This window comes from Nocardioides sp. GXQ0305, from assembly GCF_050880345.1.
Taxonomy (GTDB): Bacteria; Actinomycetota; Actinomycetes; order Propionibacteriales; family Nocardioidaceae; genus Nocardioides.
Map to the genome: position 1 here is coordinate 183,855 of NZ_JBNYXG010000003.1, position 55,100 is coordinate 238,954.

Genomic DNA, 55,100 nt, shown 5'->3' on the forward strand with positions numbered 1-55,100 from the left:
CACCAGCGCCGTCAACATCGCGGCGGCGCTGGCCCAGCTCGGCCAGCGGGTGCTCGTGGTCGACCTCGACCCGCAGGGCAACGCCTCGACAGCGCTCGGCGTCGAGCACCGCCGCGGCGTCTCCTCGACCTACGACGCGGTCGTCGACGGCGTACCGCTGGCCGAGGTGACCACCGAGTGCCCGGACCTTCCCGGCCTCTGGGTGGTTCCGGCCACCATCGACCTCGCCGGCGCCGAGATCGAGCTGGTGAGTGTCGTGGCACGGGAGAGCCGGCTGCACAAGGCGATCGAGGGGCACCCGCTCGTGGGCGGGCCCGAGGACGCCGGCGAGGACCGCTTCGACTACGTGTTGGTCGACTGCCCACCCTCGTTGGGGCTGTTGACGCTGAACGCGTTGGTCTCCGGGGCCGAGATGCTGATCCCGATCCAGGCGGAGTACTACGCCTTGGAAGGCCTCGGCCAGCTGCTCGAGACGGTGGACATGGTCCGGGCCCACCTCAACCCGCGCCTGGTGGTCTCCACGATCCTGGTGACGATGTACGACGCGCGCACCCGGCTCGCCTCCGGTGTCGCCGACGAGGTGCGCGAGCACTTCGGCGACCAGGTCCTCAAGACCACCATCCCGCGCTCGGTCAGGGTCTCCGAGGCCCCGTCGTACGGGCAGACGGTGATGACCTACGACCCGGGCTCCCCGGGAGCCCTCTGCTACCTCGAAGCCGCCCGTGAGATCGCCAGCAAGGGAGCACCCGCCCGATGACCCAGTCCTCCTCCTCCCAGTCCGGCCAGCGCAGGGGCCTCGGGCGTGGTCTGGGCTCGCTCATCCCCACCGGCCCCTCCCGTCCGGCACCGAGCGCTGACGGCGACCTCGACATGCGGCCGCAGGACGCCCCCGACGGCGTCCCGACGTCCTACGGTGGCGCTGACGACGCCGCCGGTGCCGCCGCGGAGGGAGGTGCGCCCGACCTGGTCGGGGGTTCCTACTTCGCCGAGCTGCCCCTCAGTGCGATCACGCCGAACCGGGTGCAGCCGCGGCAGGTCTTCGACGAGGAGGCGATGGCCGAGCTGGTCACCTCGCTGCAGGAGGTCGGGCTGCTGCAGCCGATCGTGGTGCGCCCGCGGGAGGGCGGCTCCTATGAGCTGGTGATGGGGGAGCGGCGCTGGCGGGCCGCCCAGGAGGCCGGCCTGGAGACGATCCCGGCGATCGTCCGCCAGACCGGCGACGACGACATGCTGCGCGACGCCCTGCTGGAGAACCTGCACCGGTCCCAGCTGAACCCGCTGGAGGAGGCGGCTGCCTACGGACAGCTGCTCGAGGACTTCGGCTGCACCCACGAGGAGCTCGCGTCGCGGATCGGGCGCTCGCGGCCCCAGATCAGCAACACGATCCGGCTGCTCCGGCTCTCGCCCCCGGTGCAGCGGCGGGTCGCCGCCGGCGTGCTCTCGGCCGGGCACGCCCGGTCGCTGCTGGCGATCGAGGACCCGGAGCTGCAGGACCGGCTCGCCGCACGGGTGGTCAGCGAGGGCATCAGCGTCCGTGGCCTCGAGGAGATCGTGGCCGTCGGCGAGACCGGCAAGGAGGCGCCGGCGCCGCGCCGGGCCCGCCCGGTGGCCCCCGGCCTGGCCGAGATCGCCGACCGGCTCTCGGACCGGCTGGAGACCCGGGTGCGGGTCCAGCTCGGCAAGGCCAAGGGCAAGATCACCGTGGAGTTCGCCTCGCTGGACGACCTGCGGCGGATCGTGGACGTGATGGATCCCCGCAACCGCACCGACCGGCCGATCTGACGACACATCGCTTGGTCGACATGTCGACAAAGCGACGTACCGCTACGGCTAGGTGGGCGAGTCTGTCGCCTGGCGCAGGAAGTTTCGGCCACCAGGCGCCGGTTTCCCCGCCTGGGCGGGGAAACCGTCAGCCGCGCCGCCGCGCCGCCCGGGCCCGCGTCTCGGCCGCGTCCAGCTCGGCCGCCTCGGCGAGGGTGGGCGCCGAGCCGCCGTACCTCCGGGGAACCCACCAGGCGCCCGGTGGCTGCTCCTCGGCGGGATAGTCCCGGATCGCTCCGTCGAGCAGCTCGGCCATCGCGGCCTTGAGATCGGCGGTCTCGGCCTCCGGCTGGGTGCCGGTGGGGTGGAGCGGCTCGCCGACCCGGATCAGGATGGTGGTGCCGCGGGAGAAGTCGCGGGGATGGTCTTTGGTGAGCATCCGCTGGGTACCCCACAGCACGGCCGGCACCAGCGGGACGCCGGCCTCGGCGGCGATCCGGACCGCGCCGGACTTGAACTCCTTGAGCTCCATCGCCCGGGAGATGGTGGCCTCGGGGAAGATCCCGACGCACTCGCCGGCGCGCAGGTAGTCCACGGCCGTCCGGTACGACGTCACCCCTGCGCCGCGATCGACCTCGATGTGGTGCAACGAGCGCATGAGCGGCCCGGTCCACCGGTGGTCGAAGAGCTCACGCTTGGCCATGAACCGGACCTTGCGCCCTGAGGGGTCAGCCGCCAGGCCGCCGTAGACGAAGTCGACGTAGCTGACGTGGTTGACCGCCAGCATCACCCCGCCCTGCCGGGGCACGTGATGGGTGCCCTGGAGGTCGATGTGCTGCCCCAGGAGCCGGAACCCCAGCTTGGCCGCCACGATGATCGGGGGATAGGTGAGGTCCCGCACGCGGTCAGCCTAGGGCCACCGGCGTGGCCGTGGTCATCGGCGGGAGGCGAGGAACTCCGCGATCCGGCCGATCGCCTCCTCCAGGACCTCGGCGTCCGGCAGGGTCACCAGCCGGAAGTGGTCGGGGTGCGGCCAGTTGAAGCCGGTGCCGTGGGTCACCAGGATCTTCTTGGCCCGCAGCAGGTCGATGACCAGCTGCTCGTCGTCACGGACGCCATAGACGGCGGGATCGAGGCGCGGGAAGCAGTAGAGCGCCCCCCGTGGTCGCACGGAGGAGACGCCGGGGATCTCGTTGAGCAGCCGGTGGGCCAGCATGCTCTGCTCGTAGAACCGGCCGCCGGGGACGATCAGCTCCTCGATCGACTGGTAGCCGCCGAGGGCGGTCTGGATCGCGTGCTGGGCGGGCACGTTGGCGCACATCCGCATGTTGGCGATCAGGGTCAGGCCCTCGAGGAAGTCGGTCGCCAGCTCCTTGGGGCCCGAGACCATCACCCAGCCGGCGCGGTAGCCACAGACCCGGTAGGCCTTGGAGAGCCCGCTGAAGGTGAGGCACAGGACGTCGTGCCCGGCCGCAGCGGCCGCGTGGTGGTGGACGGCGTCGTCGAACAGGATCTTCTCGTAGATCTCGTCGGCGAAGACCACCAGGTGGTGGCGGCGCGCGATGTCGACGAGCCCCTCGACGGTCCGGCGGTCGTAGACGGCGCCGGTGGGGTTGTTGGGGTTGATGATGACCAGGGCGTGGGTGTTCTCGGTGATCTTCGACTCGATGTCGGCGAGGTCGGGGTTCCAGTCGTCCTCCTCGTCGCACAGGTAGTGCACCGGGACCCCGCCGCTGAGCGTGACCGCCCCGGTCCACAGCGGGTAGTCCGGCGCGGGGACCAGGATCTCGTTGCCGTCGTCGACGAACGCCTGGAGCACCATCGAGATCAGCTCGGAGACGCCGTTCCCGATGAAGACGTCCTCGACCGAGACGTCGCGCAGGCCGCGCTGCTGGTAGTACTGCGCGACCGCCGTCCGCGCCGGGTAGATCCCCTGCGAGTCGCTGTAGCCCTGCGCCTCGGGCAGGTGGTGGACGATGTCGGCGACGATCGCCTCGGGCGCCTCGAAGCCGAACGGCGCGGGGTTGCCGATGTTGAGCTTGAGGATCCGGTGGCCCTCGGCCTCGAGCCGCTGCGCCTCGGTCAGGATCGGGCCCCGGACGTCGTAGCGGACGTGGTGCAGCTTCCTGCTCTGCCGGATCGGTCGCACGCGCGTCATCCTCTCAGGCAGGACGCGCGCCCTGGCCACCTGTCCGCCTACCATCGGGGGAGGAGGGCACGATGACCCGTACCGCCGTCCGGCTCACCCTGGACACCCTCGACGCGCTGCCCGCGCCGTGCCGGTCCTGCCTGTTCTGGGAGCTCGACCCGGTCCGTCGGGACCGGGTGCCCGACCCGGCCGAGGAGAAGCAGGCCTGGGTCTCGGAGGTGCTGCGCGAGTGGGGGTCCTGCGGCCGGGTGGCCGTGGTGGACGACGGCCTGGTGGGCTACGTGCTCTACGCCCCGGCGGCGTTCGTCCCGGGTGCCGCCGGCTTCGCCACGGCGCCGGTGTCGCCGGACGCGGTGCTCCTGACGACGGCGTACGTCGAACCGGGCTCGCGGGGGTACGGCGTCGGCCGGATGCTCGTGCGGGCGATGGCCCGCGACCTGGTCGAGCGCGACATCCGCGCCGTCGAGGCGTTCGGGCACCGGGGGCGGGCCCTGAGCCGGTGCCAGGTGCCGGTGGACTTCCTCGGCGCCGTCGGGTTCCGGACCCACCGGCCCCACCCCACGACGCCCCGGATGCGGATGGACCTGCGCTCCGCCGTCACCTGGAAGGACGAGGTGGAGGCAGCGCTCGAGCGGCTGGTCGGGGTGGTGCGACCGCAGACGAAACCGCGGCACGCCCCGGAGGGCGCACCGCGGTGGGGTCGGACGGTCGGCCGTGAGGCGACCGGTCCGCGTCAGGAGATGTAGTCGGAGAGCTCGTTGAGGAGAGCGGCCTTGGGGCGCGCGCCGACGATCGACTTCACGACCTCGCCGCCCTGGTAGAGGTTCAGGGTGGGGATGCCGGTGACCCGGTAGGACGACGGGGTGACGGGGTTCTCGTCGACGTTCATCTTCACGATGGTGACGTCGTCGCTGTGGGCGGCCGCGATCTCCTCGAGGATCGGCTGGACCTGCCGGCACGGCCCGCACCACTCGGCCCAGAAGTCGACCAGGACGGGCTTGTCGGACTTGAGGACCTGGGTCTCGAAGTCAGCGTCGGTCACGGCGGAGATGTTGCCCACTGCGTGCACCTTTCGGATCGGGAGATCAGGGGGATCTCGGGAGGTCTGTCGGTCCAGTGAACACCAGGCCGGTGACACTTGTTCCCCGCCGCTCCGCGCCGCTGTCCCCGGTCTCGTCGTACCCGACATCTGCGCCGCCCACGGCGGTAGATCACCGCAGGGATGTCGGGTACGACGGGGAACGGCGAGGCGTCAGGCGCCGGCGGTCTGCACGGCCTCGCGGACCAGCTCGGCGGTCTCGTCGGCGTCGCCGGCGGTGGACGCATGGTGCTCGAGGGCCGCGATGAACCGCTCGGCGTCGAGGGCGGCGGCACAGCCGGTACCAGCGGCGGTGACGGCCTGCCGGTAGGTGTGGTCGACCAGGTCGCCGCAGGCGAACACGCCCGGGACGTTGGTCCGGGTCGTGGGGTGGTCGACCAGCACGTAGCCCTCGTCGTCGAGGTCGACCTGCCCGCTCAGCAGCTCCGAGCGCGGATCGTGGCCGATGGCGATGAACAGGCCGGTCACCTCGAGCGGCCGGGTGTCGCCCGTGACGGTGTCACGCAACGTGACGGAATCGACGCTGTCATCACCGTGGATCTCGGCGACCTCCGCGTTCCAGATGATCTCCAGCTTGGGGTCGGCGAAGGCCCGCTCCTGCATGATCTTGGACGCGCGCAGCTCGTCGCGCCGGTGGATCAGGTAGACCTTCGAGCCGAAGCGGGTCAGGAAGGTCGCCTCCTCGACGGCGGAGTCACCCCCGCCGACGACGGCGATGGCCTGCTCGCGGAAGAAGAACCCGTCGCAGGTCGCGCACCACGAGACACCGCGACCCGACAGCTCCTCCTCCCGGGGCAGACCGAGTTTGCGGTAGCCGGAGCCCGTCGCGAGGATCACCGACCGTGCGGTGTAGGTGTCGGTCGCGGTCCGGACCGTCTTGACGTCACCGGTGAGGTCGACCTCGACGATGTCGTCGGCCACCAGCTCGGCGCCGAACCGCTCGGCCTGGGCCCGCATCTCGTCCATCAGCGCCGGACCCATGATGCCGTCCCGGAAGCCGGGGAAGTTCTCGACCTCGGTCGTGTTCATCAGCGCACCGCCGGCGGTGACCGAGCCCTCGAACACCAGCGGGTTCAGGGCGGCACGCGCGGTGTAGAGGGCGGCGGTGTAGCCGGCCGGGCCCGAGCCGATGACGATGACGTTGCGGGGCTCGCTGCGGGGCTGGTCGGTCATGCTGCTCCTCGGTAGGGGGTACACGGACTGAACCGATGGTAGGCGAGCGGCATTCCCGTCGGCGGACGGCGCGGTCACTCGATGGGGAGCGTCACGGACCGCTCGGTCGAGTCCGCGTCGCACAGGAACAGGTCGACCACCTGGGAGTCGCCACGGGGCGCCCGGTAGACGAGCCAGCCGGCCTCGCGGTCGAACGCGACCCGGACGTAGCGGCCACCACCCCACGCACCGGCGGCGCAGCCGTCGCCCTGCAGGCGGTCCGCGGCCTCGGGAGCGGAGGTCGCACCGTTCCGGACCTTCGCGGCGGTCGCGACCGGGCGCAGTCGCGCGGCGTCGGCCGCGAAGGTGGAGGAGCGGACCTGCTGGGCCGGCAGCCTCGAGATCGAGCGACGGGTCTCCGAGACCGCACCGGGCAGCGAGCCGCCGCTTTCGGTCGACAGCTCGTCGTCGCCGCTGGGGGTGGAGTCGCGGTCAGGTGCGGTCAGGCCCTGCGCCTCGTCGGCCTCGCTCGCGGCGGAGGAGTCCGCGGCCTCGTCCTCACTGCCGTCGCCGCCGACCACCTGTCCGAGCGCCACCCCTCCGACGACCACGGCCGCCGCGGCGAGCAGCAGCCGGCCCGCCTTGCGCCGCCGCTCGGCCAGCGGTACGACGGTCGCCGCGGGCTCGGCGGCCAGGTCGGCGAGGGTCCGGTCGATCCGGGCCGCGACGTCGTCGGGCACGGGATCGGTGTGGCGTGCCTCGGCGAGCAGCCGGCGCACCCGCTCGGTCTCCTGCGGGGTCAGCTCGTCGTCCATGCGGGGTCACCTCCTCGGGCTGGTCGGGCGGACGGGGATCGGTCAGGCGCCGGTGACGCCCGGGGGGCCCCGGGGCTCCGGAGATGGGACGGACGGGCCGCGCGCGGGGTTCCCCGGAGGTGCGTGGTCCGCGTCACCCTGGGGGTCGAGGACGCCCAGCTGGGGGTGCAGCACCCGGGCCAGACGGGCCCGGCCGCGGGAGCAGCGCGACTTCACGGTGCCCGGCGCGCAGTCGAGCATGGCGGCCGCCTCGGCCACCGGGTAGCCCTCCATGTCGACCAGGACCAGGGCCGCCCGCTGCTCCGGCGGCAGCTCGGCCAGTGCGGCCAGCACCAGCCGGCGCCGCTCCTCGGCGAGGGCCGCGTCGGCCGGGTCGACGGGCGTGCTGGCCGCGAGCGACCCGCGGTCACCACGGTCGTCGAGGTCCTCGGGCAGCGGCTCGGCGCGACGTACCCGGGCGGCGCGCAGCCGGTCGAGGCAGGCGTTGACCACGACGCGGTGCAGCCAGGTGGTGACCTGCGCCTCCCCCCGGAAGGAGCCCGCCCGACGGTAGGCGGCGACCAGCCCCTCCTGGAGGCCGTCGGCGGCGTCGTCCGGGTTGCCGGTGGTCCGCAGCGCCACCGCCCACAGCCGGTCGCGGTGCCGGGCGACGAGCACGCCGAACGCCGTGCGGTCGCCGTCGACGTGGGCAGCGAGCAGCTCGGCATCGTTCCGCCCGTCGGCCGGCGTCACTTCCGGGGTCCCTGTTCGGAGCGGAACGAAGCGAGCACCCGAAGGGAGTGGGTCATCCCTTGACCTCGACCTCGGCGATCTCGGCCCGGAAGTCGCTGCCGACCTGGGGGAGGGAGGTGATCCAGACGATCAGGTAGCGCCCGGTCGCCGGCTCGTCGAAGGTGGTGCGGAGCGAGTCGTCCTCGACCGTCCCGCTCGCGACCGGCCGCAGCCCGGCGACCGCCGTGGGATCGTCCTCGGTCACGTAGTAGGACACGTCCATCGGCGAACCGAGCGTGGTCAGGTCGACCTGCCCCACCTCCTGCGACTCGCCGAGGTCGACCACGAGCCCGATCCCGGTCTTGAGCCCGCCCGGGCCGAACTGGTCGAAGTAGGTCTGGGTGTTCCACGCGGTGGCGGGGTCGCCGTCGACGGCCAGGGGCGCCACGTCCGGGTTCTCCTCGGGCGGATCTCCCTGCGGGTCGAAGTCGCGCACCCCGGCGACCTCGATCGCCTGGAGCGGACGAGGCGACTGGCCGGCCGAGGTCGACGGCGACTCCGGCTCGGGCTCGGTGCCGAGCGGGGTCTTCCCGCGGCCGAGGTTGAAGGCCACGATCACCGCGAGGACCAGCAGCAGCGAGGCGCCCACGATGGCGCCCAGCCGGAACCAGGAGCGGCCCGGCACGCCGTTGTCGTCATCGTCGTCGTCCTCGGTCACCGGGATCACGCCGCTGCCGGTGCCCGCGCCCGTGGCGGCGTCCCAGGGCCAGTACTCGCGCTGGCCGGTGGCGGCTGAACCCGGCCGGGGACGGCGGGCGGGGCCGCCGTCGGTCGGCTCCGGCGCGAACAGTGGCCGCTCGGGCGGGTCCTCCAGCGGGGGCGGCGGGGGCGGCGGGTCGTTGCGGGCCGAGAACCAGCTGACCTCGTCGTCCTGGTCGTCGAAGATCGGCAGGCCCGCCTCGGTGGGCTGGTCGACCGGGTCCGGGGCCCGGTCGGACCCTGCTGGCGCCGCGTTCTCGGCGGCCCCGGGCGCCACCGGGTCGACCGGCGGCTCGGAGGCCGTGGGCGGCGTGACCACGCCGGGCGGGACCGTCGGGGCGGCCAGGGTGGGGTCCTCGGCGGACGCCTCCGGGGCGACCGTGGGCGTCTGCTCGGGCGTGTCGACCGCGTCGAGGGGCTCGGCCGGGGTGTCGTCGGCCGGGTCGGCCGCGGCCGGCCCGGCGGGCGGGATGGTGCGGGTGGCGTCGGGGTCGCGCGCCGGGCGCGGGCCCGGGACCGCGAGAGCCCCTGCGCCACGTACGCCGTTGAGCGGGGAGGCCTCGGCCAGCCCGACCGGGTCGCCGACGTACTCGCGCAGTGCCTCGGCGAGGCCCGCGGCCGTCAGCAGGTTGTGCGCGCCACCGGCCGGAGGCGCGGCGTACGGGTTGAGGACGACGTCGCAGATGCCGTCGAGGATTCGGGGGATGCCGGCGCGGACCTGGCGCGGGCGCAGCCAGCGGCCGCCGGAGCGTGGCGCCGGGCGGACGTTGGACACCGAGCTGCCCGCCCAGCGCCCGGTGAGCGCGAAGTAGAGGAGCCCGCCGAGGTCGTTGACGTCCTGGCTGATCCGGCCGGCCGGCAGCCCGCGCAGCGCCGCGTCGACGCAGCAGCCGATGATGCGGACCGACCCGGTGTCGTCGAGCAGCACGGTCTCGGGCACCAGCCGCCCGTGGGCGACCCGCCCCTCGTGGGCGACCGCGATCGAGGCGGCGACCTCGGAGACCACCCACGCCGCCTTGCGCGGCGGCATCGGCCCCTCGGTCCCGATCAGGATGTCCAGGGAGGTGCCGGTGCCCCACTCGTTGACGACGTAGGACATGCCGTCGCCGTGGTCGGCGTCGAGCACCCGCAGCAGCCGCCGGTCGAGCACCGTGGCCGAGAGCCGCGCCGCCTCGGTGAGCCCCGCGGCCCGCTCGTCGTCCTCGGCGATGCAGTGGAGCGCGACGTGGCGGTCGAGGACGTCGTCGTGGGCTCGCCAGAACCGGCCGTTCCCGCTCTCGCTGAGCAGGTCGACCAGCTTGTAGCGGTCGGCGAGCACGTCGCCGGGTCTGGCTGCCTGGGTCAAGGTCCTCCCATCTCCTGAGGAGTCCGACGGGCCCTGTCGGCCCGTCCCGGTCATGGTAGGTCTCCCGTCCCGCGGCCGCCGGAGGATCCCCGACGCGCGACCAGGTCGATGACCGCGGTCACCTCACGCAGCCCCACGAGCCGCGCCAGCAGCACGAACCCGGCCACGTCGACGCCCGTCACGACCAGGGCCCGCAGCAACGCGCCGCCGACGCTCGGGTCGGGCCCCACGACGTCGCCGAGCAGCCGTCCCACGACGTACGCCGCGGCGGCGGCCGGCACCGCCACGGCCAGCAGCCTGACGGCGAAGCCGGTCAGCGCCCGGCCCTCCCCGCCCGCGCCGCGCAGTCGACGGGCCAGGACCGTGGACGAGACGACCGCGCCCACCAGGTAGGCGGCGCCGTACGCGAGCACCAGCGCCGGGGAGGTCTGGGCGGCGGTGGCCTCGCGGACCAGCAGCAGCGCCGCCACCACGTTGGTGACCGCGATCGCGCACTGGATCCAGAACACGGTGCGGGTCTGCTCCATCGCGTAGAAGCCGCGCAGCATCAGGTAGTGCACGGTGAAGAACACGAGCCCGATCCCGAACAGGGCGAGCGACGGGGCGAAGTTGGCGTAGCTGTCGCTGCCCGCGCCGTACCCCCAGATGACCCGCGCGGCATCGAGGGACACCAGCGGCAGCAGCAGCGCGAACGGCACCACGACGACCAGGGCGTTGCGCAGCGCCAGCAGCAGGGTGCGAGCCAGCTCCGGGTGGTCGCCCTCGTCGGCCAGCCCCGACATCCGTGGGAGCACGGCGGTGGCCAGCGACACGGTCACCACCGAGTGGGGGACCATCACGATGAGGAACGTCGAGGAGTAGACGAGGTAGCCGGTGGCGTCCGGGTCGTTGCCGAGGGTCTCGGCCGGGCCGCTCGAGGCCAGCCGGACGACGACGGCGTACGCGAGCTGGTTGACGAGCACGAACAACAGCGTCCAGACGCCCAGCCGCAGGGTGTGGCCGAGCCCGGTGTCGCGGAAGTCGAAGCGGGGCCGGAACCGGTAGCCGGCGCTGCGCAGGAACGGGACCAGCACGGCGAACTGCACGACGATCCCGAGGGTGGAGCCGAGGCCGAGCAGCACCTCCTGGGCGGGGGTGAACGGGCCGCCGCGCTCCTCGGGACCGGCGGCGCCGAAGACCAGGAGGTAGGTCAGCAGCACTCCGATCGCCACCAGGTTGTTGGCGATGGGGGCCCACATCATCGGGCCGAACCGGCCGCGGGAGTTCAGGATCTGCCCGACCAGGACGAACATCCCGTAGAAGAACACCTGGGGCAGGCACCAGCGCGCGAAGTCGATGACCGACTCCAGCTGGGCGGCGAGCTCGGGCTGGTCGTAGGCGTCGCTCAGGAAGATCTGCATCACCCAGGGCGCGGCCAGCACCAGCAGCACCGTGACCGTCGCGAGGAACAGACCGGCCAGGGTCACCACCCGGTCGGTGTAGCCCTGGCCGGCGTCGGGGTCGTTCTTCATGGCCCGCACCAGCTGGGGGACCAGCACGGCGTTGAAGATGCCGCCCGCCATCAGGATGTAGAGCATGTTCGGCACCGTGTTGGCGATGTTGAACAGCTCGCCGTGCAGGCCGCTGCCGAGGGCCGCGACGAGCAGGGCCGAACGGACGAAGCCGCTCATCCGGGAGACCACGGTCCCCGCGGCCATCACCGCGCTGGACGACAGGATCTTCTGGTCGCTCATGTGGTGGCGTCGTCGCTCCGGATGCGCCGGACCAGGCGCACCGCGATGGCCAGGAACAGCAGGCCCACGCCGACGCCGAGGATCAGCCAGATGACCCGGCTGACCTGGGCGGACCGGACCGGCAACGTGGCCGAGGAGCCCAGGGGCGCGCCGGCCTCGTCGGTCACCACCAGCCGGACGTAGTGGACGCCCGGCGTCGTCGTCGCGGCCTGGAGCACCACCGTCTGCCGGCCCCGGGGAGCGAGGTCGATGGTCGGCGGCGTGTCGACCGACAGCGAGGCGTCGGTGACGGCCTTGAGCGTGATGGTGACGGGGTGGTCGAGACGGTTCACGAGCGTCGTCGCGAAGCCGCCCGCGGCGCTGGACAGGGTCACGCCCGGCGGGGCCTTGACCCGCACGGCCCGGCTGCGGCGCTCGACCCAGTGCAACGACTGCTCGGTGCGCAGCTGCGACTCCTCGGCGTCGCGGCGGTCACCGTAGGAGACCGCGGTGAGGACCTCGTCGGTGATCTCCTGGTCGATCTCGTCGTTGTCGGTGAGCACGTTCGCCAGGACCCGGCCCGCGCTCTCGAGCTCCTCGGCCGTCACGAAGTTGGCCGCGGGGAGCTCGGCGGCCCGCTGCTCCGGGGGGTAGTCGAGCTCGTCGGTCGCGACCTCCCCCTCCGGGACCAGCGACGTGGGGTCCGTGAGGGTGAGCCACCGGACGCCGAGCCCCTGCCAGAACGCCGAGGGTCGGTCGGGGGACCAGGTCTGGGGCAGCACCACGAGCAAGGGGGCACGCCGCTCGTCGAGCTGGCGGACGGCCGCCTCGGCCAGGATCCGTTGTCGGACCGCGACCGTGCCGAGCGGGTCGTCCGGGCCGGGACCGCCGGCCGCCACGTCGGAGGGCGCGAACAGCACCCGGCGGTCGTCCACGTCGAGCGGTTCGGCGTCGGATCCCTCCGGGAGCATCCGGTCGGTGAGCAGGGCGTGGGTGCCCTCGGGGAGGGCAGCGAGGGCCTCGGTCGACAGGTAGCCGGACGGCGGGGCGACGGCGGGCAGCGTCGGGACGTCGTCGAGCTGGTCGCCGGCACGCATCCGCGCGGTCTGGAGCAGGTCGGGGCCGTGGTCGTGGGCGGCCGAGACGTCGACGTCGCCGTACGGGAGCGAGAGCACCCGTCCGCCCTCCAGCGCCGCGGCGAGGTCCTCGAGCCACACCTCGCCGGGAGCGGCCGCCGCACCGGGGGGCGGAGCGGACTCGTCCTCGGCCTGGGCGGACGTCGCCCCCGACGGGCCCTCCGAGGGGCCGTCGTCCGGCGAGTCCGGGCCGCCGCCTCGCGCAGGGGCGGCGAGGGACCGGGGCGGGTTGCCGTCGACCAGCCGCCGCACGGCGTCCCGGACGGCCGGGTCGACCAGCCAGGCGACCGGACGGTTGCGGGCAGCCGCGCCGAGGGCGACCAGCCGCCGCAGGTAGCCGCCGGCGCCGAGGTCGCGCGCCCACACCGGCTCCCCGGTCAGCCGGCCGCTCCGGGTGTGCGCGATCGGGTGCCGGAGCGGGATCACCACGGAGGTGTCCACCGGGGTGCGGGCCGCGGTCGTCGGCAGCAGCGGGAGGAAGGTCCGGGCGCGCCCGTCGGCGACGGCGTCCCGGGCGTCGGTCGTGTTTCCGAGGGCGTGCGCGCCGAACCAGTAGACCCCGGGAGTCTCGGCCGGGATCTGGTTGCGCTTGAGGAGGATCTCGTAGGTCGCGGACTCGCCGGGATCGAGCCCGCCGACGTCGTCGAACGTCCCGGGGATGAAGATGCGCTGGCCGATCTCGGCGTCGGCCGGGACCTCGCGCGCCGCCTCGAGCTCCTCGGACGTGGTCATCGGCACGTAGCCCACGAACGCGTGGACGTTCACCGCCCGCCAGCGCTCGTCGCTGACGTTGGTGATCGTGCCCTGCATCCGCACCGGGCCCTGCTCGGGGATCTCCCCGGGAGTGAGCCGCTCGATGCTGACCTGCAGCGGGTCGTCGTTCTCGGGCGCCGCGGCCGATACCCGGGTGCCAGTCGCAGGGGTGGCCGACGCCGGAGCGGGGAGGGCGGGTGCTGCTGTGGCCGCCGCCGCCGCCACGAGGGCAGGCAGGAAGGACAGCGGGCGGCGCACGCGCCGACTCTATCCGGCGGTACGGCGCCTGCCGGGGTCCCCCGGAGCGCGCCGGTCGGGCGGTCGGAGGGGGCCTTCCTCCCGGGGCCGGGCGGCGATCGGCGCCGGGAGGTCACCCGCATTTCCGACCTCGGACGGACCCGCGTCCGGCGGGCACTGCCGGGTGCTCGTGGAGCGGGAGGGTGCCCTAGAGTTGCGGGTCGTGTCCGAGCAGGTTCCGCCCCCCGCGCCCGCGGGTCCCACCATGGTCGAGGCCGAGCGGTCGCTGGGCGCCGAGCTGGACCGCCTCGCCCCGGTCCTCGAGCCGTTGGGGGAGCGGTTCGCCGCCGCAGGGCACGCCCTGCACCTGGTCGGCGGGCCCGTCCGGGACGCGATGCTCGGCCGGACGGTCGGCGACCTCGACCTGACGACCTCGGCCCGGCCCGAGGAGACCGAGCGGCTGCTGGCCGGATGGGCCGATGCGGTGTGGGACGTGGGCCGCGACTTCGGGACCATCGGGGCGCGGGCCGGCAACTGGCAGGTCGAGGTCACGACGTACCGCTCGGAGAGCTATGACCCCTCGTCCCGCAAGCCCGTCGTCGACTTCGGCGACACCCTCGCCGGGGACCTCGGCCGGCGCGACTTCACCGTCAACGCGATGGCGGTCTCGGTGCCCGACCGGACCTTCGAGGACCCGCACGGCGGGGTCGTCGACCTCGCCCACCGGCTGCTGCGCACCCCGGCCCGGCCGGAGGACAGCTTCTCCGACGACCCCCTGCGGATGATGCGGGCTGCCCGGTTCGCGGCCACGCTCGGGTTCGAGGTCGTCCCCGAGGTGGTCGCCGCGATGACCGCCATGGCGGAGCGGATCGGCATCATCTCCGCCGAGCGGGTGCGCGACGAGCTGGTCAAGCTGGTCTCCGCACCCCAGCCGCGGCGCGGGCTGACGCTGCTCGTCGAGACCGGCCTCGCCGCCCTGGTGCTGCCCGAGCTCCCGGCGCTCGCGCTGGAGCGCGACGAGCACCATCGGCACAAGGACGTCTACGAGCACACGCTGACCGTGCTGGAGCAGGCCATCGACCTCGAGGACCGGCTTGCGCCTGACGGGGCTCGAGGGCCGGACTCCTCCCCTGATTTCATCGTCCGGTTCGCGGCCCTGATGCACGACGTCGGCAAGCCCCGGACCCGGAGGTTCCTCGACGACGGCACCGTCACCTTCCACCACCACGACGTGGTCGGCGCCAAGATGACCCGCAAGCGGATGCAGGCGTTGCGGTTCTCCAGGGACGAGGTGGACGCGGTGTCGACCCTGGTCGAGCTGCACCTGAGGTTCCACGGGTACGGCGGCGGGGAGTGGACCGACTCCGCCGTCCGCCGCTACGTCCGGGACGCCGGGGACCAGCTGGAGCGGCTGCACATCCTGACCCGGGCCGACTGCACCACCCGCAACCGGCGCAAGGCCGACCGGCTGCGGCGCTCCTACGACGACCTGGAGGCGCGGATCGCCCGGCTCTCCGAGGAGGAGGAGCTGGCGGCGATCCGGCCGGACCTGGACGGCAACCAGATCATGGAGGTGCTCGGCATCGGCCCGGGCCGCGAGGTGGGCGAGGCCTACCGGTTTCTGCTGGACCTGCGGATCGACGAGGGCCCGCTGGCGGCGGACGAGGCGGCCCGGCGGTTGCAGGAGTGGTGGGCGTCACGGCGCTGAGCGACGTACTGCCGGTATGTTCGCCCGATGGCCGAGATCGCTGACCTGCACGAGTCCGTCGACGTCGCCGCCCCACCCGAGCGGGTCTGGGCGCTGGTCACCGACCTGCCGCGAATGGCCTCCTGGAGCCCGCAGGGCGTCCGGACCTTCGTCCGCGGTCGGGTGGGGCTCGGCACCCGGGCCCTCAACATCAACCGGAGCGGCTGGAAGGTCTGGCCCACGCGCTCGACGGTGGTCCGGTTCGACCCGCACCGCGACTTCGCCTTCCGGATCAAGGACAACGGAGTGATCTGGTCCTACGGCCTGGAGCCGACCGTCGCCGGCACGCGGGTGACCCACCGCCGGGAGACGCCCGACGGGATCCTGCCGATCTCGCTGAGGCTGCAGGACGCCGTGCTCGGCGGGGTCGACCGGTTCACCGGCGAGCTGCGTGACGGCATGCGGCAGACGCTCGGCCGGATCAAGGCCGAGGCCGAGGGCTAGCAGCTCGCTGCCCGGTTGAGGTGCGAGGCGCGGCGGCCCCGGAGGTTGAGGTGCGAGGCGCGGCGGCCCCGGAGGTCGAGGCGCGAGGCGCGGCGGCCCCGGAGGTTGAGGTGCGAGGTGCGGCGGCCCGGAGGTTGAGGTGCGAGGCGCGCCAGCGCCGAGCCTCGAAACCCCGGGACGGTGGTGCAGGGCCTCAGCCCGGTCATCCACAGGCTTGCAGGGCTTGGGCGACACCCGCGCCGAGGACCATCACACTCGATCGCATGCCGTGGACCTACATCCTGGAGTGCGCCGACGGGTCGCTGTACGTCGGGAGCACCATCGATCTCGACGACCGCATCGGCCGACACCAGGCCGGTGAGGCATGCGCGTACACCCGACCCCGCCGTCGACGCCCCGTGCGGCTGGCGTGGGCCGGCCCGTTCGACCGGGTGGAGGACGCGTTCCGGTTCGAGAAACAGGTCCAGGGCTGGAGCAGGGCCAAGCGGCTGGCTCTGATCGAGGGACGGTGGGAGGACCTGCCGGAGCTGGCCTCACGACCGAGCACCCGCCGTTGAGGCCCTGCCCAGAGTCCCGGGGTTTCGAGGCTCGGGCCTGGCGGCCCTCGCACCTCGACCTCCGGGGGGGGCGGCCCTCGCACCTCAACCTCCGGGGGGGCGGCCCTCGCACCTCGACCTCCGGGGGGCGGCGCTCGCACCTCGACCTCCGGGGGGCGACCTCCGGGGGGTGGCGGCCCTCGCACCTCGACCTCCGGGGGGCCGCCATCGCACCTCAACCTTCTCGGGGGGGCCCTCGCACGTCGACCTCCGACGCGAGGGCCTACCCGAGGCTGCGGGCTACTCCTCGCCCCTGATGAAGGCCTCGACGCGGGCCCGGCCCTCCTCGTCGGGGAGCTGCACCGGCGGGCTCTTCATCAGGTACGACGACGCGCCGATCAGCGGGCCGCCGATGCCGCGGTCCTTGGCGATCTTGGCGGCCCGGATGGCGTCGATGATGATGCCGGCGGAGTTGGGGGAGTCCCAGACCTCCAGCTTGTACTCCATGTTGAGGGGCGCGTCGCCGAAGGCCCGGCCCTCGAGGCGCACGTAGGCCCACTTGCGGTCGTCGAGCCACTGTACGTAGTCGGACGGGCCGATGTGCACGTTGCGGTCGTGGACCTTGCCGGCCAGCTCTCCGGTGAGGTTGGACGTCACCGACTGGGTCTTGGAGATCTTCTTCGACTCCAGCCGCTCGCGCTCGAGCATGTTCTTGAAGTCCATGTTCCCGCCGACGTTGAGCTGGTAGGTCCGGTCGAGCACGACGCCCCGGTCCTCGAACAGCTTGGCCAGCACCCGGTGGGTGATCGTCGCGCCGACCTGGCTCTTGATGTCGTCACCGACGATGGGGACGCCCGCCGCCTCGAACTTCGCAGCCCACTCGGGGTCGGAGGCGATGAAGACGGGCAGCGCGTTCACGAAGGCGACGCCCGCGTCGATGGCGCACTGCGCGTAGAACTTGTCGGCCTCCTCGGAGCCCACCGGGAGGTAGGACACCAGGACGTCGACCTGGCGCTCACGGAGCACCTCGACGACGTCGACCGGCTCGGCCGCCGACTCCTCGATCGTCTCGCGGTAGTAGCGGCCCAGGCCGTCCAGCGTGTGGCCGCGCTGCACCTCCACCCCGAGGGTCGGGACGTCGCTGATCTTGATGGTGTTGTTCTCGGAGGCGTTGATCGCCTCGGAGAGGTCCTTGCCGACCTTCTTGTCGTCGACGTCGAACGCCGCGACGAAGTCCACGTCGGAGACGTGGTAGTCGCCGAAGGTGACATGCATCAGTCCGGGAACCGTCCCGGTCGGATCGGCGTCCCTGTAGTAGTGGACGCCCTGTACGAGTGAGGTTGCGCAGTTCCCCACTCCGACGATTGCTACTCGTACCGCACCCATTGCGAACGATTCCTTCCTCGGTCCAGCGATCAGGGTCAGCCCGGGGACTGACCGGTCTTGGGTTGTGGCTCAGCCTCGGAAATCGGCTGGCTCCCGTTGCGTTCGGCGTTGATCAGCTCGGACAGCCAGCGCACCTCGCGCTCGACCTGCTCCACCCCATGGCGCTGCAGCTCGGCCGCATAGCGGTCGACCTCCTTCTGCGTCATCGTGAGCTCCTTCTGCACCCGCTCGAGCCGCTCCTGGAGCCGGCTGCGCCGGCCCTCGAGCACCCGCAGCCGGATCTCCATGTCGGTCCGGCCGAAGAACGCGAAGCGGATGTCGAAGGTGTCGTCGTCCCACGCGGTCGGCCCGACCTCCGAGAGCAGCCGCTGGAACTCCGCGTCGCCGGCCTCGGTGAGCTGGTAGACGATCCGGGGACGGCGGCTGGTGGTGTCGGCGCCGGAGTCCTCGATCAACCCGCTGCGGAGCATCTTCTTCAGCCCCGGGTAGAGCGAGCCGAACGACAGCACCCGGCGCCATCCGAGCATCAGGTTGAGCCGCTTGCGCAGCTCGTAGCCGTGCATGGGTCCCTCGTGCAGCAGTCCGAGGACCGCCAGCTCGAGGGTTTCGCCACGACGTGCCATGCGATCTATCGTACCGATATATCCGATGGATGAGACCACCGCCCCGGTCGGCGTCCCCCACGGTCGGCGTCCGCGGGATTCGTGAGGGGCGAGGACCCCTGCGTACCCTGATGGACTGACGCGCGCTCGTGGGCGCCGCGTCGGGAATCCCCCGAACGGAAGATCCGAGTCAGTTGAGTGGAAAGCGCCGGGCCGCTGGGCCCGCCCAGAAGAAGCCCCAGCGACCCGCCAAGCGCGGGTCGCGCTGGCGTCGCGTCCTCACCTGGTTGCTGGCCCTCGGACTCGTCGGGTCCCTCCTCGCCGTGGGGGCGTTCGTCGTGCTCTACCAGACCATCGACGTGCCCGACCCCAACGAGGACTTCGAGACCCAGACGTCGTTCGTCTACTACAACGACGGCAAGTCCCAGATCGGCACCTACGCCACCCAGAACCGCGAGTCGATCCCCCTGGACGAGATGCCGGACTCCATCAAGGACGCGGTGGTCGCCGCCGAGAACCGGTCGTTCTGGACCGATCAGGGCATCGACCCGCGCGGGATCCTGCGCGCGGCGTTCAGCAACGCCCAGGGCAACGAGACCCAGGGTGCCTCGACGATCACCCAGCAGTACGTCAAGATCCTCTACCTGACCCAGGAGCAGACGCTCACCCGCAAGATCAAGGAAGCGATCATCTCGCTCAAGCTGCAGCGGGACGTGAGCAAGCAGGAGATCCTCGAGGGCTACCTCAACACCATCTACTTCGGCCGCGGCGCCTACGGCATCCAGGCCGCGGCCAAGGCGTACTTCGACGTCGAGGCCAAGGACCTCGACGTGCGGCAGAGCGCGGTCCTCGCCACGGTGCTCAACAACCCCAGCGGGTACGACCCCGCAAACGGCAAGCAGGCCCGCCGTGACCTGCAGGAGCGCTACGGCTACGTCCTCGAGGGCATGGCCGAGACCGGCCAGATCAGTGCCGCCAAGGCCGACCGGGCAGCCCGCCGGCTCCCGGCGTTCCCCGACATCGAGCAGGAGAGCCAGTACGGCGGGCAGCGCGGCCACGTGCTGACGATGGTCCGCGACGAGCTGGTGCGGCTCGGCTTCGACGAGGACGAGATCGACGGTGGTGGGCTGCGGGTCACCACCACCTTCACGCAGAAGGCGATGACGGCGGCCCAGGAGGGCGTCTCCGAGGTCCGGCCGACCGGCCTGCCGGCGGCGATCCCCGGTGAGAAGGGCAGCACCGAGCCCGGCTCCGGCGACAAGGACCTGCACGTCGGCGTGGCCAGCGTCGAGCCCGGCACCGGGGCCGTCCGCGGCTTCTACGGCGGCCAGGACTACCTCGACTCCCAGATCAACTGGGCGATCGCGGGCGGCCAGGCCGGCTCGACCATGAAGCCGGCCGCGCTGGTCGCGGCGATCGAGGACGGCTTCTCCCTCGAGGACACCTTCGAGGGGAACTCGCCGTTCGTGCTCCCCGACGGCACCGACTTCGAGAACCAGGGCGATGCCGACTACGGCTCGGCGGTCTCGATGGTCACCGCCACCGAGAACTCCATCAACACCGCCTTCATCGACATGACCATGTCGATGGAGGACGGCCCGCAGAAGGTCGTCGACGCCGCGGAGCGTCTCGGCATCCCCCCGGCGAAGGCCAAGAAGAAGGATCCCGGCTTCCCCAACACCTCACCCGGCCTCGAGCCGAACACCGGTGTCGCGCTCGGGAGCGCGACGGTGAGCCCCATCAACATGGCCAACGCGTACGCGACCATCGCGAACGGCGGGCGGGCCGCGGAGCCCTTCATCATCGAGAAGGTCGTCGACCGCAACGGCGAGACCGTCTACCAGCACCGGGTCTCCGACACCGAGGCCGTGGAGCAGGACATCGACCGCGACGTCAGCTACGCGCTGCAGCAGGTCGTCCAGGAGGGTTCCGGCACCGCCGCCCTCGCGCTCGGCCGGCCCGCCGCCGGCAAGACCGGCACCGCCACCAACGGCGAGGGCGCGGTCTCCTCGGCGTGGTTCACGGGCTACACGCCCCAGCTCAGCACGTCGGTGATGTACGTCCGTGGCAAGGGCAACGAGCAGCTGCAGGGCTGGCTGCCGGAGTACTTCGGCGGCTCCTACCCGGCCGAGACGTGGACCGCGGTGATGCAGCGGGCCATGGAGGGCCTGCCGGTCGAGGACTTCCCGCCGCCCGCGAACGTCGACGGCGACGCCCCCGAGACGGGCCACGAGCCGTACACCCCGCCGCCGACGACGCAGGCGCCGCCGCCCCGGCCGACGACGAAGTCGCCGCCGAGCGAGGAGCCGACGACCAAGAAGCCCACGGAGGAGCCGACCACCGAGGAGCCGACGACCGAGGAGCCGACGACCCCGACGGAGGAACCGGACCCGTGCGACCGGGTGGTGCCCCCGCCGTCGTGTGACCCGGAGGAGGATCCCCAGGGTGGTCAGGGCGGCTCCCGGGACCGCGCCGCGGCCGCGGCGTACACCCCGGCGGCCCGCGAGCGGTACGTCGTGTGACCGACCCCCGCGTCCACCCCACCCGCGACGACCCCGTCGTCGCCGCCCTCAGCGAAGGGGTGGGGGGACCGGTCGGCGACCACGCCGGTCGCCATCCGTGGTGGACGCCGGTGCGGGTGCTGCTCGCGCTGACCGCCGTCGTCATGGCGCTCGGACTGGTGCAGAAGACCAGCTGCTACCAGGACGCCTGGCAGGGAGGCGACCAGCGCTACGCGCACATGTGCTACTCCGACCTGCCCTACCTCTACACCGGGCGCGGGTTCGCCGAGCTGGCGTGGCCCTACAGCGACGACACCCAGGTGCGGGCCCGCTACGAGGTCATGGAGTACCCCGTCGTCATCTCCTACTGGGCCTACGGGGCGGCGTGGATCACCCACGCGGTCACGGGTTCCCCCGACGTCACGGAGCGGTACGGCGTCCCCGTGGGCGAGCTGGCGGGCCGGGACGACGTGGCGCGGGAGACGCTGGTCTTCGTCGTGGTGAACGTCGTCGGCTTCACTGCGCTCGCGCTGCTCGCCGTGTGGCTGCTCGCCGGCGTCCACCGACGACGACCGTGGGACGCGGCGATCCTCGCCGCTTCTCCTGCGCTGGCGCTGACGGCCACCATCAACTGGGACCTGCCCGCGCTGGTGTGCGTGGCGGCGGCTGCGTGGGCGTGGGCCCGGGACCGGCCGGTGCTCACGGGGGTGATGATCGGCCTCGGGACCGCCGCCAAGCTCTACCCGCTGCTGCTGCTCGGCGCGCTGCTGGTGATCTGCCTGCGGGAACGGCGGCTCCCCGACCTGCTGCGGGTGACGCTCGCCGCCGTCGGCTCCTGGCTGCTGGTCAACGCGCCGGCGTACCTCACCGGCCCGGACCAGTGGCAGCACTTCTGGACCTTCAACAGCGACCGCGGCCCCGACCTCGGGTCGGCCTGGCTGGTGGCCGAGCAGGCGACCGGCGACGCGATCGCGGCGGGCACGGTCAACCTCGGGTCGTGGGCCTTCCTGCTGGTGTGGTGCGCGGGGGTGTTGGCGATCGGGTTGCGGGCCCCGGTCACGCCGCGCTTCGCCCAGCTCGGGCTGCTGGTCGTGATCGGCTTCCTGCTCGTCAACAAGGTGTACTCGCCTCAGTACGTCCTGTGGCTGCTGCCGCTCGCCGCGCTCGCCCGGCCGCGCTGGCGCGACCAGCTGGTGTGGCTGTCCGGCGAGCTCCTCTACTTCGCTGCCGTCTGGTGGTACCTCGGCGGCTACCTCGAGCCCGCGGACGGCGGGGAGCCCGGGTTCTACTGGATCGCGATCACCGTCCGGGTGGCCGCAGAGCTCTACCTCGCCGCCGTCGTCGCCCGCGACGTCCTGCAGCCCGAGCACGACCCGGTCTGGGAGGAGCGGCAGCTCGCCCGCAGGCGACACCCGATCCTCGGAGGTTGAGGCGCGAGCGAAGCGAGCCTCGAACCCCGGAAGTGTGGGCAGGGCCTCGATTCAGGTCTGCTCCCGCCTCACCGGGTTTCGTCGCGCGGATCGCGACCTCGCTCCGCTCGCCCCGCGCCGCGTTCTCGACCTTCGCGGGCGACGGGACCGGGCTCGTTCCTCGCCCGGTCCCTGCCCGCCCTCAGCTGACCAGGACCTCGTCGACGTCGGTGGCGGTGAAGCGGACCCGGACGTCGATCTCCTCGCCGACCTGCGGCACCCGGGCGCCGAGCGGCAGGAAGAGCATGGACGCCTGCATGTGGGGCGGCTCCGCGAACAGCCGCTGCTTGCCGTCGATCGTGAACGGGCTGCGGACGAAGCCGACCGCGTCGAGGCCGCCGCGGGCGAGCGTGGCGGCCCGGGCCTTCAGGCTGGTGTCGCCGGTGGGTGACTCCAGGCCGATGCCGTGGGCCGTCCCGCCGCTGACGACGAGCAGGTGGCCGGCCTTCGGCACGGTGCGGCCCCGGTAGCCGAACACGTCGCCGCGCTCGACCTCGTGGACGTCGAGCACGGTGGCGCTCACCCGCAGCGCGCCGCGGTCACCGAGCCAGAGCGCGGTTCCGACCCGCGGCCGGATCCGGAAGTCGGCGTACGTCGCCCGCAGGGTCGTGAGCTCGTCGGGCGTGAGGTGGCTGACCCACACGGTCGCGGGGCGGTCGCCGACGGCCAGGCCTGCGCCGACGACGTCGTTGAGCAGCCGGCGTACCTCACCGAGGTGGGAGCCCTGCGCGAGCGGCAGGTGCAGCGCGACCCCCTCGAACCTCCCGGCGCGCGCGCCCGCGAGCCACTGGCCGGTGCTGCGGAGCCCCGGGCCGGTGAGGCCGTGGCGACGCATGCTGGTGAGCCGCTCGAGCACGAACCGGGCGCCCCGCTGGCGGTCGAGCAGGGCGTGCAGGTCCTCGTCGCGGCTGACCGTGTGGACCACCCGGTCGGCCAGCCCGTCGGGCAGCTCGAGGGCGGCGCCGAAGGGCCGCCACGGGGTCATCACCAGCAGGTCGCCGTGGAAGCGCTGTGCCACCTCGGGCAGCTCCTCGTAGGTGCCGACCGCGATCGTGTCGACCTCCGGGACGGAGGGGCCCTGGTCGGCCAGCCACTGCGAGCGCCGGGCCAGCCGCCCGATGCCGAAGCCGTAGCCGTTGCCCTTGAGGACCGGCACCAGCCCCGGCGTCGACTCCGCGACGGTCCGCAGGTGGCTGCGCCAACGCTCGCCGTCGACGTGGAGGGTGAGGCCCATCAGCGCTGGTTCCCGAGGAGGTCGCGCAGCGACCGTCTCGAAGGCCGTCTCATGTAGGCGTCGAACGCCCGGTAGAGGGGGCGGTTCAGGGGCAGGTCCCACTCGCCGGCGTACTCGACGGCCTCGCCGCCGGTGCCGACCTTGAACTGGATCAGGCCCACGTGGGGGTCGTCGGCGTCGAGGGTGTCGGTGATCCCGCGCAGGTCGTAGACCTCGGCGCCCGCGGCGAGCGCGTCGCGGATCATCTCCCACTGGATGGCGTTGGAGCCGCGCACCTCCCGCTTCTCCGTCGAGGACGCGCCGTAGGAGTACCAGGCGTGGGTGCCGACCCGGATCGCGATGGTCGCGGCCACCAGGTCGCCGCCGTGGCGGGCGAACCAGAGCCGGATCCGGTCGGGGTCCTCGGCAGCGAGCGCGTCGTGCATCGCGGCGAAGTAGGAGAGCGGCCGGGGGGTGAAGCCGTCGCGCTCGGCGGTGTGGACGTAGAGGTCGTGGAAGGCCTTGAGGTCCGCGCCGCTGCCGGTGGTGACCTCGACCCCTTCCTTCGCCGCCTTCTTGATGTTGCGCCGCCACAGCTGGTTCATGCCCTTGAGGACGTCGTCCTCGGTCCGCCGGTCGTGGGCGGAGCCGAGCGGGACCTGGAAGACGAACCGGGGCTGCCCCGCGGCGAAGCCGCCCTCGGCGGCCTGTGGGCGCCAGCCCAGCTCGGTCAGCCGGGCGACCACCCGGGCGCCGACGGGCGTCCGCTCGAGCGGCGCCACCTGGTCGAGCCGGCGTACGTCGGGATCGGCGATGCCCTCCTTGACCTGGGCGGCGCTCCACCGGCGGGTCACCACCGGCGGTCCCATCCGGATGCCGAACGCGCCCTGCCGCTTCAGGTGGTCGACCATCGGCTGCAGCCACGCGGCGAGGTCGTCGGCGTCCCAGTCGATGACGGGTCCCTCGGGCAGGTAGGCCAGGTAGCGCCTGACCCGCGGCAGCTGCCGGTAGAGCACCAGCGCGGCACCCACGACCTCGCCGTCGCGGACCCAGCCGAGGGACTCGGCGCGCCACTCCGGCTTGGCCTTCGCCCACGCCGGGGTCTGCAGGAAGCTCACCGACGCCCGGGTCCGGACGAACGCGAGGTGCTCGTCCGGCGTGAGGGTGCGGACGGCGAGGGAACCAGTCACCCGTCGAGGCTATCGGGCTCGGTTTCGACGCGCTGACGCGCCTTCGCCCGCTCTGGCGCGTCGCTTGCTCAACCCACGCGCCGCGCTCGTACCTCGCGCGTCTCTGCTCAGTGATCAGACCCGCTCGCGGAGCCACTCGATGTCGGCGACGTGCTCGTCGGCGCCACCGGGGGTCTCCAGCACGACCGGTGCACCGGCGTCACGGACCACCGCGGCGAGCAGGTCGGGGTCGACCTTGCCGGCGCCGAGGTTGGCGTGGCGGTCGGCCCCGGAGTCGAAGTCGTCGCGGCTGTCGTTGCAGTGGACCAGGTCGATCCGGCCGGTGATGCGTCGTACGTCGTCGACGACCGTCTCGAGCGCGTTGCCGCCGGCGTGGGCGTGGCAGGTGTCGAGGCAGAAGCCGACCCGGTCGGCCTGGTCGCACGCGGAGATCGCGTCCCACACCCCGGCGATCCGCTCGAGGTAGCGGGTCATGGCGTTGTCGCCGCCGGCGGTGTTCTCGATGAGCAGCGGGAGCTTGAGGTCGACCGCGTCGACCGCCTTGCGCCAGTTGTCGAAGCCGACCTCCGGGTGGTCGTCCTTGTTGACGTGGCCGCCGTGGACGATCAGGCCCTGGGCGCCGATCGACGCGGCGGCGTCGACGTGCTGCTGGAGCAGCTTGCGGGAGGGGATCCGGATCCGGTTGTTGGTCGTGGCGACATTGACGATGTAAGGGGCGTGGACGTAGAGGTCGATCCCCGCCGCAGCCGCGTCGTCCCGCAGCCCGTCAGCCCCTCTCGCGTAGCGGAACTCGGGTCCCTTGTAGCCCTGGGGGTCGCCGAGGAAGAACTGGACGTGGGGGGCCTTGCGTGCCTGCGCCTCGGCGATCGGGTCGGTCTGGTCGACGTGGGCTCCGATCTGCATCCCCCCACCCTAGGCTGGGCCACCGACGGTCCGGACCCTGTGGTTCACACCCGAGCACTGCGTCTCGGGCGCTCTGATGTCAGCGCCGATTTGCACACTTCCGAAAGGACAAACGCGGACCCTCCGCCGCGACGTTGCAGCGTCGCTCCTAAGCCGAGGGTCCGAGCAATCGGAAGGACACCGATCAACGTGACGAACGTACCCTCGCGTCCCGACAACGCTCCCGAAGCCTTCTATCCTCGGTGCGGCTTGACAGGCCAAGGCAACCCGACGTCCGAGAACGCTGGCACGGCCGTCTCGGACTACCTGTGCCCGGCCGGCCACATCTGGCGTACGCGCTGGCTTCCTCTCGGGTGAGAGGGTTTTCCGGACCCACTGCGCGGATTCTTGAGCGAGCCCAGAGCGCTGCTAACCTCGTCCGGTTGCCGGACCGATCCGGCGACGTGAACGCATCGCCCTCCTGCCACGGAGAGTCCGTGGCCGCTCTAGTCCAGAGGAGGTGGAGACCGCTGTGCGTGCCTATGAAGTGATGGTCATCCTCGACCCGAGTCTCGAAGAGAGGACCGTCGAGCCGTCGCTCGACAAGTACCTCAACGTGATCCGCAAGGACGGCGGCACCGTCGACAACGTCGACGTGTGGGGCCGCCGGCGGCTGGCGTACGAGATCCGCAAGAACGCCGAGGGGATCTACGCCGTCATCACGCTGAACGCCGACCCCGAGACGGTCAAGGAGTTCAACCGCCAGCTCGGTCTCAACGAGTCCGTGCTCCGGACCAAGGTGCTGCGCCCCACGGCCTGAGGCTGTGGACGAGACCTTTCCTGTGTCGGCGGGGCTGCCTAGCCTCGCCGGGACACCAGTGGAACAGACCAGGGAGACATTGACATGGCAGGCGAGACCGTCATCACCGTCGTCGGCAACCTCGTCGACGACCCGGAGCTGCGCTTCACCCCGTCGGGGGCGGCCGTGGCCAACTTCCGGATCGCCTCGACGCCGCGGACCTTCGACCGCCAGACCAACGAGTGGAAGGACGGCGACGCGCTGTTCCTGACCTGCTCGGTGTGGCGGCAGGCGGCCGAGAACGTCGCCGAGTCCCTCCAGAAGGGGATGCGGGTCGTGGTGCAGGGGCGGCTGAAGTCGCGCCAGTACGAGACCCGTGAGGGCGAGAAGCGGACCGTGTTCGAGATCGACGTCGACGAGGTCGGTCCCTCGCTGCGCTACGCGACGGCCAAGGTCACCAAGACCCAGCGCTCCGGCGGGGGCGGCGGTTACGGCGCCCCGCAGGGCGGCGGTCAGCAGGGTGGCCAGGCCGACCCGTGGGCCACCAACGCCCCGCAGGGCGGCGGTGCTCCCCAGGGTTCCTCCGGGGGCGGCCAGTCCGACCCGTGGGCGGCGCCGGGCGTCTCCAGCGACGAGCCCCCGTTCTGATCCACCCCACCTCCGGAGGTCGAGGTGCGAGGGCCGCCGGGCCTGAGCCTCGAAACCCCGGAAGCGATCAACCAACCTCAACCATTCCGGCTCCGGCCGGGCTCTGAAGTCTGAACAAGGAGAGCACCACAATGGCCAAGGCAGTGATTCGCAAGCCGAAGAAGAAGGTTTGCCAGTTCTGCAAGGAGAAGGCGACCGGTGTCGACTACAAGGACACCGCCCTGCTCCGCAAGTTCATCTCCGACCGCGGCAAGATCCGCGCCCGTCGGGTGACCGGCAACTGCGTCCAGCACCAGCGCGACGTGGCCATCGCCGTCAAGAACGCGCGCGAGCTCGCCCTCCTGCCCTACACCTCCACCGGTCGCTGAGAGGAGCACCCCTGATGAAGATCATCCTGACCCAGGAGGTCTCCGGCCTCGGCGCTCCCGGTGACGTGGTCGAGGTCAAGAGCGGGTACGCCCGCAACTACCTCGTCCCGCGCGGCGCCGCGATCCGCTGGACCCGTGGCGCCGAGAAGCAGGCCGAGTCGATCAAGGCGGCCCGCACCGCTCGCGCCGCGCGCGACGAGGAGCACGCCGCCGAGATCAAGACCAAGCTCGAGGCCGACGCGGTCCCGGTGCAGGTCAAGGCGGGCGACACCGGCCGCCTGTTCGGCGCCGTCACGTCCGCCGACATCGCCGACGCGCTGAGCGCGGCGTCGGGCGAGACCGTCGACAAGCGGTCCATCGCCGTCGGCAACCCCATCAAGTCGCTCGGCACCCACCAGGTGTCGGTCAAGCTCCACGACGAGGTGTCCGCCGAGGTCACCCTCAACGTGATCCCGGCCTGACCCTCACCTCACCACGCACCACCCGGGGCCGCCCCTCCTGCCGGAGGGGCGGCCCTGCTGCGTCGGTGGTGTACGGCGCCGGGCGTGGTGCTGCCCGGGGAGGAGCCTGGAACCGCGACCCGTCACTTGTGCAGGTCCAGTTGGGGCCGAGCCGTCACTCGTGCACACTTCCCATCAGCTGACGTGACGGCTCGGCGGCACAGCAGGCTGCACAACTGACGGCTCGGCGAGGGACGTCGTCACCCGGGCGCGCGACCGGCCGTGGGCAGCGGGTCGTGCACCCAGGGCCGCGCCGAGTGGGCGAAGCACAGCACGAGGCAGGCCACGAGCGTGCCGATCGCCACCGCGACCGCCACCACGGCCAGGGCGACCAGTCCGGCGCCGTACACCACCGGCGGGAGCAGGATCGTGATCGCCGTGCCGACCATCACCACCTGCCACCAGGTGCGGGCCCGGTGGTCCTCACCGGCGCCTGCTGCGGAGCCGAGGGCTCGTGCGAGGAGCAGCACGAAGACCGGGGTCGGCAGGTCGAGCAACCACAGGAACGACTCGTCGACCGGCTGCAGCCGGCGGGCCAGGTCGGGGACCCACAGCACGGCGGAGACCAGGAGCGCCACCCACGCGACGGCCGTCGTCGCCGGCCGGTGCGGGATCCGCGCGGGGAGCCGGGCCAGGCCGACGAGCACCAGCCCCCAGCCCACCGGGTCAGGGAACAGGTCCAGCCCGGGGTCGCCGACGGAGGCGTTGAGGACCACCAGGAGCAGGCCCATGCCGATCGCCTGCAGTGCTCGCACGAGGGCCACCCTAGGCCGCGGTGGGGGTCCCGGTGACCAGCCACGCCTCGCTCCGCGCACGACGGGTGAGGACCACCCACCGGGCACCCATGAACACGCCCGAGAAGGCGATCCAGACGCCGAGCAGGCCGCCGCCGAGGGCGACGGCGAGGAACGCGGCAGGGGTGTAGACGACCAGCACCACGGTCTGGGCCAGCGCGAGGGAGCGCCCGTCGCCCGCGCCGATCAGGACGCCGTCGAGCACGAACACGATGCCCGCGATCGGCTGTCCGGCGGCGGCCACGAGCAGGACGCCGGCCAGGCGGTCGTGGACCGCCGGGTCGCTCGTGAAGAGCGGGCCGAGCACGGGGCTGGCCAGGGCGAGCAGGGCACCGGTGACCATGCCGGACCACAGTCCCCACTGCACCATCCGGTCCGTCACCGCCCGGGTTCCCGCGACGTCGCCGGCGCCGAGGTAGCGGCCGGTGATCGCCTGCGCGGCGATGGCCACCGCGTCCAGCACGAAGGCGAGGAAGGTCCACAGGGTCAGCGCGAGCTGGTGCGCGGCGAGGTCGGCGGCCTGGTCGGTGTCGGTGAGCGCGCCGAGGGTGACGGCGTACGTCGTGACGAGCAGGGCGGCTCGGAGGGTGAGGGTGCGGATGACCAGCGGCACCCCTGCGTGGGCCGCGGCCCGGATGCCGGCCCGGTCGGGCCGGAGGGAGGCTCCCTCGCGTCGGGCCGCACGCACGACCACCGCGCTGAGCACCCCGGCGCTCAGGACCTGGGCGAGCACGGATCCCCAGGCCGAACCGGCGATGCCGAGCCCGGCTCCGTAGACCAGCAGCAGGTTGAGCGCGACGTTGACGGCGTTGCCGAGCACGGCGACCGCGAGCGGGGTGCGGGTGTCCTGCAGGCCGCGCAGGACGCCGGTCGTCGCCAGCATCACCAGCAGCGGGGTGGTGCCGAGGAAGGCGATCCGCAGGTAGGCGACGGCCTGCTCCTCCACGGCGGCCGACGCCCCGAACAGCTCCACCAGGGGCGTGGTGACAGCGACGCCGAGCACGGTGGTGACCCCGCCGATGAGGACCGCGAGCCAGATGCCGTCGATGCCCTGGGTGAGGGCGCCGCGGGTGTCGCCCGCGCCGAGGTACCGGGCCACGCTGGCGGTGGTGCCGTAGGCCAGGAAGACGCAGAGCCCGACGGCGGTCTGCAGGACCGCCGCCGCGATGCCGAGCCCGGCGAGTGGCGCTGTCCCGAGGTGACCGACGATGGCGGCGTCGGCGAGCAGGAACAGGGGCTCCGCCGCGAGGGCGAGGAACGCCGGGACGGCGAGCCGCAGGATCTCGCGGTCGTGCGTCCGGGACATGGCCCCACGGTAGCCGCCGCCCCCGCGGGCCTGTAAGGGACAGTCCCGGATGCTGACCCTGACCGTTCCCGGTCTGGACCAGTTGTGGGTTTTCAGTGGATTAAGGAACAACTACCCCACAGACGTGATACAGCGGCTCTCCGCTCGCCCCACCTCGTCCGGATGCTGACGGGGCGGATGACAATTTTCCGTCCACACCCTGTGACCCGCGTCCGCGCAGGTCAGCGGGGGTAAGCGGGGCTCCCGGGGTGGGGAATCCACAGCCGCCTCCCCAGCCCGTGCACACCGCCGTGCGTGTCGTCCACCACCGCCGGGGAGTTATCCCCAACCCTTGTGGACAACGGGCTGTCGGTCGCCGTCCGGACGGCGTAGGTTCCGCTGCGGTCGTCCGGCGGTGTCAGAGGTTCTGACTAGCCTCGCGGGCAGGGTCAGCACACACCACAGGGGACGGTCGGTCCGTCCCGGGCACACGGCGGGAGGAGGTCGGGTGAGCGTCACCGACTACGACCACGCCGGGGCGCCCCCGCCCTACGACGAGTGGGGTGACGGCCCCGCCGCCTACTCCCCGGGTGAGTCGCCGTCGTCCGCGGCCGGCGGCCGGGTGCCTCCCCAGGACGAGGCCGCCGAGCAGAGCGTGCTGGGCGCGATGATGCTCTCCAAGGACGCGATCGCCGACTGCGCCGAGACCGTCCGCGGCGTCGACTTCTACCGACCCGCCCACGAGCTGATCCACGACGCGATCATCGACCTCTACGGGCGCGGCGAGCCGGCCGACCCGGTCACGGTCGCCGCCTCGCTGCAGCGGCGCGGCGAGCTCGCCCGGGTCGGCGGCGCCCCCTACCTGCACACGCTCTCGGCCAACGTCCCCATCGCGGCCAACGCCGGCTACTACGCCGAGATCGTCCGCGAGAAGGCCATCCTGCGGCGGCTCGTCGACGCCGGCACCCGCATCGTCCAGATCGGCTACGCCGGCGAGGGCCAGGTCGACGACGTGGTCGACGAGGCCCAGGCCGAGGTCTACAAGGTCACCGACCGCCGTACCTCCGAGGACTACGCGCCGCTGTCGGACATCATGGACGGCGTCCTCGACGAGATCGAGGCCATCGGCAACCGGGAGGCGGGCCTCTACGGCGTGCCCACCGGCTTCGCCGACCTCGACGACCTGACCAACGGCCTCCACGCCGGCCAGATGGTGATCGTGGCGGCGAGGCCCGCCATGGGCAAGGCCCTGGCGCTCGACACCCCGCTCCCCACGCCGACGGGCTGGACCAGCATGGGGGAGGTTCGCGTCGGTGACGTGCTCTACGACGCGCAAGGGCGTCCTACTCGTGTGGTCGCGGCCACCGATGTTCTCCACGACCGTCCGTGCTACGAAGTCCACTTCTCCGACGGCTCGGTGATCGTCGCCGACGCCCAGCACCAGTGGCTGACGGAGACCCGGGCGGCTCGGAAGTCGAAGTGGGCGGCCGACCATCAGTCCCATCGGACGCGGCGGCAGCGAATCTTCCCTTCGGTGGTCACGACCGAGCAGATCGCCCGAACAGTTCGCGTCAACAAGGACCTGCGGGCCAATCACGCTGTCCTCAACGCGGCGCCGCTCCACGGCATGACCGACGAGCTGCCTGTCGGGCCCTACGCGTTGGGTGCCTGGCTCGGTGACGGCCACAGCGCGAGCGCGCGCATCACGTGCGAGACGGCGGAGATTCCGATGTTCCTCGAGGCCGACGGCCTCGAGGTTCGCCACCACGGCGCGATGCTGTACTCGTTGCACCTCCCCGCGAACGACGACCGGCGCACCCTCCAGGGCGAGCTCCGGGCCCTGGGCGTGCTCAACGACAAGCACATCCCGGTCGCCTATCTGCGCGCGTCCGAGCGAGCACGGCGTGAGCTGCTCGCCGGCCTGATGGACACCGACGGGACCGTGGTCAAGGGAGTGGGCTCGTGCCAGTTCGCGGTCACGAGCAAGCGTCTGGCCGACGACGTCCACGAGTTGGTCGTCAGCCTCGGATACCGGTGCGGGCGCACCACGAGACGAGTGGCGGGCCGAGACGAATCCACATCCACCTGCTACATCCTGAACTTCTCCACGACCGATGACGTGTTCCGGCTCGAGCGCAAGCACCTCCTTCACAAGGAGGAGCGGCCTTCGAGCGCAGTGCGGATCGGTCGGCGTTACATCACCGAGGTGAGGAAGGTCGCCAGCGTCCCGGTCCGCTGCGTCCAGGTGGACAACGCTGACCACCTCTACCTCGCCGGCGAGTCGATGATCCCGACGCACAACTCGACGCTGGCCCTCGACCTGTGCCGGGCGGCGTCGATCCACAACAACATGTCGAGCGTGTTCTTCAGCCTGGAGATGACGCGCTCCGAGATCACCATGCGGCTGCTCTCGGCCGAGGCCAAGGTCCCCCTCAACCACATCCGCAACGGCCAGATGAGCGACGACGACTGGACCAAGCTGGCCCGCAAGATGGGCGAGGTCTCCAGCGCGCCGATGTTCATCGACGACTCGCCCAACATGACGATGATGGAGATCCGCGCCAAGGCGCGGCGGCTCAAGCAGCGCCACGACCTCAAGCTGATCGTCATCGACTACATGCAGCTGATGACCTCCGGCAAGAAGGTCGAGTCCCGGCAGCTCGAGGTCTCGGAGTTCTCCCGCCAGATCAAGCTGCTGGCCAAGGAGCTCGAGGTGCCGATCATCGCGCTCTCCCAGCTCAACCGTGGCCCCGAGCAGCGCGGCGACAAGCGCCCGATGATGGCCGACCTGCGCGAGTCCGGCTCTCTCGAGCAGGACGCCGACATGGTGATCCTGCTCCACCGCGACGACGTCTACGAGAAGGAGTCGACCCGCCCCGGCGAGGCCGACCTGATCGTCGCCAAGCACCGCAACGGCCCGACGCGCGACATCACCGTCGCGTTCCAGGGCCACTACTCACGCTTTGTCGACATGGCCCACTGACCACCGGCCCAGCACCGCCACCCCGTCCCTGATCTGGCGGGTGGTCACGTTGCCGAACCCGATCACCAGGGCCGGGGGCAGGGGCTCGCGGGCCGCGTCGTCCGCGGTGACCCGGTAGTCCCCGAGGCCCCGTACGGCGACCCCCTCGGCGCGTGCGTGCGAGACGACGCCCGCCTCGTCCACGCCGGCCGGCAGCCGGAGCAGCACGTGGTGTCCGGCGTCGAGGCCCGTGATGGTCGCCCCCGGCAGGTGCTCGGCCACCGCCTCGACGAGGGCGTCCCGGCGCCTGCGGTAGGACTCGCGGACCTTGCGGAGGTGCCGGTCGAACCGGCCGGTCTCGACGAGACGCGCGAGCGCCACCTGGTCGAGCTGGGGGACGCCTCGGCACGAGAGCGACTTCTCGGTGAGGATCCCGGCGCGGAAGCGGCGCGGCGTGAAGACCCAGCCGATGCGCAGGGCCGGGGCCAGCGTCTTGCTGACCGACCCCAGGGCCACCACGCGGTCGGGGGACAGGCCCTGGAGCGAGCCCACGGGCTGTCGGTCGTAGCGGAACTCCGCGTCGTAGTCGTCCTCGAGGATCACCCCGTCGACCTCGTGGGCCCACTCGACCAGCTGCTGACGCCGGGTCGGGCCCAGGACGGCCCCGGTCGGGCACTGGTGGGCGGGCGTCAGCAGCACGGCCCGCGCGCCGGTGGCGCGCAGGTCGTCGACCCGGACACCCTCGGCGTCCACGGGGACCGCCGAGACCCGCAGGCCCGCGCGTCGTGCGATGTGGTCGTGCTCCCGCGGACCCGGGTCCTCGAGCCCGATCCGGTCGATGCCGTGCGCGGCCAGGGCACCGAGCACGAACGTGAGCCCCTGGCGGAAGCCGCCCACCACGATGGTGTCCGCGGGGTCGGCGCACCCGGCCCGCACCCTGCGGTGGTAGCCCGCGAGGACGGCGCGCAGGTGGTCGTCGCCCTCTGCGCTCCCGTCACCCAGATCGGCCGTCGGCAGCGTCTTGAGGGCGTCGCCCAGCGCCCACAGCCAGTCGCGGGTGGGGAAGGCCCGCAGGTCCGGGACGCCGTACCCGAAGTCGATGCGCGCCACCGGGAGCGGATCCGGCGGCGGCTCCGCGGGCAGGTCGGGCGGGTCGGTGTCGCGGTCGGCCGCCAGCCCTTCGGCCACCCGGGTGCCCGAGCCGACCTCGGCGACGACGTACCCCTCCGCGAGCAGCTGCTCGTACGCCGACACGACCAGGCCACGCGAGACCCCCAGCTGGTCCGCGAGCTGTCGGGTCGAGGGCAGCCGCTCGCCGGAGCGCAGGCGTCCCGCCCGGATGGCGGCCCGCAGGGTCTCCTGGACCTGCTGCCCGAGCGGGACGCCGGCGGACCGGTCCACCGCGAGCGAGAGCTCGGGCACCACCCCGGTGAAGTCCACGGCCATGCGGCGACCCTAACCCGCCCGGGCCGCGGAATGGACCACTCAGACGAGGCTGCAATGGACCTTCGCAATGGACCGATCCGAAGCGAGTCTGGAGCCATCAGACATCGCACCAGGAGGACGGGACATGAGCATCGGGATCACGCTGGCACTGCTCGCGGCCATCGGCTACGGCACCGCGGACTTCGTGGGCGGGTCAGGCGCCCGTCGGGCCCCCACCATGTCCATCGTCTTCATCGGGCAGCTCACCGGTGCCGCGGCGATGCTGCTCGTGGCGCTCACCTCGCCCGGGACGCCGACCCCGGCCCACGCGGGGTGGGCGCTGCTCGCCGGCCTCGGCAGCGCGGCCGGGAGCATCTTCCTGCTGCGGGGGCTGTCGCGGGGTCGGATGGCGGTCGTCGCCCCCACCTCCGCGGTCGGCGCGGCGGTGCTGCCGGTGCTGACCGGCCTCGCCGGTGGTGAGCGGCCGGTCGCCCTGGTCTGGGTCGGCCTCGTCCTCGCGCTGCCCGGGATCTGGCTGGTCTCACGGCAGGTCCCCGACGGCGACACGGCCGCGGGCTCCCGGTCCGCGGGTCACGGCGCGTTCGTCGACGGACTGCTGGGTGGCCTCGGGTTCGGCGTGCTGTTCGTGGCGCTCGGACAGATCCCCGAGTCGGCCGGCACCCTGCCCCTGGCCCTCAACCAGCTCACCGGCGCCGTCGTCACCGTCGTCGTCGCGACGGTCCTGCGCCAGTCCTGGCAGCCCAGCACCCGCGCCGCGGGCTGGGGCGTCACGTCGGGTCTGCTCGGCGTGACGGGCAGCCTCGCCTTCGTCGAGGCCAGCCACCTCGCCGACCTCGGGGTCGTCGCCGTCCTCGCCTCGCTCTACCCCGCCGTGACCGTGCTGCTGGCCCGCCTCGTGCTCAGCGAGCGCCTCGGTACCGGCCAGCGCCTCGGCCTGGTCTTCTGCTCCGCGGCCGTGGCGATGATCGCCGCCGGCTGACCCGGTCCACCCGACGACGCACCAGCACGACCCACGACGAGAGGAGCCCCACCATGAACGACTTCACACCCCAGACGGCCTCCGGCAAGGTGCTCTGGCACTTCGGGATGTCCCTGGACGGCTTCGTCGCCGGTCCGGAGCACGCGATGGACTGGATGACCGGGTTCACCAACCGGCGCACCCTGATCGACGAGTACGTCGCGACCACCGGAGCCGTCCTCGCCGGGCGCGACGCCTTCGACAGCGCCATCGGCGACGCACGTCCGTACGGCGAGGTGTGGCAGGGGTCGGTCTTCGTGCTCACCCACCACCCCGAGGACGCCCGCCCGGTCGACGACATCACGATCCTCAGCTGCCCGGTCGAGGAGGCGGTCCGGATCGCGCTGGACGCGGCGGGCGGCAAGAACGTCGAGGTGTTCTCGGCCGACATCGGGCGGCAGCTCCTCGAGCTGGGCCTGATCGACGAGATCGACCTGCACATCGCCCCGATCCTGCTCGGCGACGGCATCCGGCTCTACGACAACCCCGGCGCCGCTCCCGTCCGGCTCGACCGGCTCGACGTGGCCGACCCGAACGCCGAGGTCAACCTGCGCTACCGCCCCGCCCGGCCGGCGTCGGGGTCCCGGGACTGAGGATCCGGTAGCGCGGGGGCAACAGGCCGCCGTTCAGCCACGACCACACCGGCCCGCCATCCGGGCGCTCGTCCGGTCGCGGGCGGCGAGATGTGGTCCATGTCGTGTCCGCTGCGAGCGAGCAGCCACGCCACGAGCGAGTTGGAGTTCCACATCTCGCCGGCGTGGAGCTCGTCGCGTCCCCAGGTCGCGCTCGGGAAGGCGGCGATCGCCGCGAGCAGCTGTCGGGCCTGCCAGGGGTCGGAGCTCACCCGGCGGGGCCCACCCACGGCCGCGGCCGCGTCGGGGATCTCCCCGCCACGCCAGCAGCGCACCTGGTAGCGGAACAGCCGCGACCGCCCCAGCACGCGCAGGCCCACCGGGCCCTCGCGCACCACGCCGTCCTCGGGCACCGCGCCGGCCCAGGCGGGGGCCATCTCGATCGTGCACCTCGTGCTGCCGACCGTGACCTGCAGCGCGGCGTGGAAGAGGTCGCGGGCCGGTCGGCGCTCGAGCCGGGAGACCACGGCCTCGTAGATCTTGCCGTTCGTGCGGACGCAGCCGGTGGTGTCACCGGCGCCCAGGGGCAGCCAGTACAGGTCGACGCCGGCCGTCGTCGGCAGGTCCGGGGACGGGGTCACCGTCGTCACCCGGCGGGCGCCGCTGAGGACGCCGCGGCACTGCGCGGTGCCCGGTAGACGGCCACGGCGAGCCCCGCGAAGACCACCGACGCCACGGTCAGCAGGACGACGGTGGCCGCCGACGCGTTCGGGTCGTCGTTGAGGAGCATCGTGACGGCCATGGCGGCCACCGAGGGCGGCACCAGGGCGAACCAGCCGGTGACGGCGAACAGTGCGCGGCGACCGAGGTCACGACCCCGGAGCAACGCCACCGCCCCGACGACGGTGCACGGGACGACCACCCCGAGGTCGAGGAGGTAGATCGACCAGTAGAAGGTCCGGGCGGCCGCGAATTCCTCCGGGATCCCGGTGCCGGTGAACGAGCCCGCGATCGCGGCGGCGTAGCGCAGGACCACGAACAGTGCCAGCCCGAGCAGGGCGGCGGCGTACAGGCGCTCGGAGCGTCGCGAGCGGACCGGCAGCACCGCGTCCCGCGAGAGGCCCCACGACCAGAGCGTGAGTCCGCCCGACAGGGTGACCACGGCGAGGTGGAGCAGCACCACTGCCTGGTAGCTGTCGTACTCCGGGCCGAGCAGGTACTGGATGAACATGTACAGCGTGTAGGCGGCCGGGGCGAACGCCAGCAGGACCGTGTCCGGGTCGCCCCGCAGCGCCCGTACGCCGGCCAGCACGCTCCACGGCACGACCAGCCCGACGGTGACGACCTCCAGGCCCACGAGCTGGTGGTGCAGGGTGCCGGAGATCGGGTAGTCGACCCAGCCCGTGCCGAGCGGACCGAGCGCCGAGTTCACCACCAGCAGCGCGGCGAGCACGAGGAGGAGCACGCCGAACGGGCGTGGTGCGGTCACCCCGGTTCGGTGGTCGGGACGGGCGAGCACCGCAGTCACGGGAGCGCTCCCGGCGGCGGCGCCGTCAGGTCGACCGCCGTGCCGTGCGTACGACGGTGGACGCGTCCGGCCCGGAAGAGGAGCACCAGAGCGAGCGTCATCGGGACCGACCAGACCAGGTAGCCCCACCCGAACGGGACCAGCGCGACGGTGAACCCGATCAGCAGGACCAGCGCGACCTGGCGCACCGGACCCTCGACCAGCACCAGCAGGCCGACGACTGCCTCGAACGCGATGAGCAGGCCGATGAACGTGGTGTGGTGCGGGACCACCAGGGACTCCCAGGTGTCCTGCACGTACGACGTCGACGCGCCGTCGGCGAAGCCGGAGTAGTCGTCGCCCCGGGCGAGGAAGTAGCCGTTGACGGCGGCGCCGGCGAGCACCCACAGGGCGCTCACGGAGAGGACGCCGACGCGGTACGCGCGAGGACTGGAGCCGGCGCGGATGCTGGAGACGACGATGACGGCACCCAGGCCGACCCACGCCACGGGAAGGACCCAGCCGACCTCCATCGCGCCGCCCTCCCGCTCAGCCGAGGTCGCGGGCGGACTGCTCGGCGGCGACCCGGGCGGCGAGCCGGGTGCCCCAGGCCTGCGCGCGGCCGAGCTCGCCCTCGGCGAGCGGTCCGCGGACGTCCTCGACGAGGAACGCCTCCGGTGGGCCGAGCACCTTGAATCCGTGGCGACGGGCCAGCTTCGCGGCCGCGCGGCCGGCGGCGGGGAGCCGGCGCGCCTTCGTGGCGCGGCTGTCGAAGACCGCGACCACCGGGCGGTCGCCGGTGGGGTGGGCCGCCGCCCCGAGCCATTCCCGGAGGCCCGGCCCGGCATGCGACTCGTCGGCTCCCTGGCGGACCGCGTCGGCCCGGGTTCCCGGGCGGCTCAGGGAGAAGGCGTGCGTCGGTGCCCCGAGCACCAGCAGGTCGCAGGCCACGTCCCGGGCCGCCGGGGCGTCTCCGACCTCGACCAGCTCCACGTCGACGCCGCCCGTGCGCAGGCCCGACCCGACGGACTCGGCCACCGCGCCGGTGTTGCCGAACATCGACTCGTAGACGACGAGGGCACGGGTGTGCGGAGCGGTCGTGGTCATCAGGTTCCTCCTGCGGTCCGGCGGCACGATCCACGCTGCCGCCGCGGCCGGTCCCGCACACCGGCCACAGGTCCGCGACGGTCGGGACGTTCGGCCCGCCGGGAGGACCGGGTCGTCGGCGCTGCCGCGGCCTCAGGCGTGCCCGGCGTCCTCGTGGGCGTGAGGGTCGCCGGCCGGACCGCAGCAGCTCTCGCCGCGCCACGCCGCGCGGCCCTCCCGGACGGCGACCGCGGCGATCACCAGCCCGGCCAACGGGTCGGCCCACGACCAGCCCAGCACCGCGTTGAGCACCAGCCCCACCAGCAGTACCGCCGAGAGGTAGCTGCACAGCAGCGTCTGCGTGGAGTCGGCCACCACGGCGTTCGACCCGAGTGCCCGGCCCGTACGGCGCTGCGCCCACGACAGGAACGGCATGATCGCCAGCGAGGCCGTGGCCAGGCCGATGCCGACCGGCGAGGGGTCCGCCGCGTGCCCGGTGAGCAGCGCCCGGACCGACTCGAAGCTCACGTAGGCGGCGAGCGCGAAGAAGGAGAACGCCATCAGCCGCAGCGCCACCCGCTCGCGCGACTCCGGCAGCGGGTGGCGGAACTGCCACAGGATGATCAGGCCGCTGGACACCTCGACCACGGAGTCCAGCCCGAAGCCGACCAGCGCCACCGATCCGGCGACCAGGCCGGCGGCGATGGCGATGACCGCTTCGAGGCCGTTGTAGGCGACCGACGCCCCGGCGAGCAGCTGGGCGCGTCGCCCGAGCCGGGCCCGCTCGCGCGGGTCCAGGGTGGTGGCGTGCAGGTGGGTCGCCATCAGGCGGCTCCGGGGCCGGTGTCCACGCCGTGGGTCGGGCACAGCACGACCGCGTCGCCGGTCAGGGCGAGCAGCCGTTCGGTGGCGGCCAGCAGGTCCATCACCGTCTCGACGTGGTTGAGCGACCACATCGAGGCACGTCCCTCGGGTCGCGAGCTGACCAGGCCGCAGTCACGCAGGCAGGCCAGGTGCTTGGAGACCGTGCTCTGTGCCAGGCCGAGGTGGGCGGTGAGGTCGACGACCCGGTGCTCGCCCAGGGCGAGGTGGCGCACGATGGCCAGCCGGGAGGGCTCGGAGAAGCCGTGGAACAGGCAGGACGCCGCCGTCAGGGCCGCCGTCTCGTCGACCAGCTCTGTCACACCGTCCGTCGCTGTCATCGCCATGCAGCGATGCTAGCGCCTCGCGGCGTTCCCGCCCACACCGGCATGCGAGCGCGTCCCGGCCTTCCCTCGCCCGGGCGTGAGGCGCATCATGGTCAGCGTGACCACCCAGGACCGCCCGGACGCCGGGCCCCTCGAGCGGATCTCCGAGCTCGCCGACGAGGAGCACCGGATCCGCGAGCGCGAGTCGGAGGGCACCGCGACGGCCGAGGACCGCGAGCGGCTGCAGGAGCTCGAGCGTCTCCTCGACCAGTGCTGGGACCTGCTCCGCCAACGCCGCGCGCGGCGCGAGGCGGGCCTCGACCCCGGCGGGGCCGAGGTCCGGGATCCGGGCGTCATCGGCTCCTACCGTCAGTGAGTCGGCGGTGACCGACGCGACCACCGGGCCGCCGGACACCGCGCGGCTGCGGCTGCGCCGGTGGCAGCCGGAGGACGCCGAGGCGGCGCTCGCGACGTACGGCGACGAGCGGGTCGCCCGCTGGCTGCTGCCCGCGATGACGCAGGTGTCCGGTGTCGAGGCGATGGGCAGCCTCCTCGAGGCGTGGGCCGCCGAGGCCGAGCGGCTGGCGCCTCCCGCTGGTCGGTGGGCGGTGACCCGGCGTGACGACGGCGTGGTCGTCGGGGGCCTCGCGCTGCTGCCGTTGCCGCCCGGGGGCGAGGACATCGAGATCGCCTGGGCCGTGGCGCCCGAGCACCAGGGTCACGGGTACGCCACCGAGGCGGCGGCCGCTCTGCTCCGCTGGGGTCTGGAGAACGGCGCCGACGAGGTGTTCGCGGTGTCGCGCCCGAGCAACCAGGCGACCGAGGCGGTCGCGAGCAAGCTCGGCATGGAGTGGGTCGGCGAGACCGAGAAGTACTACGACCTCCGGCTCGAGGTACGACGGGTGCGGCTCGCCGACCTGGCCCGCTGACGGCTCCGGGACCGCCGGGGTTCCGCCCGTGGCGAACAGCGGGATCGATCGCGGACACCGCGGCGTTGGCCCGGGCATGGACGACCTCGAGCGCGGCGCCGACCCGGAGGGCACCGGGGAGGAGGAGGCCCTCGACGCCTACTCCCGCGTGGTCGTCGCCGTGGCCGAGAACCTCACGCCGCGGGTGGCGGCGCTCCGGATCCCGGGCCGCCGGGGCGAGTCGGCCGGGTCCGCGGTGGTGCTGAGCGCCGAGGGTCACCTGGTGACCAACGCCCACGTCGTGGGAGACGCCCAACGGGGTGAGGCGGCGTTCAGCGACGGCACGTCGTCCGGGTTCGAGGTCGTCGGCCGCGACCGGCTCTCCGACCTCGCGGTCATCCGCGCCGTCCGCGCGATCCCCGGTCCACCGACGTTCGGGGACGCCGACCGGCTGCGGGTGGGTTCGCTGGTCGTCGCCGTGGGCAACCCCCTCGGTCTCGCGGGCACGGTGACCGCCGGCGTGGTCAGCGCGCTGGGCCGCTCGATGCCGGCCCGCGGACGCACCACGGCTCGGCTGATCGAGGACGTGATCCAGACCGACGCGTCCCTCAACCCCGGGAACTCCGGGGGCGCCCTCGCCGACTCGCGGGGCCGGGTGGTCGGCATCAACACGGCGGTGGCGGGGGTCGGCGTGGGCCTCGCGGTGCCGGTCAACAGCACCACCGACCGGATCATCTACTCCCTGCTCCACGACGGCGTGGTCCGCCGTGCCTACCTCGGCCTGGTGACCGCCCCCGAGCCGTTGTCGCCCGCCTGGGCCGAGAAGACCGGCCGCCGGACGGCGCTGCGGGTCGCGGACGTCGTGCGCGGCAGCCCGGCCGACGTGGCCGGACTGCGGCCGGGCGACTCGGTGCTGGCGGTGAACGGGTCGGCCCTGGCCGACGCCCAGTCCCTGCAGCGGCTGCTGCTGGACGACGCGATCGGGGCGCGGATCGAGATCACGGTGCTCCGCAACGGCGCCCTGGTCGACGTCGTCGCGGAGCCGACCGAGCTCGAGGACCAGTAGCCCCGCCGGCACCCGCTACGGTCCACCCATGGCGGCAGGCACAGTCGTGGTGACCGGTGCGTCCACCGGGATCGGGGCCGCGACCAGCCGGCACCTCGCCGACCTCGGATACGCCGTCCCCCTGCGAGCGCTGGTCCATGACGCCGGGATCGCGGTGGTCGGCCCGGTCGAGGCGCTGATGGACGCGCTGCTCCGACGGGCGCTGCTCCGCTGACCCGAGCCGGGTGGTGTCCGAACGGACAATTTTCCTGATCTGGGGATTTTCAACAGCGGGCTCTCGCAGTACGTTCGGGGCCGGCCGATCTGACCGGCCCACTTCTGAACCGGGGGGATTCATGAAGCACGTACGTACCTTGGCGGCGCTTGCCACCGCCACACTCACCGCGATCGCGACGGTGCTCGCTGCGCCGGCGCAGGCCCAGCCCGAACCGGGCGTGGTCGTCGACGGGCTCACCGACCCGTGGGGCCTCACACCCATGAAGAACGGGCTGGTGGTCACCGAGTCCGGCGCCGGCCGGGTGCTGACCGTCAACCCGGACACCGGGCAGGTCAAGGTCGCCGTCGACGGGCTCGCGCCCTACTCGGCAGCCGGGGCCGCCAAGATCGGTCGCTGGTTCGCCATCGTCACCGGCGAGGCCGACCCGAGCGCACCTGCCGGCCCGTTCCCGGGCTCGTCGGTGCTGATCGCCAAGCGGCACGGGACGCCGACCGTCCTCGCCGACCTGCTCGCCCACGAGCTCGAGAACAACCCTGACGGCCAGACCCAGTTCGGGGAGGACGGCGCACCGCTCGACGCCCTGTCCAACCCGTTCTCGGTGATCCGCGCCAAGGGCAACCACGGCTTCGTGCTGGTCGCCGACGGCGGGGCCAACGACGTGCTGGCGGTGGACCGGCAGGGGAACGTCGAGACGTTCTTCGTGCCGCCGACCGTCAACACCGGTGCCTGCGAGGGGCTGCCGAACAACGACGAGAACACCGTCGGCTGCGACGCGGTGCCGACCGGGCTCGCCTACGGTCCCGACGGGCTCTACGTCTCGGCGCTGACCGCCGAGGTGCCCGGCGAGGGCCGGGTCTACGTCGTCGACCCGAAGACCGGCGACCTGATCCGCACCATCACCGGCTTCACCGCGCCGACCGGCGTGGCGGTCGACAAGCGCGACGGGACGCTCTACGTCTCCGAGCTGCTCGAGGGAGCACCGGCCGGTGAGCCCGGTCCGGACTTCGACCCGAGCACCGTCGGCCAGATCGTCAAGGTGACCCCCAACGGCACCCGCAAGGCGGCCCAGGTCACCATGCCCATCGGGCTGGTGCTCGACGGCTCGACGCTCTACTCCACTGCGTGGTCGGTGGCCGGCCTGTTCCTCGGTGCCGAGGGGCTCGGCCAGGTGGTCTCGGTCCCGAAGAAGATGTTCACGCAGCTGACCGGTGACCCGGCTCGCCGCCCGAGCGGACGGGCGTTCAGCCTCCGCCAGTTCCACTAGGCGCACCGGACGTGGCCCGGGTCCGTGGGACCCGGGCCACGTCGGCGCGCGACCAGGACGTCCCCGTGGACGTCTCGCGGCCTACGCACTCCCCTGACCGAGACCGACGAGCTCACCGGTCTCGCTGCGGTGCACGGGCCGGTAGAGCGTGGTCCGCTCCTGCACCGGACGACCGATCGCCTCGGCGATCCCCGCGAGCTCGGCGACGGTCTTGGCCGAGCCGTGCTGGGAGCCGGCCATCCGGCTGATCGTCTCCTCCATCAACGTGCCGCCGACGTCGTTGGCGCCGGCACCGAGCATCGCCCGGGTCCCGTCGACGCCGAGCTTGACCCACGAGGTCTGGATGTTGCGGACCCGCCCGTGCAGCAGGATCCGCGCCATCGCGTGGACGGCCAGGTTGTCGCGCAGCGTGGGGCCCGGCCGGGCGGCGCCGGCGAGGTAGATCGGTGACGAGGTGTGCACGAACGGCAGCGGCACGAACTCGGTGAAGCCGCCGGTCTCGTCCTGGAGCCGGGCGATGAGCCGGAGGTGCGCCACCCAGTGGCGCGGGTGGTCGACGTGGCCGTACATCATCGTGGACGTGGTCGGGATGCCGAGCCGGTGCGCGGTCGTCACGACCTCGACCCAGGTCCGGGTCGGCAGCTTCCCCTTGGTCAGCACCCACCTCACCTCGTCGTCGAGGATCTCCGCGGCGGTCCCGGGCAGCGATCCGAGGCCACGCTCGCGAGCGGTCGTGAGGAAGTCGGCGATGGAGAGGCCGGTCCGCACCGCGCCGTTGACCACCTCCATCGGCGAGAACGCGTGGACGTGCAGGTCGGGGACCCGCTCCTTCAGCGCCCCGACGAGGTCGAAGTAGCCGGTCGCCGGGAGCTCGGGGTCGATGCCGCCCTGCATGCACACCTCGGTGGCCCCGAGGTGCCAGGCCTCCTCGGCGCGGTCGGCCACCTCCTCGAGGCTGAGCGAGTAGGCGTCGGCGTCGGTCCGGCGCTGGGCGAACGCGCAGAACCGGCACCCGACGTAGCAGACGTTGGTGAAGTTGATGTTGCGGTTGACCACGTAGGTGACCGGGTCGCCGACCGTGTCCCGGCGCAGGTCGTCGGCGAGCCGGGTGACGGCGCGCAGCAGGTCACCCTCGGCGGTCATCAGCGTGAGCGCGTGGTCGGCGGTGAGGGCGCCGGGGTCCGCCTCGGCCGCCCGCAGCGCCTCGCCCCCCTCGGCGTGCAGCACCGCCGGTGCGCCCGTGGACCGGGCCGCCTCCCGGACGGCGTCCCAGTCGCCGTACACCGCGTCGAAGTCGCCGCGCCGGTCGCTGTGGCGGCCGACGGTGTCGACCGCGGTGTGCAGGTCGACCCGGCCGGCCGAGACGAAGCCACCGTCGGGCTCCTGCCAGGGCCGCCCGACGGGGAGTGCGCCGTCCCGCGCCAGCCCGTCGGGTCCCGCCAGCGCGGCGACGTGGGCGGAGAGCCGCGGGTCGAGCCAGGGCTCGCCGGCGAGGACGTACTCGGGATGCACGGTCAGCCGCGGCCGCAGCTGCAGCCCGGCGTCCTCGGTCACCCGGCGCAGGGCGTCGACCGCCGGCCACGGCCGCTCCGGGTTGACGTGGTCGGGGGTCAGCGGCGACACGCCGCCCCAGTCGTCCACGCCCGCGGCGAGCAGCGCGCGGCACTCGTCGAGGTCCACGAGGTTGGGGGGAGCCTGGACCCGGGCCCGGGGGCCGAGCAGGAGCCGGGTCACGGCGATCGTGGCGCGGAACTCGTCGAGCGGCAGGTCGGTGGAGTGGCGCATGGCGGTCTCGGGCTTGGCGCGGAAGTTCTGCACGATCACCTCCTGGACACCGGAGTACGCGCGGGAGACCCGGCGCAGCGCGAGGATCGTCTCGGCCCGCTCGGTCAGCGTCTCGCCGATGCCGACCAGCAGGCCGGTGGTGAAGGGGACCGCCAGCCGCCCGGCGTCCTCGAGCACGCGGAGCCGGACCTCTGGCGCCTTGTCCGGCGAGCCGTGGTGGGCCAGGCCCTTCACCTGGTGGAGCCGCTCGGAGGTCGTCTCGAGCATCATCCCCATCGAGGGCGACACCGGCTTGAGCCTGGTGAGCTCCTCCCACGTCATCACGCCGGGGTTCACGTGGGGGAGCAGCCCGGTCTCCTCCAGGATCCGCACCGCCATCGCCCGCACGTAGTCCAGCGTCGAGCCGTAGCCCCGGGACTCCAGCCACGCGCGTGCCTCGGGCCAGCGGTCCTCGGGTCGGTCGCCGAGGGTCAGCAGCGCCTCCAGGCAGCCCGCCCGCGCACCCGCGGTGGCGATCTCGAGGATCTCGTCCGGCGAGAGGAACGCCTCCCGGCCCTCCCGTGCGAGGTGACCGGGCGTGGTCACGAAGGTGCAGTAGTGACAGCGGTCCCGGCACAGCCGGGTGACGGGGATGAACACCTTGGGCGAGTACGTCACCACGCGCTCGCGACCCGCGGCGACGAGGCCGGCGTCGCGGACCCGGCCCGCGGCGACGCACAGGCGGTCCAGCTCCTTGCCGCGTGCCGCCAGCAGGGCGGTCGCCTCGGCCAGGTCCAGGGCCGCCCCGCGCTCGGCCCTCACCACGGCCCGTCGGACCTGCCGCTGGGTCGTCTCGTCCGCCTCGGTCACCACGGGGACATCCTGCTCCCTGACCCCCGAGGGGCGCATCCGGGGCACCTCCCTTGTGGCCCGGTGCGCTGGCGCCGTATCTTGCCGGGAATGTGAGGCAACTCACACACTGCCAGCCAGGAGCGCCCATGACACAGCTCGACCGGCAGGGGCCCTCGGACCCGGTCTTCGTCCCGTTCACCCCCGGCATGCGCGGCAATCCCGAGGAGCTCGCCACGATGCCCGACGAGATCGCCCGGGACTTCGAGGCACCGGCGGACCCGACGCCGACCGAGGAGTTCGCGGAGCAGTGGCGCAACGCGTCGTACAACTGCTACTCCTCGGGCCACAAGTTCTGCCGCGAGGTCTGCCCGGTCATGCAGGTGACCCGCAACGAGTCGTGGACGCCGACGGCGTTCCACGCCAACGTCGTGGCGATGGACCGCGGCGAGATGACGATCGAGGACGTCGCCGCCGACTACGTCAACTGCACGCAGTGCGGGGCGTGCGAGTTGCGCTGCCCCAACACGCTGTTCACCGGCGACTTCTACCGGTTCCGCACCCGCACCGTCGACGTCGTGAAGGCCGCCCGTGCGCTGGCCGTCGACAGCGGCGTGCACCAGCCCCGGTGGCAGAGCTGGAACGCCCGCACCGACGAGCTCACCCACGAGCCGGTGCTCGGCGAGACGCCGGTCAGCCAGGACCACGTCCGCGACTGGTCCGACGGGCTCGACCTCCCGATCGGCGGCGAGACCGTGCTGTTCGTCGACTGCGAGGCGGCGTTCTACCGGACGTCGGTGCCCCGCGCGGTCGCGCAGATCCTGCAGCAGGCCGGCGTCCTGTTCGGGCTGATGGGTGAGCAGTGGTGCTGCGGCGGACCGGCCGCCGAGATGGGCTACGTCGACCAGGCGAAGCGGTTCGCCCGTCACAACCTCGACAACTGGCGCTCCACCGGGACCCGGCGGGTGCTGGTCCTCGACCCGCACGACTACATCTCGTTCACCGAGGACTACCCGAAGTACTTCGGCGACGACTACGACATCGAGGTGGTGCTGGTCGTCGAGCTGTTCGCCCAGCTGATCCGTGAGGGACGGCTCACCCCGTCGGTGCCGGTCGAACGGACGATCACCTACCACGACCCCTGTCGGCTCAACAAGCGCAAGGGGATCTGGAAGGAGCCGCGGGAGGTGCTGCGGTCGATCCCCGGCCTGGACTTCAAGGACGTCGACCGGGTGACCCAGTGGTCCTACTGCTCCGGCGGCGGCGGTGGTCTCCCCGTCGAGAAGCCCGAGCTCACCGCGGCGATCTCGGCGGGCCGGCTCGAGAAGGCCTCGGCGCTCGAGGTCGACACCCTGGTCAGCGCGTGCCCCTGGTCGGAGCGGCCGCTCGGCGAGGCCGGCGACGCCGCCAGCATCGACGTCGTCGACATCCACGAGCTGCTCGCCGAGTCGCTCGGGATCACGGTGGGTGGCTCGCGGCGCGGGCCGGAAGGAGCGGGGTCGTGACCCTCCAGGCCGAGCGGCTCGACGACGTCGTCTCCGCGCTGCGCACCGTCCTGGCCGACGACCAGATCCTCACCTCCAAGCCCGACCGCTACAACCGCGCCCGGGTGCCGGCCCCCTTCCCGGTGCACCGCTGGTCCGAGCGCCTGCCCGACCTCGCCGTGCTGCCGACGAGCACCGAGCAGGTCGCCGGCGTGGTCCGCATCGCCAACGAGCTCCGGGTGCCGGTCGTCCCGCGCGACGGCGGGACCGGCCTCACCGACGGCGCGGTCCCGTTGCGGGGCGGGATCGTGGTCGACGTCAAGCGGATGAACCAGGTCAAGGAGCTCGACCTCGACAACCGCACGGTCACCGTCGGGACCGGCATCAACATGCTCAAGCTCAACGAGGTGCTCGGGCACCACGGGCTGATCTACCCCGACAACCCCGCGTCGTACCCCTGCTCGCTGGTGGGCGGGCGGATCGGCACCAGCGGGTGGTCGCTGATCGGCTCCCGCTACGGCCACACCCGCGACCTCGTGCTCAGCTTCGACCACGTCCTGCCGACCGGCGAGGTGCTGCACGTCGGCGACGGGATCGGCCACAAGGTCAGCAAGTCCTCCAGCGGCTACCAGCTCAAGCACCTGTTCATGGGTCACCAGGGCACGCTCGGGATCGCCACCGAAGCGACGCTGAAGCTGTTCCCCAAGCCCGAGGCCGAGCTCTCGCCGTTCTGGGCCTTCGACAACTACGACGACGCCTACCGCTGCGTCGGCGCGCTCGCCCGGGCCGGCGTCGCCACGTTCGCCGGAGCCGTGCTGTTCGACGAGTGGAAGGTCGCCTACCTCCGGCGCGACGACGAGGCCTACATCCCCCAGCCGAACGACGTGCGCGCGCTGGTCTGCTCGGTCATGTACGGGTACGAGGACGAGGTGCGGGCCGGCGGCAAGCGGCTGTTCCGGATCGCGAAGGAGCACGGCGCGCGCTACCTCGGCGACGAGATCTCCGAGGGCGACTGGGCGGCCCGGCACGACCGCTACGCCACGCCCCTGCACGGCCGCACCAAGGCCGGCCAGGTGGTGCCGATGAGCTGGCACTGCGAGGACGCCGCGGTCAACTACACAGCGCTCCCCGCGGTCACCCGGGCGTGGCACGAGATCGTCGCCGACCTGCGCCGGCGTACCGACGTGTTCGACGACTGGGGCATGTTCGCCTACACCTCGGCCAGCACGGGCGTCGACTACCTCACCGAGATCGACGTCGGCATCTGGGAGCAGCAGCTCGACGACCGCGCGTGGGCGATGTACGTCCAGGCCAAGCGCGACATCGCGGCCGTCGCCCTGAAGCACCACGGCTCGATCAGTGCCTGCCACGGCTCCTGCCGCGACGGCGAGGTCGACCTCGTGCCCGACGAGCTCGGGCGCGGCTTCGACGTGATGCTCGGCCTCAAGCGGCAGCTGGACCCGAACAACATCATGAACCCCGGCAAGTACCTCCTCGACCGGGCCTACGAGACAGGGGCCGAACGATGAGCGACCGGTCCGGCAACGGCATGCCGATCGGCTACCGGTACGCCGAGCAGAACACCCCGCCCGAGCCGACCAGGGTGTCCGACGTCGCCGTCACGACCCACGAGCACCAGTTCGAGGTCGACCCGCGGCTGATGGAGCGCTGGGTGCTCCAGCAGCAGTTCCCCAACTGGGACAGCCTGCGGATCATGAACAGCCGGTTCGACCACCTCGAGTGGATCCACCGGCACTTCGCATCCAGGGTCGTCACCGGCTCGGAGCTCCTCGCTGAGGTCGACGCCGAGGACGGCAAGGGGGACGGCGAGGGGGACAGCACGCGATGAGCCGGGTCTCCGAGAGCGATCCGGGCGCCCACCACCACCACGAGCACGACGCCGACGCCGCGGCCCTGGCCTCCCTCGGCTACCAGTCCGAGTTCCGGCGTGACATGAGCCTGTGGGCCAACTTCGCCCTCGGCTTCACCTACCTGTCCCCGGTGGTCGGCATCTACACGCTCTTCGCCGTCGCCCTCGTGACCGGCGGCCCGCCGATGATCTGGTGGCTGGTGATCGTCGGCGTCGGCCAGCTGCTCGTGGCGCTGGTGTTCGGCGAGGTGGTCTCGCAGTTCCCGGTCGCCGGGGGCGTCTACCCGTGGGCACGGCGGCTGTGGGGCCGCAAGTGGGCGTGGATGACCGGCTGGGTCTACCTGGTCGCGCTGCTCACCACGATCGCCGGCGTGGTCTACGGGTCCGGTCCCTACCTGGCGCAGCTGCTCGGTTTCACCGCCGGCACCCGGTCGACCGTGATCTGCGCCCTGATCCTGCTGGCGATCGCCCTCGCCATCAACCTGATGGGGACCAGGTGGCTGGCCATGGCCGCGATCATCGGGTTCAGCGCCGAGCTCCTCGGGGCCCTCGCGGTCGGCACCTGGCTGCTGCTCACCGAGCGCTACCAGAACCTGTCGGTCCTGTTCGACACCGAGGGGGTCGTCGACAGCAGCGGCAGCTACCTCGGGGCGTTCATGGCGGCCGCCCTGATCGGGATCTACCAGTACTACGGGTTCGAGGCCTGCGGCGACGTCGCCGAGGAGGTGCCCGACCCGACGCGACAGATCCCCAAGGCGATGCGGATGACGATCTACGTCGGCGGCGCGGCCGCGATCTTCGTGTGCCTCTCGCTGCTCCTCGCGGTCCAGGACTACGCCGCCGTCATCGACGGCACCGACGCCGACCCTGTGACCACGATCCTCCACAACGCGTTCGGCGAGACCGGGACCAAGGTCGTGCTGGTCGTGGTGATGATCTCGTTCCTGTCCTGCGCGCTCAGTCTGATGGCTGCAGCCAGCCGGCTGATGTACGCCTACGCCCGCGACGACATGATCCTCGGGTCGCGGCTCTTCCGGCACTTCCTGCCCCACCGCCACGTGCCGCCGTACGCGATGCTGGTCGGCGCGCTGGTGCCGGCGGTGATCGTGCTCGGCTCGGTGTTCTCGACCAAGGCGCTCACCTCGATCATCTCCTTCGCCACCCTCGGCATCTACCTCGGCTTCCACATGGTGACGTTCGCGGCGCTGCGCGCCCGGCTGAAGGGCTGGGTGCCCGGCGGACCGTTCTCGCTCGGCCGCTGGGGGATGCTCGTCAACGTCGCGGCGCTCGCCTACGGCGTCCTCGCCATGGTGAACATGGCCTGGCCGCGCACCCCCGACGTGCCCTGGTACGACAACTGGCTGGTCGCCCTCTCGGCCGCGGTCGGCGTCGGCGTCGGCGCGGTCTACATGGTCCTCGCGCGCCCCTACGAGCACAGCGAGGCGATCTCGGGGGACGCGATCCACGGGCCGCTCGGAGGGCCCACGGAGTCGGCCGGCGCCGGCCACGAACGGTGAAAGCAGCAGGGGAGCCCTCGAGAAGGAGTCAAGGATGAGGTTCAGCTATGTGATGGTCCCGACGTACCCGCTGAGCGAGTCGCTGGCCACCATCAAGAAGGCCGACGAGCTCGGCTACCACGCGGTGTACGCCGCGGACGAGACGTGGTGGAAGGACCTCTGGCTCCTCTTCGCTGCCGCGGCGGGGCAGACCAGCCAGATCCGGATGGGCCCCAGCGTGTCCGGCGTCGTGCTCCGCGAGCCCACCCTGATCGCGCAGGCGGCCGCCACCCTGGACGAGCTCAGCGACGGCCGCGCCGAGGTGGTCCTGTCGAGCGGCAACTTCGGGTTGCTCTCCATGTACGGCATCGACTGGCGCAACACCAAGCCGCTCTCCCGGGTCAAGGAGGGCGTCGCGGTGATCCGCACCTTCCTCGACGACGGCGCGATCACCCACGAGGGCGAGTTCTTCAACTACGGCGGCCTGTTCACCTTCGCGCGCCCGGTGCAGGACCGGCTGCCGGTGAAGATGGGCGCCATGAAGGGCCCGAAGTCGTTCGAGGTCTCCGCGGAGTTCTCCGACGGGTGCCACCACGCGCTCAGCTACACGCGCGAGGCCTACGAGTACATGATGGAGCACTGCACCATCGGCGCCGAGCGGGCCGGCAAGAACGTGCAGGACCTCGACCTCGCCGCCTGGGTGGTGTTCTCGTGCGGCGAGGACTCCGCGAAGGCCAAGGACGCCGCCCGCAGCATGGTCGGCCTCTACGCCTCCTCGATGCCCGACGACCAGCTCCGACGCAACGGCGTCGAGCCCGAGGAGATGGCGCCGATCATCGAGGCGATCGGTGCCGGCGACATGGCCAAGGGCATCGAGCTCACCACCCCCGAGATCGCCGAGCGGTTGTCGATCGCCGGGACGCCCGAGGAGTGCGCGGAGAAGATGCGGCGCGAGATCACCTCGACCGGCATCAACCACCTCATCCTCGCCGTGGTCGACAAGGCGATGGTCCAGGCCCTGATGGGCCGGGAGATCGAGGGCGTCCCCGACGTCGACACCCAGCTGCAGCTGGTCCACGACCGGGTGATGCCGACGTTCGCCTGACGGGCCGGCGGCCGGGGGTCGATGCGTCAGACTGCGGGCATGCGGCTCCCGGACCCTGCCCTGGTGGTGCTGGTCGGGGCCTCCGGCTCGGGCAAGTCCTCGTGGGCCGAGCAGCGCTACCGCGCCCAGGAGATCGTCTCGTCCGACGGGCTCCGCGGCGTGGTCGGGAGCGGACCCCACGACCTCGACGCGTCCGCCGACGCGTTCGCGCTCCTCGACACGATCGTGTCCGCGCGGCTGGGCCGGGGACTGACGACGGTGGTGGACACCCTCGGCCTCGACGCCGAGCGCCGGGTCGCCTGGCGTACGGCGGCCGCCGAGGCGGGTCTGCCCGCCGTGGTCGTCCTGCTCGCCACCGACGAGGCGGTGTGCCGACGGCGCAACGCGGCCCGCGACCGGCCGGTCCCCGCGCCGGCGCTCGCCCGCCAGCTGCGGTCGGTCCGCGACGCGCGCACCGCGCTCGACCTCGAGGGCTGGGACCAGGTGGTGCGGGTCGAGCACGAGTCCGCGCCGCCGGAGCCGCCCGTCGCGCCGACCCCGGCCGCGGGTGAGGACCGCACCACCAGCCAGGGGCTGCGACTGGTCCTCCAGGTGTCCCGCTTCCCGTGGGGGGAGGACCCGCTGGCCTGGCTCACCGGCATCGCGGGGGCGGCCGACGAGGCGGGGTTCGCGGGGCTGGCGGTGATGGACCACCTGATCCAGATCCCCCAGGTCGGCCGCGCCTGGGAGCCGATCCCGGAGCCCTGGGTGACGCTCGGCGCGCTGGCCGGCCTCGGGACGGGGCTCGACCTCGGCACCCTCTGCACGCCGGTGACGTTCCGGCCCGCGGGCGTGACGGCCAAGGCGGCGGCCACCCTCTCGGCACTCACCGGCGGGCGCGCGTTCGTCGGGATCGGGGCCGGCTGGTGGGAGCGCGAGCACGCGGCGTACGGGTTGCCGTTCCCCACCGCGCGGGAGCGGCTCGACGAGCTCGAACGGGCGATCGTGACCCTGCGGGCACTGTGGGCCAGGGGCACCAAGGCCTACGCCGACGACGAGGTGTCGTTGCCGGAGACGACGTGCTACCCGCGGCCCGCCGGGCCGGTCCCGGTGATCGTCGGCGGGTCCGGCGAGCGCCGGACACTGCGGATCGCGGCCCGGCTCGGCGACGCCTGCAACGTGCGGGCCGGCGACCCGGAGGTGCTGCGGCACAAGATCGGCGTGCTGCGCGACCACTGTGCCGACGTCGGCCGCGACCCGGCGGACGTCGCGGTCACCGTGCTCGACCTGCCCGTGGTCGGCCGGGACCGCGACGACGCGTGGCGTCGCGTCGAGCGGCACCGCGGGCGTACGGCCGCGGCGGCGTACGCCGCCCAGACCCACGCCGGCACCGTCGCCGACCACCGGGACCGCTACGCCGGGCTGGCGGCCGAGGGCGTGTCGACGGTGTTCCTCGCCACCCGCGACCTCGACGGTCCCGACGACGTGCTCGACCTCGCGGGGCTCACCGCCTGACCCGGTAGCGCAGGTGCAGCACCCGCGACCCCTGGACCACGATGTGGGGGTCCTCGAGCAGGTGCTGGGCCGCGACGGACCCGAAGTAGCGCTTCCCGGTCCCGAAGACCACCGGCACCACGTCCATGGCGACCTCGTCGACGAGGCCCGCCTCCAGGGCCTGGCCGCCGACGTCCCCGGCCGCGACCCCCACGGTCTTCCCCTCACCGGCGAGCTCCCCGGCCAGCGCGATCGCCGCGGGGACGTCGTCGACGAAGTGGTACGCCGCCTCGGGGTGCCAGCCCTCGGGCTTCGGCCGGTGCGACACGACCACGACGTGGTCCCCCGCGGGCGGCTGCCCCTCCCAGCCGTTCGTGATGTCGAACAGGTGGCGGCCGATGACCATCGTGCCGATGCCGTCCCACGTCGGCCGGGTGTAGTCGTAGGACGCCCGGGTGACCTTGAAGTCCTCGCCCATCAGGGGGACGTCCCCGTTGGAGTACCACTCGAAGAGTGGCCCGATGTCGTCGTGCGCGTCGGCGATGAAGCCGTCGACCGAGACCACGTTGTGCATCACTACCGAGCTCATGTCCTGCTCCGTCCTGGTGCGGCCTGCCACCGCCACCGCTGGGGTTCGTGCAGGTGCCGACCGGGAACGCGTTCTCAACTCATCGGTTGACAACGACCTGTGTGTCACGCTCAGGGTGCCGTGGCCACCCGGACCCGGTTGGCGTCGGGGTCGGCGACCTCGCACTCGCGGCCCCAGGGCATCTGCTCGACGGGTACGCCGAGCTCGGCGGCGACCCGGTCGACGTCGTCGACCCACAGGTGGAGCAGCGCGGGTCCGGGGGCGTCACCCGCGTGCTCGGACAGGTAGACCCGCGCGTCCTCGCGACCGATCCCCACGAACCAGGGCTGGGTCCCCTCGAACCGGTGCCGGAACACCTCGGTGAACCCGAGCCGGGCCCACCAGGCCAGCGACCGCTCGACGTCACGGACCCGGAGGGTAGGGACGGCGGTCGTCGGCACCCGTCGATCGTAGTGCGCTGCCCCTGCCGGGACGGCTGCTGCTGTGCCACGCTGGACCATGGCCGACGACCGACTGACCAAGCCCGGACCCGCCGACGCACGGGCGTTCCTCGACGGGGTTCCCGACGACCGCCGCCGGACCGACGCGCTGGCGGCCCTCGACCTGATGCGCGAGGTCACCGGCGCGGAGCCGGTGATGTGGGGGAGCTCGATGATCGGGTTCGGCACCCAGCGCTACACGACCGCCGACGGCAAGGAGCGGGAGTGGTTCGCGGTCGGGCTGTCGCCGCGCAAGGCGTCGCTCACCCTCTACGGCCTGACCTACTACGACTCCAACCGCGACCTGCTCGAGCGCCTCGGGCCCCACACCACCGGCAAGGGCTGCCTCTACGTCAAGCGCCTCGACGACCTCGACCGCGACGTGCTGGTCGAGCTGGTCGAGCGGAGCTGGGCGACCAACCACTCGACGGCGGACTGAGGTGGTCGACCGGCACCACCCGGACGTCGACGCCTGGTTCGAGACCTACGAGAACCCGCAGAAGGACCTCGTCCAGGCAGTGCGCGACGTGGTGCTGGGGGCCGACGACCGGGTGACCGAGACCATCAAGTGGCAGGCACCGACGTTCGTGTACGCCGGCAACATCGCGTCGTTCTACCCCCGCTCGAAGCAGCACGTCTCGCTGATGTTCCACCAGGGCGCGTCGCTGCCCGACCCCGAGGGGCTGCTGGAGGGGGAGGGAGACACCTCCCGCGTGGCGAAGTTCGCCGACGCCGACGACCTCGCTGCCAAGGCCGACGCGCTGC

General features: G+C 72.6%; 54 protein-coding genes (1 of these 54 only partly in view). 28 read left to right on the forward strand and 26 right to left on the reverse strand.

What is annotated here, in order from left to right; genetic code table 11:
* Both ACQ1X7_RS09425 and ACQ1X7_RS09430 read left to right on the forward strand, forming a co-directional pair.
* Positions 1-757 (forward strand): ParA family protein (locus ACQ1X7_RS09425; protein WP_432477923.1); only part of this gene is annotated, 757 nt, incomplete at its 5' end.
* Positions 754-1,782, forward strand: a complete 1,029-nt coding sequence (locus ACQ1X7_RS09430) for a ParB/RepB/Spo0J family partition protein (RefSeq protein WP_432477924.1) — start codon at positions 754-756, stop codon at positions 1,780-1,782. The genes ACQ1X7_RS09425 and ACQ1X7_RS09430, both read left to right, overlap by 4 nt.
* 127 nt (positions 1,783-1,909) lie before the next feature.
* Here ACQ1X7_RS09430 and ACQ1X7_RS09435 read toward each other — a convergent pair whose 3' ends face one another.
* On the reverse strand, positions 1,910-2,662 hold the full coding sequence (locus tag ACQ1X7_RS09435) for a lysophospholipid acyltransferase family protein (RefSeq protein WP_432477925.1): 753 nt from the start codon (positions 2,660-2,662) through the stop codon (positions 1,910-1,912).
* Positions 2,663-2,695: 33 nt separating this feature from the next.
* Complete coding sequence (locus tag ACQ1X7_RS09440) at positions 2,696-3,919, reverse strand: pyridoxal phosphate-dependent aminotransferase (RefSeq protein ID WP_432477926.1); 1,224 nt, start codon at positions 3,917-3,919, stop codon at positions 2,696-2,698.
* Between the two features lie 62 nt (positions 3,920-3,981).
* Here ACQ1X7_RS09440 and ACQ1X7_RS09445 point away from each other — a divergent pair, with 62 nt between their 5' ends.
* Positions 3,982-4,656, forward strand: a complete 675-nt coding sequence (locus tag ACQ1X7_RS09445) for a GNAT family N-acetyltransferase (protein WP_432477927.1) — start codon at positions 3,982-3,984, stop codon at positions 4,654-4,656.
* Here the strand turns inward: ACQ1X7_RS09445 and trxA are convergent.
* The 7 genes from trxA to ACQ1X7_RS09480 all read right to left on the reverse strand — a co-directional run bounded on the left by trxA (position 4,644) and on the right by ACQ1X7_RS09480 (position 13,650).
* A complete protein-coding gene (gene trxA / locus ACQ1X7_RS09450; RefSeq protein ID WP_432477928.1) occupies positions 4,644-4,970 on the reverse strand; it encodes a thioredoxin in 327 nt (108 codons plus the stop codon). The two genes, ACQ1X7_RS09445 and trxA, sit on opposite strands and share 13 nt — an antisense overlap.
* A gap of 192 nt (positions 4,971-5,162) precedes the next feature.
* The gene (gene trxB, locus ACQ1X7_RS09455; protein ID WP_432477929.1) at positions 5,163-6,182 is read right to left on the reverse strand and encodes a thioredoxin-disulfide reductase; all 1,020 of its coding nucleotides are present in this window, start codon (positions 6,180-6,182) and stop codon (positions 5,163-5,165) included.
* 74 nt (positions 6,183-6,256) lie between these two features.
* The gene (locus ACQ1X7_RS09460; RefSeq protein WP_432477930.1) at positions 6,257-6,976 is read right to left on the reverse strand and encodes a hypothetical protein; all 720 of its coding nucleotides are present in this window, start codon (positions 6,974-6,976) and stop codon (positions 6,257-6,259) included.
* A 42-nt stretch (positions 6,977-7,018) separates the two neighbouring features.
* A complete protein-coding gene (gene sigM / locus ACQ1X7_RS09465; RefSeq protein WP_432477931.1) occupies positions 7,019-7,708 on the reverse strand; it encodes an RNA polymerase sigma factor SigM in 690 nt (229 codons plus the stop codon).
* Between the two features lie 52 nt (positions 7,709-7,760).
* Positions 7,761-9,791 carry a hypothetical protein gene (locus ACQ1X7_RS09470; RefSeq protein ID WP_432477932.1) on the reverse strand — a complete coding sequence of 677 codons (2,031 nt, stop codon included), beginning with the start codon at positions 9,789-9,791 and terminating at the stop codon, positions 7,761-7,763.
* Between the two features lie 50 nt (positions 9,792-9,841).
* Positions 9,842-11,524 carry a murein biosynthesis integral membrane protein MurJ gene (murJ, locus tag ACQ1X7_RS09475; RefSeq protein ID WP_432477933.1) on the reverse strand — a complete coding sequence of 561 codons (1,683 nt, stop codon included), beginning with the start codon at positions 11,522-11,524 and terminating at the stop codon, positions 9,842-9,844.
* A complete protein-coding gene (locus tag ACQ1X7_RS09480) occupies positions 11,521-13,650 on the reverse strand; it encodes a DUF6049 family protein (RefSeq protein WP_432477934.1) in 2,130 nt (709 codons plus the stop codon). The genes murJ and ACQ1X7_RS09480 overlap by 4 nt, the downstream gene beginning before the upstream one ends.
* 244 nt (positions 13,651-13,894) lie before the next feature.
* Between ACQ1X7_RS09480 and ACQ1X7_RS09485 the strand changes: the two genes are divergently transcribed.
* From ACQ1X7_RS09485 to ACQ1X7_RS09495, 3 genes are all read left to right on the forward strand, one after another.
* Positions 13,895-15,337, forward strand: a complete 1,443-nt coding sequence (locus ACQ1X7_RS09485; RefSeq protein ID WP_432478337.1) for a CCA tRNA nucleotidyltransferase — start codon at positions 13,895-13,897, stop codon at positions 15,335-15,337.
* A gap of 27 nt (positions 15,338-15,364) precedes the next feature.
* A complete protein-coding gene (locus ACQ1X7_RS09490; protein ID WP_432477935.1) occupies positions 15,365-15,820 on the forward strand; it encodes an SRPBCC family protein in 456 nt (151 codons plus the stop codon).
* 263 nt (positions 15,821-16,083) lie between these two features.
* Positions 16,084-16,377 carry a GIY-YIG nuclease family protein gene (locus tag ACQ1X7_RS09495; RefSeq protein WP_432477936.1) on the forward strand — a complete coding sequence of 98 codons (294 nt, stop codon included), beginning with the start codon at positions 16,084-16,086 and terminating at the stop codon, positions 16,375-16,377.
* Between the two features lie 279 nt (positions 16,378-16,656).
* Here the strand turns inward: ACQ1X7_RS09495 and ACQ1X7_RS09500 are convergent, their stop codons facing one another.
* Positions 16,657-17,742: an inositol-3-phosphate synthase gene (locus tag ACQ1X7_RS09500; RefSeq protein WP_432477937.1), complete on the reverse strand. Its 1,086-nt coding sequence runs from the start codon at positions 17,740-17,742 to the stop codon at positions 16,657-16,659.
* 35 nt (positions 17,743-17,777) lie between these two features.
* Complete coding sequence (locus ACQ1X7_RS09505; RefSeq protein ID WP_432477938.1) at positions 17,778-18,365, reverse strand: helix-turn-helix transcriptional regulator; 588 nt, start codon at positions 18,363-18,365, stop codon at positions 17,778-17,780.
* A 173-nt stretch (positions 18,366-18,538) separates the two neighbouring features.
* On the opposite strand from ACQ1X7_RS09505, the gene ACQ1X7_RS09510 reads away from it, so the two are divergent.
* Both ACQ1X7_RS09510 and ACQ1X7_RS09515 read left to right on the forward strand, forming a co-directional pair.
* Positions 18,539-20,866 carry a transglycosylase domain-containing protein gene (locus ACQ1X7_RS09510; protein WP_432477939.1) on the forward strand — a complete coding sequence of 776 codons (2,328 nt, stop codon included), beginning with the start codon at positions 18,539-18,541 and terminating at the stop codon, positions 20,864-20,866.
* Positions 20,863-22,275: a glycosyltransferase family 87 protein gene (locus tag ACQ1X7_RS09515; protein ID WP_432477940.1), complete on the forward strand. Its 1,413-nt coding sequence runs from the start codon at positions 20,863-20,865 to the stop codon at positions 22,273-22,275. Before ACQ1X7_RS09510 ends, ACQ1X7_RS09515 begins: the two co-directional genes overlap by 4 nt.
* A 181-nt stretch (positions 22,276-22,456) precedes the next feature.
* Here the strand turns inward: ACQ1X7_RS09515 and ACQ1X7_RS09520 are convergent, their stop codons facing one another.
* From ACQ1X7_RS09520 to ACQ1X7_RS09530, 3 genes are all read right to left on the reverse strand, one after another.
* On the reverse strand, positions 22,457-23,548 hold the full coding sequence (locus tag ACQ1X7_RS09520; RefSeq protein WP_432477941.1) for an alanine racemase: 1,092 nt from the start codon (positions 23,546-23,548) through the stop codon (positions 22,457-22,459).
* Positions 23,548-24,717 (reverse strand): lipid II:glycine glycyltransferase FemX, encoded by a 1,170-nt coding sequence (locus tag ACQ1X7_RS09525; RefSeq protein WP_432477942.1) that lies wholly within the window; start codon positions 24,715-24,717, stop codon positions 23,548-23,550. Before ACQ1X7_RS09525 ends, ACQ1X7_RS09520 begins: the two co-directional genes overlap by 1 nt.
* A gap of 114 nt (positions 24,718-24,831) precedes the next feature.
* Positions 24,832-25,620: a deoxyribonuclease IV gene (locus ACQ1X7_RS09530; protein ID WP_432477943.1), complete on the reverse strand. Its 789-nt coding sequence runs from the start codon at positions 25,618-25,620 to the stop codon at positions 24,832-24,834.
* A 511-nt stretch (positions 25,621-26,131) separates the two neighbouring features.
* Between ACQ1X7_RS09530 and rpsF the strand changes: the two genes are divergently transcribed.
* The 4 genes from rpsF (at position 26,132) to rplI (ending at position 27,875) form a co-directional block, all read left to right on the forward strand.
* The gene (gene rpsF, locus ACQ1X7_RS09535; protein ID WP_432477944.1) at positions 26,132-26,419 is read left to right on the forward strand and encodes a 30S ribosomal protein S6; all 288 of its coding nucleotides are present in this window, start codon (positions 26,132-26,134) and stop codon (positions 26,417-26,419) included.
* Between the two features lie 84 nt (positions 26,420-26,503).
* Entirely contained in the window at positions 26,504-27,046 is a 543-nt protein-coding gene (locus tag ACQ1X7_RS09540) for a single-stranded DNA-binding protein (protein WP_432477945.1), read from the forward strand.
* A 131-nt stretch (positions 27,047-27,177) separates the two neighbouring features.
* A complete protein-coding gene (gene rpsR / locus ACQ1X7_RS09545) occupies positions 27,178-27,414 on the forward strand; it encodes a 30S ribosomal protein S18 (RefSeq protein ID WP_179661957.1) in 237 nt (78 codons plus the stop codon).
* A gap of 14 nt (positions 27,415-27,428) precedes the next feature.
* The gene (gene rplI, locus ACQ1X7_RS09550) at positions 27,429-27,875 is read left to right on the forward strand and encodes a 50S ribosomal protein L9 (RefSeq protein ID WP_432477946.1); all 447 of its coding nucleotides are present in this window, start codon (positions 27,429-27,431) and stop codon (positions 27,873-27,875) included.
* A gap of 239 nt (positions 27,876-28,114) precedes the next feature.
* On the opposite strand, the gene ACQ1X7_RS09555 is transcribed toward rplI, so the two are convergent.
* Together ACQ1X7_RS09555 and ACQ1X7_RS09560 are read right to left on the reverse strand one after the other, a co-directional pair.
* On the reverse strand, positions 28,115-28,669 hold the full coding sequence (locus ACQ1X7_RS09555; protein ID WP_432477947.1) for a hypothetical protein: 555 nt from the start codon (positions 28,667-28,669) through the stop codon (positions 28,115-28,117).
* 10 nt (positions 28,670-28,679) lie between these two features.
* Entirely contained in the window at positions 28,680-30,014 is a 1,335-nt protein-coding gene (locus ACQ1X7_RS09560; RefSeq protein ID WP_432477948.1) for an MATE family efflux transporter, read from the reverse strand.
* Positions 30,015-30,663: 649 nt separating this feature from the next.
* Here ACQ1X7_RS09560 and dnaB point away from each other — a divergent pair.
* Positions 30,664-32,976 (forward strand): replicative DNA helicase, encoded by a 2,313-nt coding sequence (gene dnaB / locus ACQ1X7_RS09565; protein ID WP_432478338.1) that lies wholly within the window; start codon positions 30,664-30,666, stop codon positions 32,974-32,976.
* On the opposite strand, the gene ACQ1X7_RS09570 is transcribed toward dnaB, so the two are convergent.
* On the reverse strand, positions 32,950-34,401 hold the full coding sequence (locus tag ACQ1X7_RS09570; RefSeq protein WP_432477949.1) for a PLP-dependent aminotransferase family protein: 1,452 nt from the start codon (positions 34,399-34,401) through the stop codon (positions 32,950-32,952). The two genes, dnaB and ACQ1X7_RS09570, sit on opposite strands and share 27 nt — an antisense overlap.
* 124 nt (positions 34,402-34,525) lie before the next feature.
* Here ACQ1X7_RS09570 and ACQ1X7_RS09575 point away from each other — a divergent pair, with 124 nt between their 5' ends.
* On the forward strand, positions 34,526-35,380 hold the full coding sequence (locus tag ACQ1X7_RS09575; protein ID WP_432477950.1) for an EamA family transporter: 855 nt from the start codon (positions 34,526-34,528) through the stop codon (positions 35,378-35,380).
* A 53-nt stretch (positions 35,381-35,433) separates the two neighbouring features.
* A complete protein-coding gene (locus ACQ1X7_RS09580; RefSeq protein WP_432477951.1) occupies positions 35,434-36,012 on the forward strand; it encodes a dihydrofolate reductase family protein in 579 nt (192 codons plus the stop codon).
* Here the strand turns inward: ACQ1X7_RS09580 and ACQ1X7_RS09585 are convergent.
* From ACQ1X7_RS09585 to ACQ1X7_RS09610, 6 genes are all read right to left on the reverse strand, one after another.
* Positions 35,973-36,632 carry a hypothetical protein gene (locus tag ACQ1X7_RS09585; RefSeq protein WP_432477952.1) on the reverse strand — a complete coding sequence of 220 codons (660 nt, stop codon included), beginning with the start codon at positions 36,630-36,632 and terminating at the stop codon, positions 35,973-35,975. The genes ACQ1X7_RS09580 and ACQ1X7_RS09585 overlap by 40 nt on opposite strands.
* A 5-nt stretch (positions 36,633-36,637) precedes the next feature.
* Entirely contained in the window at positions 36,638-37,480 is an 843-nt protein-coding gene (locus tag ACQ1X7_RS09590; protein ID WP_432477953.1) for a hypothetical protein, read from the reverse strand.
* 35 nt (positions 37,481-37,515) lie between these two features.
* The gene (locus tag ACQ1X7_RS09595) at positions 37,516-38,031 is read right to left on the reverse strand and encodes a hypothetical protein (protein ID WP_432477954.1); all 516 of its coding nucleotides are present in this window, start codon (positions 38,029-38,031) and stop codon (positions 37,516-37,518) included.
* A 16-nt stretch (positions 38,032-38,047) separates the two neighbouring features.
* Complete coding sequence (locus ACQ1X7_RS09600) at positions 38,048-38,605, reverse strand: flavodoxin family protein (RefSeq protein WP_432477955.1); 558 nt, start codon at positions 38,603-38,605, stop codon at positions 38,048-38,050.
* 132 nt (positions 38,606-38,737) lie between these two features.
* Entirely contained in the window at positions 38,738-39,409 is a 672-nt protein-coding gene (locus tag ACQ1X7_RS09605) for a cation diffusion facilitator family transporter (RefSeq protein ID WP_432477956.1), read from the reverse strand.
* Entirely contained in the window at positions 39,409-39,792 is a 384-nt protein-coding gene (locus tag ACQ1X7_RS09610; RefSeq protein WP_432477957.1) for an ArsR/SmtB family transcription factor, read from the reverse strand. The genes ACQ1X7_RS09605 and ACQ1X7_RS09610 overlap by 1 nt, the downstream gene beginning before the upstream one ends.
* A 97-nt stretch (positions 39,793-39,889) precedes the next feature.
* Here ACQ1X7_RS09610 and ACQ1X7_RS09615 point away from each other — a divergent pair, with 97 nt between their 5' ends.
* From ACQ1X7_RS09615 to ACQ1X7_RS09635, 5 genes are all read left to right on the forward strand, one after another.
* The gene (locus tag ACQ1X7_RS09615; RefSeq protein ID WP_432477958.1) at positions 39,890-40,147 is read left to right on the forward strand and encodes a DUF2630 family protein; all 258 of its coding nucleotides are present in this window, start codon (positions 39,890-39,892) and stop codon (positions 40,145-40,147) included.
* Between the two features lie 7 nt (positions 40,148-40,154).
* On the forward strand, positions 40,155-40,700 hold the full coding sequence (locus ACQ1X7_RS09620) for a GNAT family N-acetyltransferase (RefSeq protein WP_432477959.1): 546 nt from the start codon (positions 40,155-40,157) through the stop codon (positions 40,698-40,700).
* Between the two features lie 76 nt (positions 40,701-40,776).
* Positions 40,777-41,745: a S1C family serine protease gene (locus ACQ1X7_RS09625; protein ID WP_432477960.1), complete on the forward strand. Its 969-nt coding sequence runs from the start codon at positions 40,777-40,779 to the stop codon at positions 41,743-41,745.
* Between the two features lie 28 nt (positions 41,746-41,773).
* A complete protein-coding gene (locus ACQ1X7_RS09630) occupies positions 41,774-41,959 on the forward strand; it encodes a hypothetical protein (protein ID WP_432477961.1) in 186 nt (61 codons plus the stop codon).
* Positions 41,960-42,080: 121 nt separating this feature from the next.
* Complete coding sequence (locus tag ACQ1X7_RS09635; RefSeq protein WP_432477962.1) at positions 42,081-43,226, forward strand: ScyD/ScyE family protein; 1,146 nt, start codon at positions 42,081-42,083, stop codon at positions 43,224-43,226.
* Between the two features lie 81 nt (positions 43,227-43,307).
* On the opposite strand, the gene ACQ1X7_RS09640 is transcribed toward ACQ1X7_RS09635, so the two are convergent.
* Positions 43,308-45,863 carry a bifunctional FO biosynthesis protein CofGH gene (locus ACQ1X7_RS09640; protein WP_432477963.1) on the reverse strand — a complete coding sequence of 852 codons (2,556 nt, stop codon included), beginning with the start codon at positions 45,861-45,863 and terminating at the stop codon, positions 43,308-43,310.
* 125 nt (positions 45,864-45,988) lie between these two features.
* On the opposite strand from ACQ1X7_RS09640, the gene ACQ1X7_RS09645 reads away from it, so the two are divergent.
* Genes ACQ1X7_RS09645 through ACQ1X7_RS09670 form a run of 6 tightly spaced genes read left to right on the forward strand, consistent with a single transcriptional unit; the run spans position 45,989 to position 53,288 of the window.
* On the forward strand, positions 45,989-47,344 hold the full coding sequence (locus tag ACQ1X7_RS09645; RefSeq protein ID WP_432477964.1) for a (Fe-S)-binding protein: 1,356 nt from the start codon (positions 45,989-45,991) through the stop codon (positions 47,342-47,344).
* A complete protein-coding gene (locus tag ACQ1X7_RS09650; protein WP_432477965.1) occupies positions 47,341-48,852 on the forward strand; it encodes an FAD-binding oxidoreductase in 1,512 nt (503 codons plus the stop codon). The genes ACQ1X7_RS09645 and ACQ1X7_RS09650 overlap by 4 nt, the downstream gene beginning before the upstream one ends.
* Positions 48,849-49,172, forward strand: a complete 324-nt coding sequence (locus ACQ1X7_RS09655; protein ID WP_432477966.1) for a hypothetical protein — start codon at positions 48,849-48,851, stop codon at positions 49,170-49,172. Before ACQ1X7_RS09650 ends, ACQ1X7_RS09655 begins: the two co-directional genes overlap by 4 nt.
* On the forward strand, positions 49,169-50,710 hold the full coding sequence (locus tag ACQ1X7_RS09660; RefSeq protein WP_432477967.1) for an APC family permease: 1,542 nt from the start codon (positions 49,169-49,171) through the stop codon (positions 50,708-50,710). Before ACQ1X7_RS09655 ends, ACQ1X7_RS09660 begins: the two co-directional genes overlap by 4 nt.
* Positions 50,711-50,744: 34 nt before the next feature.
* Positions 50,745-51,794 carry an LLM class flavin-dependent oxidoreductase gene (locus tag ACQ1X7_RS09665; RefSeq protein WP_432477968.1) on the forward strand — a complete coding sequence of 350 codons (1,050 nt, stop codon included), beginning with the start codon at positions 50,745-50,747 and terminating at the stop codon, positions 51,792-51,794.
* A 39-nt stretch (positions 51,795-51,833) separates the two neighbouring features.
* Positions 51,834-53,288: an LLM class flavin-dependent oxidoreductase gene (locus ACQ1X7_RS09670; RefSeq protein WP_432477969.1), complete on the forward strand. Its 1,455-nt coding sequence runs from the start codon at positions 51,834-51,836 to the stop codon at positions 53,286-53,288.
* Here ACQ1X7_RS09670 and ACQ1X7_RS09675 read toward each other — a convergent pair.
* Positions 53,278-53,856 carry a dihydrofolate reductase family protein gene (locus ACQ1X7_RS09675; protein WP_432477970.1) on the reverse strand — a complete coding sequence of 193 codons (579 nt, stop codon included), beginning with the start codon at positions 53,854-53,856 and terminating at the stop codon, positions 53,278-53,280. The genes ACQ1X7_RS09670 and ACQ1X7_RS09675 overlap by 11 nt on opposite strands.
* Before the next feature lie 110 nt (positions 53,857-53,966).
* Positions 53,967-54,296: a glyoxalase superfamily protein gene (locus ACQ1X7_RS09680; protein WP_432477971.1), complete on the reverse strand. Its 330-nt coding sequence runs from the start codon at positions 54,294-54,296 to the stop codon at positions 53,967-53,969.
* Positions 54,297-54,354: 58 nt separating this feature from the next.
* On the opposite strand from ACQ1X7_RS09680, the gene ACQ1X7_RS09685 reads away from it, so the two are divergent.
* Together ACQ1X7_RS09685 and ACQ1X7_RS09690 are read left to right on the forward strand one after the other, a co-directional pair.
* Complete coding sequence (locus tag ACQ1X7_RS09685) at positions 54,355-54,774, forward strand: DUF1801 domain-containing protein (protein ID WP_432477972.1); 420 nt, start codon at positions 54,355-54,357, stop codon at positions 54,772-54,774.
* 1 nt (position 54,775) lies between these two features.
* Positions 54,776-55,100, forward strand: the 5' portion of a protein-coding gene (locus ACQ1X7_RS09690; RefSeq protein WP_432477973.1) for a DUF1801 domain-containing protein. 38 nt of this gene lie beyond the right edge of the window; the window shows 325 of its 363 coding nt (coding positions 1-325); the start codon lies at positions 54,776-54,778; its stop codon lies off the right edge, out of view.

What these genes read in the sequence shown, in the direction of transcription:
- ACQ1X7_RS09635 (WP_432477962.1), top strand. Translation starts at nt 42,081, where the DNA reads ATGAAGCACGTACGTACCTTGGCGGCGCTTGCCACCGCCACACTCACC.
- ACQ1X7_RS09500 (WP_432477937.1), bottom strand. Translation starts at nt 17,742, where the DNA reads ATGGGTGCGGTACGAGTAGCAATCGTCGGAGTGGGGAACTGCGCAACC.
- ACQ1X7_RS09520 (WP_432477941.1), bottom strand. Translation starts at nt 23,548, where the DNA reads ATGGGCCTCACCCTCCACGTCGACGGCGAGCGTTGGCGCAGCCACCTG.
- ACQ1X7_RS09440 (WP_432477926.1), bottom strand. Translation starts at nt 3,919, where the DNA reads ATGACGCGCGTGCGACCGATCCGGCAGAGCAGGAAGCTGCACCACGTC.
- ACQ1X7_RS09685 (WP_432477972.1), top strand. Translation starts at nt 54,355, where the DNA reads ATGGCCGACGACCGACTGACCAAGCCCGGACCCGCCGACGCACGGGCG.
- ACQ1X7_RS09665 (WP_432477968.1), top strand. Translation starts at nt 50,745, where the DNA reads ATGAGGTTCAGCTATGTGATGGTCCCGACGTACCCGCTGAGCGAGTCG.
- ACQ1X7_RS09675 (WP_432477970.1), bottom strand. Translation starts at nt 53,856, where the DNA reads ATGAGCTCGGTAGTGATGCACAACGTGGTCTCGGTCGACGGCTTCATC.
- ACQ1X7_RS09595 (WP_432477954.1), bottom strand. Translation starts at nt 38,031, where the DNA reads ATGGAGGTCGGCTGGGTCCTTCCCGTGGCGTGGGTCGGCCTGGGTGCC.
- ACQ1X7_RS09495 (WP_432477936.1), top strand. Translation starts at nt 16,084, where the DNA reads ATGCCGTGGACCTACATCCTGGAGTGCGCCGACGGGTCGCTGTACGTC.
- ACQ1X7_RS09460 (WP_432477930.1), bottom strand. Translation starts at nt 6,976, where the DNA reads ATGGACGACGAGCTGACCCCGCAGGAGACCGAGCGGGTGCGCCGGCTG.
- ACQ1X7_RS09660 (WP_432477967.1), top strand. Translation starts at nt 49,169, where the DNA reads ATGAGCCGGGTCTCCGAGAGCGATCCGGGCGCCCACCACCACCACGAG.
- ACQ1X7_RS09655 (WP_432477966.1), top strand. Translation starts at nt 48,849, where the DNA reads ATGAGCGACCGGTCCGGCAACGGCATGCCGATCGGCTACCGGTACGCC.
- ACQ1X7_RS09670 (WP_432477969.1), top strand. Translation starts at nt 51,834, where the DNA reads ATGCGGCTCCCGGACCCTGCCCTGGTGGTGCTGGTCGGGGCCTCCGGC.
- rpsR (WP_179661957.1), top strand. Translation starts at nt 27,178, where the DNA reads ATGGCCAAGGCAGTGATTCGCAAGCCGAAGAAGAAGGTTTGCCAGTTC.
- ACQ1X7_RS09540 (WP_432477945.1), top strand. Translation starts at nt 26,504, where the DNA reads ATGGCAGGCGAGACCGTCATCACCGTCGTCGGCAACCTCGTCGACGAC.
- ACQ1X7_RS09580 (WP_432477951.1), top strand. Translation starts at nt 35,434, where the DNA reads ATGAACGACTTCACACCCCAGACGGCCTCCGGCAAGGTGCTCTGGCAC.
- ACQ1X7_RS09560 (WP_432477948.1), bottom strand. Translation starts at nt 30,014, where the DNA reads ATGTCCCGGACGCACGACCGCGAGATCCTGCGGCTCGCCGTCCCGGCG.
- ACQ1X7_RS09600 (WP_432477955.1), bottom strand. Translation starts at nt 38,605, where the DNA reads ATGACCACGACCGCTCCGCACACCCGTGCCCTCGTCGTCTACGAGTCG.
- dnaB (WP_432478338.1), top strand. Translation starts at nt 30,664, where the DNA reads ATGCTCTCCAAGGACGCGATCGCCGACTGCGCCGAGACCGTCCGCGGC.
- ACQ1X7_RS09530 (WP_432477943.1), bottom strand. Translation starts at nt 25,620, where the DNA reads ATGCAGATCGGAGCCCACGTCGACCAGACCGACCCGATCGCCGAGGCG.
- ACQ1X7_RS09605 (WP_432477956.1), bottom strand. Translation starts at nt 39,409, where the DNA reads ATGGCGACCCACCTGCACGCCACCACCCTGGACCCGCGCGAGCGGGCC.
- ACQ1X7_RS09505 (WP_432477938.1), bottom strand. Translation starts at nt 18,365, where the DNA reads ATGGCACGTCGTGGCGAAACCCTCGAGCTGGCGGTCCTCGGACTGCTG.
- trxB (WP_432477929.1), bottom strand. Translation starts at nt 6,182, where the DNA reads ATGACCGACCAGCCCCGCAGCGAGCCCCGCAACGTCATCGTCATCGGC.
- ACQ1X7_RS09625 (WP_432477960.1), top strand. Translation starts at nt 40,777, where the DNA reads ATGGACGACCTCGAGCGCGGCGCCGACCCGGAGGGCACCGGGGAGGAG.
- ACQ1X7_RS09490 (WP_432477935.1), top strand. Translation starts at nt 15,365, where the DNA reads ATGGCCGAGATCGCTGACCTGCACGAGTCCGTCGACGTCGCCGCCCCA.
- ACQ1X7_RS09570 (WP_432477949.1), bottom strand. Translation starts at nt 34,401, where the DNA reads ATGGCCGTGGACTTCACCGGGGTGGTGCCCGAGCTCTCGCTCGCGGTG.
- ACQ1X7_RS09630 (WP_432477961.1), top strand. Translation starts at nt 41,774, where the DNA reads ATGGCGGCAGGCACAGTCGTGGTGACCGGTGCGTCCACCGGGATCGGG.
- ACQ1X7_RS09445 (WP_432477927.1), top strand. Translation starts at nt 3,982, where the DNA reads ATGACCCGTACCGCCGTCCGGCTCACCCTGGACACCCTCGACGCGCTG.
- ACQ1X7_RS09430 (WP_432477924.1), top strand. Translation starts at nt 754, where the DNA reads ATGACCCAGTCCTCCTCCTCCCAGTCCGGCCAGCGCAGGGGCCTCGGG.
- rplI (WP_432477946.1), top strand. Translation starts at nt 27,429, where the DNA reads ATGAAGATCATCCTGACCCAGGAGGTCTCCGGCCTCGGCGCTCCCGGT.
- murJ (WP_432477933.1), bottom strand. Translation starts at nt 11,524, where the DNA reads ATGAGCGACCAGAAGATCCTGTCGTCCAGCGCGGTGATGGCCGCGGGG.
- ACQ1X7_RS09485 (WP_432478337.1), top strand. Translation starts at nt 13,895, where the DNA reads ATGGTCGAGGCCGAGCGGTCGCTGGGCGCCGAGCTGGACCGCCTCGCC.
- ACQ1X7_RS09610 (WP_432477957.1), bottom strand. Translation starts at nt 39,792, where the DNA reads ATGGCGATGACAGCGACGGACGGTGTGACAGAGCTGGTCGACGAGACG.
- ACQ1X7_RS09575 (WP_432477950.1), top strand. Translation starts at nt 34,526, where the DNA reads ATGAGCATCGGGATCACGCTGGCACTGCTCGCGGCCATCGGCTACGGC.
- ACQ1X7_RS09645 (WP_432477964.1), top strand. Translation starts at nt 45,989, where the DNA reads ATGACACAGCTCGACCGGCAGGGGCCCTCGGACCCGGTCTTCGTCCCG.